Source organism: Pseudomonas sp. Pseusp18 (genome assembly GCF_059506005.1).
Genome location: NZ_CP169240.1, coordinates 1,040,172 through 1,097,842 on the forward strand (window position 1 = coordinate 1,040,172; position 57,671 = coordinate 1,097,842).

Here is a 57,671-nt window from a genome sequence, read left to right on the forward strand (position 1 = left end):
GGCATCGTCGAAGATGATCACCGGCGCCTTGCCACCCAGTTCCATGTGCATGCGTTTGACGTTGCCGGCAGTGCTGGAAATGATATTTGAGCCGGTGGCGATAGAGCCGGTCAGCGACACCATGCGCACTTTCGGGTGAGTGACCAGTGGGGTACCGACCGTAGGACCACGGCCGTACACCAGGTTAAGCACGCCCGCCGGGAAAATTTCCGACGCCAGTTCTGCCAAGCGCAGGGCGGTCAGCGGGGTTTGTTCCGACGGTTTGAGCACCACGGTATTACCGGCGGCCAGGGCCGGGGCGATTTTCCAGGCGAGCATCATCAGCGGGTAGTTCCACGGCGCGATAGAGGCAATCACGCCCACCGGGTCGCGGCGGATCATCGAGGTATGGCCGGGCAAGTATTCACCGCCCAGTGCTCCGCTCAGGCAACGGCTGGCGCCGGCGAAGAATCGGAACACGTCGGCAATCGCCGGGATCTCGTCGTTCAGCGCGGCGCTGTAGGGTTTGCCGCAGTTGTCCGACTCCAGTTTGGCCAGCTCTTGGCCATGGGCTTCGATGATGTCGGCGAGTTTGAGCAGCAACAGCGAGCGTTCTTTCGGCGTGGTTTGCGACCAGCCTTCGAAGGCGCTATCGGCAGCGCGCACGGCGGCGTCGACCTGGGCTTCGCTGGCTTCGTTGATTTCCACCAGCACACGACCGAGGGCCGGGTTGAACACGGCTTGGGCGGGGCCGTCGCCGGCGACCAGTTGGCCATTGATCAAGAGTTTGGTTTGCATGGCGTTGTCCTCCGAAGCTGTTGTATTTCCTCTGTGGGAAATGAGTTGTCAGTTATTTCCCGCCACTGCCCGCAACGCTTTCCCCACCACGGGTCAGGTAATACGCGCCGAGAATCGGCAACATGGTCACCATCATGACCAGCATCGCCACGACATTGGTCACCGGCACGTCCCGAGGGCGGCTGAGCTGGTTGAGCAGCCACAACGGCAAGGTGCGTTCGTGGCCGGCGGTGAAGGTGGTGACGATGATTTCGTCGAACGACAGGGCAAACGCCAGCATGCCGCCAGCCAGCAACGCCGAGCCGAGGTTCGGCAGGACGATGTAGCGGAAGGTCTGCCAGCCGTCGGCGCCGAGGTCCATCGACGCCTCGATCAAGCTATATGACGTGCGGCGTAACCGGGCGATGACGTTGTTGTAGACGATCACCACACAGAAGGTCGCGTGACCGATCACGATGGTGAATACCCCCGGCTCGATCCCCAGCGTCTTGAAGGTCGCCAGCAACGCGATCCCGGTGATGATCCCCGGCAATGCGATCGGCAGGATCAGCATCAGCGAAATACCTTGCTTGCCGAAGAAGTCCCGCCGGTACAACGCCGCCGAGGCGAGGGTGCCGAGGATCAGCGCAATCAGTGTGGCGATGGCGGCGATCTGCAGCGACAGCTTGATCGCCTCCAGTACGTCGGGCCGCGAGAACGCCACGGCGATCCACTTCAGGGTGAAGCCCTTGGGCGGAAAGCTGAACGCCGCGTCTTCGGTGTTGAAGGCATAGAGGAAGATGATCAGGATCGGGAAGTGCAAGAACAGCAACCCGCCCCAGGCGGCGATGCGCAGGCCCAGGGATGCCCGGTCTTGAGAGGAAGCGTCAGAGCGCATCGAAGGCCCCCAGGCGTTTGACGATGGACAGGTAAATGGCGATCAGCACGATCGGCACCAGCGTGAAGGCCGCCGCCATCGGCATGTTGCCGATCGCCCCTTGCTGGGCGTAGACCATGCTGCCGACGAAGTAGCCCGGTGGGCCCACCAGTTGCGGCACGATGAAGTCGCCCAGTGTCAGTGAAAACGTGAAAATCGAACCGGCCGCGATCCCCGGAATCGACAGCGGCAGAATCACTTGCATGAAGGTCTGACGCGGCTTGGCGCCCAGATCCGCCGAAGCTTGCAGCAAGGACGGCGGCAGGCGTTCCAGTGACGCCTGGATAGGCAGGATCATGAACGGCAGCCAGATATAAACGAACACCATGAACCGCCCCAGATGCGAGGTCGACAGGGTGCTGCCACCCACTCCCGGCATCCCGAGTACGAACTGCAACACCGGCTCCAGGTTGAGGTATTGAACGAACCATTGGGCCACGCCGCCCTTGGCCAGCAGCAAGGTCCAGGCATAGGCCTTGACGATGTAACTGGCCCACATCGGCATCATCACCGCGATGTAGAAAAACGCCTTGGTGTTGCCGCTGGTGTAGCGCGCCATGTAGTAGGCAATCGGGAAGGCCACGATTGCACTGGCGATCGACACGACGATGGCCATGCTCAGGGTGCGCAGGATGATGTCGAAGTTCGATGGCTGGAACAGCGCTGCGAAGTTCGCCAGGGTCAGGTCGGGGGTGACCGTCATGGTGAAGTCATCGAAGGTGTAGAAGCCTTGCCACAACAACGTCAGCAGCGAGCCGAGGTAGATCGCGCCAAACCACAACAGCGGCGGCACCAGCAGCAGCGACAGATACAGGTTCGGCCGCCGGTACAGCAGGTTGGAAAACCGGCGCAGCGGCGAGCCGTTGGCCGGGGTTCGAGAGATCACGCTGTCCATCTCATACCCCGCCTACAACATTGTCGTGCAGCGGGATCATCGCCTCGCGCGCCCAACGAGCGCTGATGCGTTGCCCGGGCTGGTGTTGCGCGCTGACGTCCAGCCACTGGACGTTGGCCTGGCTGATGTTCAGGGTCTGGCCGTTTTCCAGTTTCAGTTCATAGCGGGTGGCGCTGCCCTGGTACTGGATGTCGTGGAGCAGGCCGCTGACTTCTATTTCATGGCTGGCCAGCGGCCCTTCGGCGAAACGCACGTGTTCGGGGCGGATCGAAAACGGCTGAGGATTGCCGCTCAACTGCCGGGCCAGATCACCGCGTATCACATTGGACGTGCCGACGAATTCGGCGACGAAGGTGGTTGTCGGTTTCATATAGAGGTGGCGCGGCGTGTCGACCTGTTCGATACGCCCCTTGTTGAACACCGCCACGCGGTCGGACATCGACAACGCTTCGGTCTGGTCGTGGGTGACGAAGATAAAGGTGATGCCGAGCTGACGTTGCAGCTTCTTCAGTTCGCCTTGCATTTGCTCGCGCAGCTTCAGGTCCAGCGCCCCGAGTGGTTCGTCGAGCAACAACACGCGAGGGCGATTGACCAACGCGCGAGCCAGGGCTACACGCTGGCGTTGGCCGCCCGAGAGTTGCACCGGTTTGCGCTCGCCGTAGCCATTGAGGGCGACCATGTCGAGGGCTTCTTCGGCACGTTTGTGGCGTTCGGTCTTGCCGACGCCTTTGACTTTCAAACCATAGGCGACGTTGTCGAGTACGTTCATGTGCGGGAACAGCGCGTAATCCTGGAACACGGTGTTCACGTCGCGCTGATACGGCGGCAGCCCGGCGGCCTCCAAGCCATGGATGCGGATGGAGCCGGTGCTCGGCTGTTCGAAACCGGCGATCAGGCGCAGGCAGGTGGTTTTACCCGAGCCAGAAGGGCCCAGCAGGGAAAAGAACTCGCCGTCCTGGATGTCGATGGAAACCCGGTCAACGGCCTTCACCTCACCGAACTGACGGGAAACGTTGGTGAACTGGACTGCAAGCGTCATGGATACGGTGCTCCCAAAAAGCGGGGGCCATCACAGCGGCCCTTGCCTGGACTTCTGAAAAAGCTGAATCGGTGTGCTTTTTTAGCTGGAATGCTCACTGTGGCGAGGGGGCCTGCCCCCGTTGGGCTGCGTAGCAGCCCTGAAAAGGAGAGCGCGGTTTATCTGCTAGACCGCGGTGACTGGTTCCAGGGCGGCTTCGCCACCCAACGGGGGCAAGCCCCCTCGCCACAAAGCTCCCTCGCCACAAGGGGGTGTATTACCTGCCTCCCATAATCGCAATGTAATCCTGGGTCCAGCGGCTATAAGGCACAAACTTGCCACCCTCAGCCTGCGGGGTTTTCCAGAAGGCGATCTTGTCGAACTGGTCGAAACCGTTGGTCTTGCACCCCTCGGTCCCCAACAGTTCGCTTGCCTTGCACGCCGCCGGAACCGCCGGCAGCGAGCCGAACCAGGCGGATACATCGCCCTGGACCTTCGGCGTCAGCGACCAGTCCATCCATTTGTAAGCACAGTTCGGGTGCTTGGCTTCAGCGTGCATCATGGTGGTATCGGCCCATCCGGTGGCGCCTTCTTTGGGGATGGTCGAGGCGACTGGCTGTTTCTCGTTCATCAGGCCGTTGACCTGATACGGCCAGGAACTGGAAGCCACCACGCCTTCGTTCTTGAAGTCACTCATCTGCACGGTGGTGTCGTGCCAGTAGCGGTGGATCAACTTTTGCTGGTTGCGCAGCAGGTCGAGAACGGCCTGGTACTGTTTTTCGTTGAGCAGGTAAGGGTCCTTGATGCCCAGTTCCGGCTTGGCGGTTTTCAGGTACAGCGCCGCGTCCGCGATGTAGATCGGGCCGTCATACGCCTGCACGCGGCCCTTGTTGGATTTGCCGTCGGGCAGTTTCTGCTCTTCGAGTATCACGCTCCAACTGGTCGGCGGCTGTTTGAACACGTTGGTGTTGTACATGAGCACATTCGGCCCCCATTGGTACGGGGTGCCATAGGTTTGCTTGTCGACCACGTACCACGGCCCATCCTTCAGGCGCGGATCGAGATTCTTCCAGTTGGGGATCAATGCGGTGTTGATCGGCTGGACACGCTTGCCGGCGATCAAGCGCAGGGAGGCATCGCCGGACGCCGTCACCAGGTCGTAACCGCCCTTGGCCATCAGGCTGACCATTTCATCGGACGTGCCGGCCGTCTTGACGTTGACCTTGCAGCCGGTTTCCTTCTCGAAAGCGCTGACCCAGTCGTAGGCCTTGTCGCTTTCGCCCCGTTCGATATAGCCGGGCCAGGCAACGATATCCAGCTGACCTTCGCCGGCACCGACGGCTTTCAGCGGTTCGGCGGCCTGCAGGCTGGCGCTGGCCAGAAGCGCCGTAGCGATTGCACTGAGCAGTGCGGTCTTGTGTTCGAACATGGGGTTTCCCTCTTCTTTAATTAGGGTCGGGACAGCGTTGAACGGGGTAGTTCGCCACGAGTGGCTTGTTATTAGCGTAGTGCGCTTTGTGGGAGGCTGACTGAGGCCGGGCTGTGTCATGGGTTTATCCAGACTAGTGCCCGATGTCACGGTCGACAAATTTCCAATGCGGGATTTGATGTTTCTGCCGAATCCCGGCTTTTTATTGGCGGGATGAGAAACGATGCTCAGCGTCTTATAAATGAAACATCGCCCTCAGCTATACTCCCCCGCAATTTGACCCGCACCGAGGACTGACTGTGAAGAACTGGACGTTGCGCCAACGCATTTTGGCGAGCTTTGCGGTAATTATCGCAATCATGCTGCTGATGGTTGTGGTGTCTTTTTCTCGGCTGATGAAGATCGACGCCGGCGCAGAATCGGTCCGCACCGATGCGGTCCCGGGGGTGTATTACAGTTCGATGATCCGCGGTGCGTGGGTCGACAGTTTTAACCTCACCCAACAACTTGTCGGCCTTTCCGGGCATCGCGAAATGACCGTCGCCGACCAGACCATGTACAAAAGCTTCGAAGAGCGCTTGAACGAGCAAATAGGCAACTACCGCAAAACCATTTTCACGGAGGACGATCGGGTCCTGTTCGACGAGTTCGAAGTGCGTCACCAGCTCTACAACAAAGAAATGACCAACGTTCTCGATCTCTATCAGCGCAAAGAGTACGACCAGGCGGTTCTTGCCCTGGAGCAAAAACTGACGCCGGCCTGGGTCAATGGGCGCAAGCAATTGAACAGCCTTCTTGAAAATAATCACGCCCTGGCTGAACAATCCACGCTGGCCATCAGTGACGCGGTGACGGCCGCCAAAATCAGCATGGGCGTCTCTTTGCTGGTGGCAATCATCGCCGCCGGCCTCTGCGGCCTGCTGTTGATGCGCGCGATCATGGCGCCGATGAATCGCATTGTGGATATCCTCGAAGTCATGCGCACGGGCGATCTCAGCAGTCGCCTGAATCTTGATCGCAAGGACGAGTTCGGCGCGGTGGAAACCGGCTTCAACGACATGATGACCGAGCTCACCTCGTTGGTGTCCCAGGCCCAGCGCTCCTCGGTGCAGGTCACCACGTCGGTCACCGAAATCGCCGCGACCTCCAAGCAGCAACAGGCTACCGCCACCGAAACCGCAGCCACCACCACCGAAATCGGTGCGACATCCCGTGAAATTGCCGCCACCTCACGCGACCTGGTGCGCACCATGACCGAAGTCTCCACCGCCGCCGACCAGGCTTCGGTGCTGGCCGGTTCTGGCCAGCAAGGCCTGGCGCGCATGGAAGACACCATGCACTCGGTGATGGGCGCGGCAGATCTGGTGAATGCCAAACTGGCGATCCTCAATGAGAAGGCCGGCAACATCAACCAAGTGGTGGTGACCATCGTCAAAGTCGCCGACCAGACCAACCTGTTGTCCCTGAACGCCGCGATCGAAGCCGAGAAGGCCGGTGAATACGGTCGCGGGTTTGCCGTGGTCGCCACCGAAGTGCGGCGTCTGGCAGATCAGACGGCAGTGGCTACCTACGACATCGAGCAGATGGTGCGCGAGATCCAGTCGGCGGTGTCGGCTGGGGTCATGGGCATGGACAAGTTCTCTGAGGAAGTGCGCCGCGGCATGTCCGAGGTGCAGCAGGTGGGCGAGCAGCTGTCGCAGATCATTCATCAGGTCCAGGCGCTGGCGCCACGGGTGTTGATGGTCAACGAAGGCATGCAGGCCCAGGCCACCGGCGCCGAGCAGATCAATCACGCGCTGGTGCAGTTGGGCGATGCCAGCAGCCAGACGGTTGAGTCCTTGCGCCAGGCCAGTTTCGCCATCGACGAACTGAGCCAGGTGGCCGTCGGGCTGCGTGGCGGTGTCTCGCGATTCAAAGTCTGATGAGCGAACTTACGGCCAGGCGCGGCGTGGCGATGCCGGCGAAGCAGTCGTTGTTTCTGGTGTTCCGCATCGGCAACGAGCGCTACGCCTTGCAGGCCATCGAGGTGGCCGAAGTGCTGCCGCAACTGCCGTTGAAACCCATTCCCCGGGCGCCAGACTGGGTGGCGGGGGTGTTCGCCTATCGCGGCGCGGTGGTGCCGGTGATCGACCTCAGCGCGCTGACGTTTGGCCAACCGGCCCAGGCCCGCACCAGCACGCGGCTGGTGTTGGTGCACTATCGGCCGGATGAGGCGACGCCTGCGCAATTGCTCGGGCTGATTCTGGAGCAGGTCACCGACACGTTGCGCTGCAACCCGGCGGACTTTCAGCCTTATGGCCTGGACAATCGCCAGGCGCCGTACCTCGGCCCGGTGCGCGAAGATGCCCAGGGGCTACTGCAATGGGTGCGGGTTGCCGATTTACTGGATGCACAGGTTCGCGCCTTATTGTTTCCCTCGCCGCCGCTGGACCTGGCGCAGTTTGAGGAGCAGGGATGAGCAGCGATCAACGGTTTTTCGATTTCCTCAAGGAGCGTATCGGCCTGGATGTCGGCTCGGTCGGCCCGGCGCTCATCGAGCGCGCGGTGCGCCAGCGCATCACGGCGGTTCGGGCGCGGACGGCCGATGAGTACTGGCACACTTTGCTGGGCTCGCGCGACGAACAGCAGGCGCTGATCGAAGCGGTGATCGTCCCCGAAACCTGGTTTTTCCGTTACCCGGAATCCTTCGCCACGCTGGCGAAGCTGGCAGCCAAGCGGCTGGCGGCGATCAACAACATGCGCGCCCTGCGGATTCTCAGCTTGCCGTGTTCTACCGGCGAAGAACCGTACTCGATCGCCATGGCATTGCTTGATGCGGGGCTGGCGCCGCACCAGTTCAAGGTCGACGGCATAGACGTCAGTCCGCTGTCGGTGGAAAAGGCCAGGCTCGCGCTGTACGGCAAAAATTCGTTTCGTGGCCAGGACATCGAGTTTCGCGAGCGCCATTTCACCGCTGAACACGACAACTATCGCCTCAGCGGGCGCGTGCTTGAACAGGTGCGTTTACAGGTCGGTAACCTGCTGGATCCGACCTTGCTGGTCAACGAGCCGCCCTATGACTTCGTGTTCTGTCGCAACCTGCTGATTTATTTCGACCAGCCGACCCAGCAGCAAGTGTTCGAAGTGCTCAAGCGTCTGACTCACGTCGACGGCGTGCTATTTATCGGCCCGGCCGAGGGCAGTCTGCTCGGCCGTTTCGGCATGCGCTCGATCGGTATCCCGCAGTCGTTTGCCTTCAGTCGCCAGAGCGCGCTCGAGCTGCCTGCGACCTTCGCGCCGATGTCGCTGCCAGTGCAGCAACCGTTGCGCAGCGTGACTCCGCCGCCTGTGCGCAGTCGGCCTTTCGCGACGGTCGTGCCGATGCCTCAGGCTGCCGCCACCCCTTCGGCCACTTCTTCGGACGCCGCCACGCTGTTGGCGAATATCGCCGCGCTGGCCAATGAAGGCAAAAGTGCCGAGGCCCGCGCCGCGTGCGAAAGTTATTTGCGCAGTCACGAACCGGTGGCCCAAGTGTTCTATTGGCTGGGGCTGCTCAGCGATGTCGCCGGCAGTGCCCTGGAGGCCCAGGGTTTTTATCGCAAGGCGTTGTACCTCGAACCGCAACATCCCGACGCGTTGATGCACCTGGCGGTCTTGCTACAATCCCAGGGCGACACGGCGGGTGCCAGACGATTGCAGGCCCGCGCCGCCCGCAGCGAGCGCGCCGCTGACAGTGAGCGTAAACGATGAACGCCTCCGACACCTTGAGCGTCACCCATGAAGATGCCCAGGCCATCGACGATTGCTGGAACCGCATCGGTATCCACGGCGACCAGTCCTGTCCGCTGCTGAGCGAGCACATTCATTGCCGCAATTGCGCGGTGTATTCGGCTGCCGCCACACGCTTGCTCGACCGTTACGCCTTGTCGCAGGGCGATCGTGGGCAAATCTCGACGGTGGCCGAGAGCGAGGTGAAAACCCGCTCGCTGCTGATGTTTCGCCTCGGCGAAGAGTGGCTGGGCCTGGCCACTCGCAGCCTGGTCGAAGTGGCGCCGCTGCAAGCGATCCATTCCTTGCCGCACCAGCGTTCCCGGGCATTGCTCGGCGTGGCGAATGTGCGCGGTGCCTTGGTGGCGTGCCTGTCTTTGGTGGAGCTGTTGGGGCTCGACGACACCAGTAGCGTGGCGCCCGGCGCGCGGGTAACGCCGCGGATGCTGATCATCGCCGCCCACGGCGGGCCGGTGGTGGTGCCGGTGGACGAAGTGGACGGGATTCACGCCATCGACGAGCGCATTCTCGATGCAGCGTCCCAGTCCGGCACCCAGGCCAGCGCCAAATACACCCGCGGAGTCTTGCCATTCAAAGGTCGCAGCCTGCGTTGGCTGGATGAAGAGCAGCTGCTGTCTGCCGTGACCCGGAGCCTCACATGACCCCCGACCAAATGCGTGACGCCTCCTTGCTGGAGCTGTTCAGCCTGGAAGCCGAGGCCCAGACCCTGGTGCTGAGCGCCGGTCTGCTGGCGCTGGAGCGCGATCCGACCCAGGCTGATTACCTCGAGTCGTGCATGCGCGCGGCCCATTCGCTCAAGGGCGCGGCGCGGATTGTCGGCGTCGATGCCGGGGTCAGCGTTGCCCATGTGATGGAGGATTACCTGGTCAGCGCCCAGGAAGGGCGCCTGTACCTGCGACCCGAACACATTGATGCGCTGTTGCAGGGCACCGATCTGCTGATGCGGATTGCGACGCCGAACAATGCTCCGGCGCCTGCGGATATCGACGCTTATGTCGTCTTGATGGGACGGCTGCTTGAACACATGGCGACGGTTGCCCCCATCGCGCTGCCGATGGCAGAACCTCAGCTCGAACCGCCGACACCCAAGGTCGAGCCGCCCGGTCGTGCCGCCGAAACACCCGTCGACACACTCATTGAAACACCCCAGGCAGAGCCCGCCGAGCCTGCGTCCAAGACCAGGCGCGCCACCGACACTGGCGAGCGCGTATTGCGCGTCACGGCCGAGCGCTTGAACAGCCTGCTCGACCTGTCGAGTAAATCTCTGGTGGAAACCCAGCGCCTCAAGCCGCACCTGGCCACCATGCAGCGCCTTAAACGCATGCAGAGCAATGGCCTGCGGGCGCTGGAAAGCCTCAACGTTCATCTCAAGGACCATGCCTTGAGCCTCGAAGCCCAGGAAGCCTTGGGCGATGCCCGCCGATTGCTGGCCGAGTCCCAGCAATTACTGGTGGAAAAAAACGCCGAACTGGACGAGTTCGCCTGGCACGCCAGTCAGCGCGCACAAGTGTTGTATGACACCGCGCTGGCCTGTCGCATGCGGCCGTTCGCCGACGTGCTGAGCGGTCAAGTGCGCATGGTCCGCGATCTTGGGCGCAACCTTGGCAAACAGGTGCGGCTGGAGATCGAGGGCGACAAGACCCAAGTCGACCGCGACGTACTGGAAAAACTCGAAGCACCGCTGACACACCTGCTGCGCAATGCGGTGGATCACGGCATCGAAACCCCGGAACAGCGACGCTTGGCGGGCAAGCCGGAGGAAGGCGTGATCCGTTTGCGAGCCTCCCATCAGGCCGGTCTGCTGGTGCTGGAACTGAGCGATGATGGCAATGGCGTCGACCTGGAAAAGGTCCGCCGCACGATCGTCGAGCGGCAGTTATCCCCAGCCGAGACTGCCGCGCAGTTGAGCGAAGAAGAGCTGCTGACGTTCCTGTTTCTGCCGGGTTTCAGCCTGCGCGACACGGTCACCGAAGTGTCCGGGCGCGGCGTCGGGCTGGATGCGGTTCAGCACATGGTCCGGCAGTTGCGCGGCGCCGTGGTGCTGGAGCAGACGGCGGGCGCGGGCAGTCGTTTCCATCTTGAAGTGCCGCAGACGCTGTCGGTGGTGCGCAGTCTGGTGGTGGAAGTCGGTGACGAGGCGTATGCCTTCCCGCTGGCGCACATCGAGCGCATGTGCGACCTGGAGCCGGAAGACATCGTGCAGGTCGAAGGCCGGCAGCACTTTTGGTACGAAGGCCGGCATGTCGGGCTGGTCGCCGCCAGTCAGCTGTTGCATCGGCCGGCGAGCCAGAACAGCGCGCAGACCCTCAAAGTCGTGGTCATGCGCGAGCGCGAGGCGATCTACGGGGTGGCGGTCGAGCGGTTTATCGGCGAGCGGACGCTGGTGGTGCTGCCGCTGGACGAGCGTCTGGGCAAGGTACAGGACATTTCCGCCGGGGCTTTGCTCGACGACGGCTCAGTGGTGCTGATCGTCGACGTCGAAGACATGCTGCGTTCGGTGGACAAACTGCTCAATACCGGGCGTCTGGAGCGCATTGCCCGGCACGCCAATCAGGCCGTTGAGGCCGCGCGCAAACGGATTCTGGTGGTGGACGATTCGCTGACCGTTCGTGAGTTGCAGCGCAAGTTGCTGCTCAATCGCGGCTACGACGTCGCCGTGGCGGTGGACGGTATGGATGGCTGGAATGCCCTGCGTTCGGAGGATTTCGATCTGCTGATCACCGACATCGACATGCCGCGCATGGACGGCATCGAGCTGGTGTCTTTATTGCGTCGCGACAATCGCCTGCAATCGCTGCCGGTGATGGTGGTGTCCTACAAGGACCGCGAAGAAGACCGTCGTCGTGGACTGGACGCCGGCGCCGACTATTATCTAGCCAAGGCCAGTTTTCATGATGACGCCTTACTGGATGCAGTCGTTGAGCTCATTGGAGGGGCGCGAACATGAAAATCGCCATCGTCAACGACATGCCCATGGCGGTAGAGGCTTTACGCCGCGCCCTGGCGTTCGAACCGGCGCACGAGGTGGTCTGGGTTGCCAGCAACGGGGCCGAGGCGGTGCAACGTTGCACCGAATACACCCCGGATCTGATCCTGATGGACTTGATCATGCCGTTGATGGACGGCGTGGAAGCGACCCGGCGGATCATGGCCGAGACCCCGTGCGCGATCGTCATCGTCACCGTCGACCGTCAGCAGAACGTGCACCGGGTGTTCGAAGCCATGGGCTACGGCGCGCTGGATGTGGTCGATACCCCGGCGCTGGGCGCAGGTAACCCTCAGGAAGCCGCTGCGCCGCTGCTGCGCAAGATCCTCAACATTGGCTGGTTGATCGGTGACCACAGCAATCGGGAGCGATCGGCACCGAGCCCGCACCGCAACTCGGCCTCGCGCCAGCACCTGGTGGCGATCGGTTCGTCCGCTGGCGGGCCGGCGGCGCTGGAAGTGCTGCTCAAGGGCCTGCCCCGGGATTTTTCGGCGGCCATCGTGCTGGTCCAGCATGTGGATCAGGTGTTCGCCGCCGGCATGGCCGAATGGCTGGCCAGCGCCAGCGGCCTGGACGTGCGCCTGGCCCAGGAAGGCGAACCGCCGCAAAGCGGCACGATCCTGCTGGCCGGTACCAATCACCATATCCGCTTGCTGAAAAACGGCACGCTGGCCTACACCGCCGAACCGGTCAACGAGATCTATCGGCCTTCTATCGATGTGTTTTTCGAGAGTGTGGCCAGCTACTGGAGCGGTGATGCCGTGGGCGTTCTACTGACCGGTATGGGGCGTGACGGCGCCCAGGGGCTTAAACTCATGCGCCAACAGGGCTACCTGACCATCGCTCAGGACCAGAACAGCAGTGCCGTGTACGGAATGCCCAAGGCGGCCGCAGCCATCGACGCTGCCGTGGAAATCCGTCCACTGGACAAGATAGCGCCACGTTTGCTGGAGATTTTCCAAAAATGACTATCATTAGCAGCAATCGTGGCCCAAGCAGTACTCAGGTGACCGCACATGAATGAATTACAGCTCGACGACTTCAAAACCGACGAAAACGCCGCCATGGTGTTGTTGGTGGACGATCAGGCGATGATCGGCGAGGCGGTGCGCCGTGGTCTGTCGAACGAAGAGAACATCGACTTCCACTTCTGCGCCGACCCGCACCAGGCCATCGCCCAGGCGATCCGCATCAAGCCGACGGTGATCCTTCAGGACCTGGTCATGCCCGGCCTGGACGGCCTGAGCCTGGTGCGCGAATACCGTAATCACCCGGCGACCAAGGACATTCCGATCATTGTCCTGTCGACCAAGGAAGACCCGCTGATCAAGAGCGCGGCGTTTGCCGCCGGGGCCAACGATTACCTGGTCAAGCTGCCGGACAACATCGAACTGGTGGCGCGCATCCGCTATCACTCGCGCTCCTACATGACCCTGCTGCAGCGTGACGCGGCGTACCGTGCGTTGCGGGTCAGCCAGCAACAGTTGCTCGACACCAACCTGGTGCTGCAACGCTTGATGAACTCCGACGGCCTGACCGGGCTGTCGAACCGTCGGCACTTCGACGAATACCTGGAACTGGAGTGGCGGCGTTCGTTGCGTGACCAGACGCAATTGTCGTTGCTGATGATCGATGTCGACTATTTCAAGTCCTACAACGACAGTTTTGGCCACCTCGAAGGCGATGAAGCCCTGCGCAAAGTCGCCACGGCCATTCGCGACGCCAGCGCCAGGCCATCGGACCTGCCGGCCCGTTACGGCGGCGAAGAGTTCGTCCTGGTCTTGCCCAACACCTCGCCGGGCGGTGCGCGGCTGGTGGCGGAAAAACTGCGCCAGACCGTGGTCGGATTGAAGATCCCGCACGTTTTCCCGACCGAAGGTTCGTGCCTGACCATCAGCATCGGGCTGTCGACCGTGATCCCGCAGCCGGGCAGCGACTGCCGGCAATTGATCTTGGCGGCGGACAAGGGGCTGTACCTGGCGAAGAACAATGGGCGCAATCAGGTGGGAATTGAGTAACCCGCTGACTGTAGCGCTGTAGCAGCTGCCGAGCCCGCGAGGCTGCGTTCGAGGACGAAGTCCTCGCAAGTCCTGTGTATGCGGTTTGCCTGAATGACCGCGTTGTCTGACTTTACGACGGCTGCGCCGCCGAATGCAGCCTCGCGGGCTCGGCAGCTGCTACGGGCCCCCCGCGTTATTCCGTAAACCATTCGCCCCTAAAGCCGCCAGGCGGGCTGCCTTGACAGCGTGATTACGTTATACTCGCCGGCTTTCAAAAGTTCGCCAACGAGTGCTGCCCGCCATGGAAATCAACCCGATCCTTAACAGTATCAAGGACCTGTCCGAGCGCTCCGAAACTATTCGGGGGTATCTTTGACTACGATCAAAAGCATGAGCGTCTGACCGAAGTCAATCGCGAGCTTGAAGATCCGAGTGTCTGGAACAACCCTGAGTACGCTCAGAACCTGGGTCGCGAGCGCTCTGCGCTGGCCCAGATCGTAGAAACCCTCGATGAAATGTCCAGCGGTCTGGCCGATGCCAAGGACCTGCTGTTGATGTCTGCCGAGGAAGAAGACCAGGCCGCCGTCGACGACGTAGCCCTTGAAGTGGAGCGCCTGCGCGAAGCCCTCGAGAAACTCGAATTCCGTCGTATGTTCAGCGGTGAGATGGACCAGAACAACGCCTACCTGGACATCCAGGCCGGCTCCGGCGGTACCGAGGCCCAGGACTGGGCCAACATCCTGCTGCGCATGTACCTGCGCTGGGCGGATAAACGCGGTTTCGACGCGACCATCATGGAATTGTCGGCCGGTGAAGTCGCCGGTATCAAAGGCGCGACCGTGCACATCAAGGGCGAATACGCCTTTGGCTGGCTGCGTACCGAAATCGGCGTGCACCGTCTGGTGCGCAAGAGCCCGTTCGACTCCGGCAACCGTCGTCACACCTCGTTCTCGGCCGTGTTCGTGTCGCCGGAAATCGATGACAACATCGAAATCGACATTAACCCGTCGGACCTGCGCATCGACACCTACCGCTCCTCCGGTGCCGGTGGTCAGCACGTAAACACCACCGACTCGGCCGTACGGATTACTCACGTACCGACCAACACCGTGGTCAGCTGCCAGAACGAACGCTCCCAGCACGCCAACAAAGACACCGCGATGAAAATGTTGCGGGCGCGCTTGTACGAGCAGGAAGTGCAGAAACGCAACGCCGCCTCCCAGGCCCTGGAAGACACCAAGTCGGACATCGGCTGGGGTCACCAGATCCGTTCGTACGTGCTCGATGCCTCGCGGATCAAGGATCTGCGCACCAACATCGAACGCAGCGACTGCGACAAGGTGCTCGACGGCGACATCGACGAATACCTGGTGGCGAGCCTGAAACAAGGGCTGTAAGGCACGCCCTACAGCGATCCCCAGCCGAAGGCTGGGGGCAACGAATCTGTGATGGAATTTTTAAAGACATGAGCGACCTACAACTCGACCCGCAAGCCCTGCAACAGGAAGAAAACTCCCTGATCGCCCTGCGCAAGGAAAAGCTTGCTGCCGAGCGCGCCAAGGGCCAGGCCTTCCCCAACGACTTCCGCCGCGACGCCTACTGCGAAGACTTGCAGAAGAAGTACGCGGACAAGACCAAGGAAGAGCTGGCAGAGGCTGCGATCCCGGTCAAGGTTGCCGGTCGTCTCATGCTCAACCGTGGCTCGTTCATGGTGATTCAGGACATGTCCGGGCGCATCCAGGTTTACGTCAACCGTAAAACCCTGTCCGAAGAAACCCTGGCCGCGGTGAAAACCTGGGACCTGGGCGACATCATTGCCGCCGAAGGCACCCTGGCCCGTTCCGGCAAGGGCGACCTGTACGTAGAAATGACCAACGTGCGCCTGCTGACCAAATCCCTGCGCCCGCTGCCGGACAAGCACCACGGCCTGTCCGACACCGAGCAGCGCTACCGCCAGCGTTACGTCGACCTGATCGTCAACGAAGACGTGCGCCAGACCTTCCGCGTGCGTTCGCAAGTGATTGCGCACATCCGCAGCTTCCTGATGAAGCGTGACTTCCTGGAAGTGGAAACGCCGATGCTGCAAACCATTCCGGGTGGTGCGGCGGCCAAGCCGTTCGAAACTCACCATAACGCGCTGGACATGCAGATGTTCCTGCGTATTGCGCCGGAGCTGTACCTCAAGCGTCTGGTTGTCGGTGGCTTCGAGAAAGTCTTCGAAATCAACCGCAACTTCCGTAACGAAGGCGTTTCGACCCGGCACAACCCCGAGTTCACCATGCTCGAGTTCTACCAGGCCCACGCTGACTACGAAGACAACATGGACCTGACCGAGGAACTGTTCCGCGAACTGGCGCAGCTGGTTCTGGGCAGCACCGACGTGCCTTACGGCGACAAGGTGTTCCACTTCGGCGAGCCGTTCGTGCGCCTGTCGGTGTTCGACTCGATCCTCAAGTACAACCCGGAACTGACCGCTGCCGACCTGCAGGACATCGACAAGGCCCGCGCCATCGCCAAGAAGGCCGGCGCCAAGGTGCTCGGCTTCGAAGGCCTGGGCAAACTGCAGGTGATGATTTTCGAAGAACTGGTCGAGCACAAGCTGGAACAGCCGCACTTCATTACCCAGTACCCGTTCGAAGTGTCGCCGCTGGCCCGTCGTAACGACGAGAACCCGAACGTCACCGACCGTTTCGAACTGTTCATCGGCGGCCGTGAAATCGCCAACGCCTACTCCGAGTTGAACGACGCGGAAGACCAGGCCGAGCGCTTCATGGCACAGGTGGCCGACAAGGACGCTGGCGACGATGAAGCCATGCACTACGACGCCGACTTCGTTCGTGCGCTGGAGTACGGCATGCCGCCGACCGCCGGTGAAGGGATCGGCATCGACCGTCTGGTGATGTTGCTGACCAACTCACCGTCGATCCGCGACGTGATCCTGTTCCCGCACATGCGTCCGCAAGCGTAAATGTTTCAATTAAAAAGCCGCCTAAAACAGGCGGCTTTTTATTGCCTGTCTGGTACAAACGTATCAATTGGTTACTTTTGACGTTAGAGAGGAATACCTGTCGTGAATCGTGCAATTGCTCAAGAAGGTGCAGCGGGTATCGCCACTGCGGTCGCTGAAAGTGTTCAGTACCAGGGCCGCAAGGCCAGCCGACAGGGCAGCGAACAGCGTCGACAGGACATTCTCGACGCGGCGATGCGCATTGTCGTGCGCGATGGCGTGCGGGCCGTTCGGCACCGTGCGGTAGCCGCCGAGGCCTGTGTGCCGCTGTCGGCCACCACCTACTACTTCAAGGACATCGATGACCTGCTCACCGATACCTTTGCCCAATATGTGGAACGCAGCGCGGCATACATGGCCCGGTTGTGGGCCAGTAACGAAGGCCTGTTGCGCGAGATGGTTGTCAGCGGTGATGGCACCGCCGAGTCCCGCTCACAGCTGGCGGACGATATCGCACGGCTGATGGCTGACTATGTTCATCGGCAATTGATCAATCGCCGCGAGCACTTGATGGCCGAGCAAGCCTTCCGCCAGGAAGCGTTGCTCAACCCGCGTCTGGCGTTGTTGGTGCGTTCCCATCAGCAGATTCTCTTGCAGGGCACCTGCCAGCTTTTCGAAGTATTGGGTTCCCGCGAGCCACAACAAGATGCCAAAGTGTTGACGGCGATTGTCGGACGGATGGAATATCAGGGCCTGCTCAACGATGCCGAGCCTGTTGCCGAAGAGGAAATGCTCGGCATCCTGACCCGCTACATGCACCTGGTACTGGCGTCGGTGTAACCCCTCATGGGAATGCAACCCTGTGGGAGATAGCCTGTGGCGAGGGGGCTTGCCCCCGTTTGAGTGCGTAGCACTCACAAGATATTTTGGTACATCAGGGCTGCTTCGCAGCCCAACGGGGGCAAGCCCCCTCGCCACAGACTCGCTCCCACTAAGGAGCGGTCGGGGCTGTGTGTCGATAGGGAGTGTTGAATGAAAGCCTGGCGTGTCGTTGTGATCGCCTTGTCGTTCCTGCTGCTCAGTGGCTGCCTGGTGACTTTCAAGGAGTCGCTGCCCGCCAGCGAGCCCGCGCCCAAAGGGCTGCTCGGCAAATGGGCCAGCACCAACGCCTGGGGCGAGCCGATGAACCTGGAACTGACACGCGTCGGCGACAATCACTACCAGGCGGTGAGCTACTTCAAGGCCAAACCCCATGAGCGCGAAGCCTATCCTTTTACGGTGTCGCGCCATGGCAATCGCTGGTACCTGTCGGCGAAGGTGCCGGCACAGTTCGGCGGGCATTTCACTATCGCCGGTTTCGAGCTCAACGATAAGCACGAACTGGTGGTCTACAACCTCGACCTTGAGCAGATCAGACAGGCCATGGGGCAAGAAGCCCTCAGTGGCGAAGGCTTTCAGACTGAAGATGGCGACGGGGTGTTGATCAACAACAACCTGGATCAGGTGTTCGCCTACCTCGACGACCCGGCCAATTCCGATGTCTTCGTCGAAGCGGTGCGCTATCAGCGCCTGGCCAAAACCAAATAGACTCAGCACGTAACGGTTTTACTACAGGAGTTTCGGGTGGACGAATACCAGCAGACGATACGCATGTTGTCCGATCGCATAGTGCTGGCGCAGACGCCGATTCGCATTCTGGATGCGGTCAAGTGGGATGACAGCATTCGCAAGGGGTTCCTCAAGGGCAAGGGCAAGGAAATGCCGGCCGTGGACCGCGATTACTACCTCAATCGACCGCTGTCGTTCGACTCCAGCAAAGTGAAGCTGGAATTCCAGAACATCGAGCGCGATATCACCCGCCAGCTCGGCCAGTTCAACCCGGTCGGGCAGATCATGCGCCGCATGTGCAAGGAATACCGCATGGTGGTGCGCATGCTTGAAGCGCGCGGCACCGAGGATTTCGGGCTGATTTCCCAGGAATTGTACGGCGCGGCGTCCGATGCGTTTCACGCCGGCGACCCGACCCTGGCTGACCTGGGGCTGATGCTCTCCGATTACCTGAACAACATCGACGGCCGTGGCGACCTCAAGGACGAACCGAAAGTCCTCACCGCCAAGGAAGCCGTCGACCTGCTGCAACATCGGTTGAACAAGGTGTTTGGCGAAAACGAGGAAACCATCCGGGTGTTCGAGTCCGACGGGATCGTCGCTGACGCGGCAGCCGGCGCCGACTACATCAAGATCCGCACCGACGCGATGTTCAACAATCGCGACGTGCGCGCGCTGGAAGTCCACGAAGGGCTGGTACATGTGGGCACCACCCTCAACGGCCTGAATCAACCGATCTGTACGTTCCTGTCCAAGGGCCCGCCGTCGTCCACCGTGACTCAGGAGGGCCTGGCGATCCTGATGGAAATCATCACCTTCGCCTCCTACCCGAGCCGCTTGCGCAAACTCACCAACCGCACCCGCGCCATTCATATGGTGGAGGAGGGCGCGGACTTCTTGCAGATATTCGAGTTCTTCCGGGCTCAGGGCTTTGAAATGGCCGAAAGCTACGGCAATGCCAGTCGGGTGTTCCGCGGCTCGGTGCCGAATGGTCTGCCATTTACCAAAGACTTGTCCTACCTCAAGGGCTTTATCATGATTTACAACTACATTCAGCTGGCCGTGCGCAAAGGCAAGCTGGAGCAGATACCGCTGTTGTTCTGCGGCAAGACTACGCTGGAGGACATGCGGACCTTGCGCCAATTGGTGGACGAAGGCTTGGTGGTGCCGCCCAAGTACCTGCCCGAGCAGTTCCGCGACATGAACGCGTTGTCGGCGTGGATGTGCTTCTCCAACTTCCTCAACCACCTGAGCCTGGACCGGATCGAAGCGGATTACTCCAATATCCTTTGATTCGGATCGTTCCCACGCGGAGCATGGGAACGATCACCCACATTGAGGCTTCACCGGATGAGAATCCTCGGCATCTTCTGCCTGCTCCTGGCCCTCGGCGGTTGCAGCTCTTTGCTGTTCTACCCCGAGCCCGGCCAGCCGTTTACCCCGGAAAAAGCCAAGCTCGACTATCGCGACGTCACCCTGACCACTGCCGACGGCCTCAAGCTGCATGGCTGGTGGCTGCCGGCGAAAAAAGGCGTCGAAGTCAAAGGCACTGTGCTGCATCTGCACGGTAACGGCGGCAACCTGGCGTGGCATCTGGGTGCGAGCTGGTGGTTGCCGAAGCAGGGCTATCAGGTGTTGCTGGTGGACTATCGCGGGTACGGATTGTCCGAAGGCAAGCCGGCGTTGCCGGAGATTTATCAGGACATCGACGCCGCCTTCGCATGGCTTGACCAGGCGTCGGAGGTCAAGGGCAAGCCGTTGATCCTTCTCGGTCAGAGCCTTGGCGGTTCGATGGCCGTGCATTACCTGGCCCAGCATCCCGAGCGCCAGCGGCAACTCAAGGCTTTCGTGCTCGATGGCGTGCCTGCCAGCTACCGCGATGTCGGGCGTTTCGCCCTCAGCACCTCCTGGATGACCTGGCCGTTCCAGGTGCCGTTGTCCTGGCTGGTGCCGGATGGCGATAGCGCGATCCGTTCCATGACGCAGCTCAATGGTGTACCGAAACTGATCTATCACAGTATCGATGATCAGCTGGTGCCCCTTTCCAACGGCATCCGACTGTATCAAGCTGCGCCGCCACCGCGAGTGCTGCAACTGACCCGGGGCGGTCATGTGCAAACCTTCGCCGACCCGGTCTGGCGCAAAGTCATGCTGCGCTACCTCGAAGACCCGCAGCATTTCAACGGCCTGCGCCGCCTGGGTGAAGTCCCGAATTACCCGGCACCCCCGAATTCTGAAGATGAACCACCAGAGAGTCCGCAATGAGTGAAGAACGTAACGCCATCCCGCTGATCATCACCGGTATTTGCAGCATCCTCGGCACCGTCGGGGCCTTGTGGTGGTACGGCTACCTGCACTTCGCCAAGCCCGAGGATGCGTTGCTGCTCAGCGACTTCACCATGCTCAAGACCGTGCCGGGCGAAGACTACAAAATCTCCCTGGAACCGGCCGCGCAAGTGGCGCAGTGCATCGATGGCGTGCTGGTGATGTTCGATACCGAACAGAAAGGCCTGACCGGCGTACTGGTCAACAACAAGAAAAAAGCCGTGCGCTGCATGGGCCAGGAAACCCCGCAAAAACTCGAACAGTAAAATCCCACCTCCATTGGCAATGATGAACCCTTGTGGCGAGGGGGCTTGCCCCCGTTGGGTCGCGAAGCGGCCCTAAAACCTGCATTCGCGTTTTGTCAGGTACACCTTGCGGGATGGTTTCACGACTGCTTCGCAGCCGAACGGGGGCAAGCCCCCTCGCCACAGGGTTGCTTGGCCCCAAGACAAGTGTTCGATCAATAAGAAGCCCCGCCTGATCCGATCAGGCGGGGCTTTTGTGTTTCAGCAGGTGAAACTTAGTTCGAGCTGACAGCCGAACGCGGTATCACCGGCTGGTTGTCGTTGGAAATGGTCACTTCCACCCGACGGTTCATCGCACGGCCGGAGACGCTGGTGTTTTCGGCCACCGGGTATTCCTTGCCATAACCCTGGACCACGATGCGCGCCGGGTCGACACCCATCTTGATCAGGGCCACTTGCACCGAGGTCGCGCGGCGCTCGGACAGCGACTGGTTGTACGAGGCCGCGCCGGTGCTGTCGGTGTAGCCTTCGACAATCACTTTACGGTCGGGGTTTTCCTGAAGGAACTGCGCCAGTTTGTTGATGTTCATCAGACCGCTGGGTTTCAGGTCGGCCTTGTTGGTGGCGAACAGCACGTCACCGAACGTTACCAGCGTGCCGCGATCGGTCTGTTTGGCGTTGAGGCTGGCCTGCAATTGTTTGATCTGCTGGTCGCGGGCATCCAGACGCGCTTGGGCTCGTTGAGCCGCGGCGTTTTTCAGGTTGTTTTCCGCAGTGCGCAGGGCGATGGTCTGCTTGGCCACTTCAACGCGCTGGTTGGTCAGGTAAGCCAGTTGGTCGACCTTGTTCTGGTCTTCCTTGTCCTGATAAGCCTTGTCGGCCTTGTCCAGGTAATCGCTGGCGTCTTTGGTTTCCAGTGCCGCGACTTTGCTGGCTTGCGGGTTGGCTTGCAGGCCGGCGTAGTTGGTGCGGGCTTGCTCCAGGTTGGTGTTGGGCGGTGTGGCGCAGGCAGCCAGTGCAATGCTTGCGGCCAGGAGGGCGGGTATCATCAGTTGTTTGCGCATAGCGGTTCGTCCTTTCTATCGATAAAAGTGTCAGGCCTGAAAATCGGGATGCGCGCTCACTGCACGGTGCGCTGACTTTCCTGACGCAGTTCCTGAACACCTTTCTGTGAGTCCTTTACAGCCTGTTCGGCTTTCATCGCCTGGGCTTTGCGTTCTGCCACTCGGGCGTCCCACTCGGCCTGTTCGGCGAGCATTTTGGCTTCGTCATACTTTTTGTCGTGCATGGCGATTTCGGCTTGTTTGAGCTTGTCCTGGGCGGATTTCATTTCCACCGCGGCGAATTCGGTGCCCCCGGCGCTGACGGCACTGTTCACGGCCGATTGGGTCACGGCGTATTGCTCGGTGGGCGGGTTGCCGGCGCATCCGGCCAGAACCAGGCTGCTGCCGATGGCCAGGGCCGCCAGTTTGAGACCGCGCAGGTGGGTGGACGAGGATGAAGCAGTGCTGGTCTTCATGGTTTTCAACTCCGTTGGATAACTCCTGAAATACATCTGAATCCATCCTGGGCAAGGAGCCGCAACCTTCGATTTCCAGAGCATTTTGAAACGGCCGTCCCAGGCGTGGTTACTGGGTTGACCCGAGGTTTTTTTTAAAAGTTCAGAGAATATGGCCTTTCGCCCGAAAAAACTTTGACCTGACGGACAAGGCTCTAAATCGGGAACTTTAGTCGTGCGCAGGGGTATTCCTGGCCCTGCACGGGCCAGGAAATACGTATTTCTGGAAGGGGAGCAAGACGCGCAAATCAGTGTTTTGGCTTGTCGTTTTCGGTCGACAAATCGTGCAAATGACGACGGGACAAGGCGAGAAAACGCGGGGTTGGACCGACGTCTTCGTACAGCGGATCGCCTTCTTCATCGGTGGCGACCACCGTTGACCCTTTCACATACGGAAAGCTCGCTTCGAGCTCTTCCAGGGCGGCGCCGATCAATTCTCCGAGCAGTTCTTCAGGGTGCCGTTTGGGGTACATATCGATAATCGCCGCCAGCCGTGCGGCGGCTTCCACGTCCAGACGAATCGTATAGCCAGAGTCGGTCAGGCGACCCTTGGCGTTTTCTTCCCAGTGCTTGGCGAGCTCGCGGATTTTCATAATGACCTCATTACGCACCTGCTCATGGCAGGCCGGGTGAGTGTCCGGCGGTGGCCGGTGGTAAGCCGTTGTACGGCTTGTGTTGAGACTAGCTGCAAGGTTTGAAGTTTGACGTCTCCTTGCCGTCTGCTTGTAAGAACCGCTTTACAACGGCACTCTCTAATGACAAGGCTTCTATTTCAAAGCCTCTAACATCTAAAGCATAGCCGCCCGGATTTTCGCTGGAGAACTGCTGATGACCGATATTGATGCACGCTTGCGCGAGGACGTTCACCTGTTGGGTGAGCTATTGGGCAACACCATTCGTGAGCAGTACGGGGATGGCTTTATCGACAAGATCGAGCAAATCCGCAAAGGCGCCAAGGCCGACCGTCGCGGTTCGATGGATGCCGAACTCAGCGCCAGCCTCAACCAGTTGAGCGAGGACGAATTGCTGCCGGTGGCGCGGGCGTTCAACCAGTTCCTCAACCTGGCCAATATCGCCGAGCAATATCAGCTGATTCACCGCCGCGAAGAGTCACAACCCGCGCCGTTCGAGGCCCGGGTATTGCCGGAGCTGCTCGCTCGCCTGTTGACTGCCGGCCATGACGCCGAATCCCTGGCCCGGCAATTGGGTCGGGTGGAAATCGAGTTGGTGTTGACCGCGCATCCCACCGAAGTGGCGCGACGCACACTGATCCAGAAATACGACGCGATCGCCGCGCAACTGGCGGCCCTGGATCATCGCGACCTGACCACCGCCGAGCGCGAGCAGATCAAGACCACCTTGCAGCGCCTGATCGCCGAAGCCTGGCACACCGAAGAAATCCGCCGCACCCGTCCGACACCTGTAGACGAAGCCAAGTGGGGCTTTGCGGTGATCGAGCATTCGCTGTGGCAGGCGATTCCCAACTATTTGCGCAAGGCCGACCAGGCCCTGCATGCCGCCACTGGCCTGCACCTGCCGCTGGAGGCCGCACCGATTCGTTTCGCCTCGTGGATGGGCGGCGACCGCGACGGTAACCCCAACGTCACCGCCGCCGTGACCCGCGAAGTATTGTTGCTGGCTCGCTGGATGGCTGCCGATTTGTACGTGCGCGATGTCGATCACCTCGCCGCCGAATTGTCGATGCAACAGGCCAGCGACGCCCTGAAAGCCAAGGCTGGCGACAGCGCCGAGCCTTACCGCGCGGTACTCAAACAGCTGCGTGAGCGCCTGCGCGCAACCCGTAATTGGGCCCAGGCCTCCCTGACGGCCACCACGCCGGCGTCCGCCGAGGTGCTGCAAAACAACCGCGACCTGCTGGACCCGTTGGAGCTGTGTTACCACTCGCTGCATGAATGCGGCATGGGCGTTATCGCCGATGGCCCGTTGCTCGACTGCCTGCGCCGCGCGGTGACGTTCGGGCTGTTTCTGGTGCGCCTCGATGTGCGCCAGGACTCCTCACGCCACACCGCGGCCATGACTGAAATCACCGATTACCTCGGCCTGGGCCGTTATGAGGACTGGAGCGAAGAGGAGCGCATCGCCTTCCTGATGCGTGAACTGAACAATCGCCGGCCGTTGCTGCCGGCCTACTTCAAGCCGTCTGCCGACACCGCCGAAGTGCTGGCGACGTGCCGGGAAATCGCTGCCGCTCCGGGGGCTTCCCTCGGCTCGTATGTGATTTCCATGGCTGGCGCTGCTTCCGACGTGCTGGCCGTGCAGTTGCTGCTCAAGGAATCCGGCGTATTGCGGCCGATGCGTGTGGTGCCGCTGTTCGAAACCCTCGCCGACCTCGATAACGCCGGCCCGGTGATCGAAAAACTGTTGTTGCTGCCGGGTTATCGCTCGCGGCTGCAAGGGCCGCAGGAAGTGATGATCGGTTATTCCGACTCGGCCAAGGACGCCGGCACTACGGCGGCGGCCTGGGCGCAGTATCGGGCGCAGGAGCGTCTGGTGGATATTTGCCGGGAGCAACAAGTGGAGCTGCTGTTGTTCCACGGCCGTGGCGGTACCGTGGGCCGTGGTGGCGGCCCGGCGCACGCGGCGATTCTGTCGCAGCCGCCGGGGTCGGTGGCGGGGCGTTTCCGCACCACCGAGCAGGGGGAAATGATTCGTTTCAAATTCGGCCTGCCGGACATCGCCGAGCAAAACCTCAATCTGTACCTGGCGGCGGTGCTGGAAGCGACCTTGCTGCCACCGCCACCTCCTACGCCTGCCTGGCGCCACTTGATGGACGAATTGGCCGCCGATGGGGTCAAGGCTTACCGTGCCGTGGTGCGGGAAAATCCGCAGTTCGTCGAGTATTTCCGCCAGTCCACCCCGGAGCAGGAGTTGGGGCGTTTGCCGTTGGGCAGCCGCCCGGCCAAGCGCCGCGCCGGCGGCATCGAAAGCCTGCGCGCCATTCCGTGGATTTTCGGCTGGACCCAGACGCGCCTGATGTTGCCGGCCTGGCTCGGCTGGGAAACGGCGCTGAGCAAGGCGCTGGAGCGCGGCGAAGGGGAGCTGCTGGGGCAGATGCGCGAGCAATGGCCGTTCTTCCGCACCCGCATCGATATGCTGGAAATGGTGCTGGCCAAGGCCGACGCCGATATCGCCCAGTCTTACGACGAGCGCCTGGTCGAGCCGGATCTGCTCCCTTTGGGTGCGCATTTACGCGACCTATTGTCGCAGGCCTGTGCGGTGGTCCTGGGGCTGACGGGTCAGTCCCAGCTACTGGCACATAGCCCAGACACCCTTGAATTCATCCGCCTGCGCAACACCTACCTCGACCCGCTGCATCTATTGCAGGCCGAACTGTTGGCCCGTTCGCGGCAGCAGGATGAAGCGCAGGGCAGCCCGGTAGAACAGGCGTTGCTGGTGTCTGTGGCGGGGATTGCCGCCGGTTTGCGAAATACCGGCTAAGGTTTTCGTCATAGGGAACAGGCACCTGGCGCGAGCGTCGAGTGCCTGCCGGCGAGCGGTCGAAAAGGTCTGTCAGGCGACAGTTAATGACGGGGTTGCGACTTGGGGTACCCCTTCGAAAGGGCACGTCCTGCGCAGGTTTCTCCGACTTTCGGCGGCTTGTGTGGGCAGGGTCTGCTGTGTATCTTGATCAGCCTTTGGCCGTTTGGGCGGTCACGACCCTATTTTTTGAGATTGGCCCTACGAGGCGAATCCTTTGTTTTGTTTAAGTAATTCTAAATAAAAAATTGAGGAGCACATCTAATGCGCGTCATTCTGCTGGGAGCTCCCGGGGCCGGTAAAGGTACTCAGGCTAAGTTCATCACCGAAAAATTCGGCATTCCGCAAATCTCTACCGGTGACATGCTGCGTGCTGCTGTAAAAGCCGGCACCGAGCTGGGCATCAAAGCCAAAAGCATCATGGATGCCGGTGGTCTGGTCTCCGACGATCTGATCATCGCTTTGGTCAAGGACCGTATTGCGCAGCCTGACTGTGCAAACGGTTTCCTGTTCGACGGTTTCCCGCGCACCATTCCGCAAGCTGAAGCGTTGGTAGACGCTGGCGTGGAACTGGACAACGTGGTCGAAATCGCCGTCGATGACGAAGAGATCGTTCAGCGTATCGCCGGTCGTCGCGTTCACGAGGCCAGCGGCCGCGTGTACCACACCGTCTACAACCCGCCGAAAATTGCCGGTAAAGACGACATCACCGGTGAAGAGCTGGTGCAGCGCAAGGACGACACCGAAGAAACCGTGCGTCATCGCCTGTCGGTCTACCACTCCCAGACCAAACCTCTGGTGGAGTTCTACCAAGGCCTGGCCGCTGCTCAGGGCAAGCCGAAGTACAGCCATATTCCGGGTGTCGGCTCGGTTGAGACGATTACCGGCAAGGTGCTTGAAGCACTGAGCTGAAAAGTCTGATCGGCTTCATCTTCTACGGCCCGCTTGCGGGCCGTAGTTGTTTATACTGGCGCACTTTTTCTGACCTCTCTTACGGATACATCGATGAGCACCTTGCTGGCCCTGGACACCGCGACTGAAGCTTGCTCCGTTGCCTTGCTGCATGACGGCAAGGTCACGAGCCATTACGAGGTGATCCCGCGCCTGCATGCGCAGAAGTTGCTGCCGATGATTCAGCAACTGCTGGCCGATGCCGGGACCACGCTGCAAGCGGTCGACGCCATTGCGTTCGGTCGTGGGCCGGGCGCGTTTACCGGTGTGCGGATCGCCATCGGCGTGGTGCAAGGGCTGGCGTTTGCGCTGGACCGTCCGGTGTTGCCGGTCTCCAACCTCGCTGTACTCGCCCAGCGGGCTTATCGCGAACACGGCGTCAGCCAGGTCGCGGCAGCCATCGATGCGCGTATGGATGAGGTGTATTGGGGCTGCTACCGCGAAACGGCGGGGGAGATGCGGCTGGTGGGCAACGAAGCGGTATTGCCACCGGAAGCCGCCGCGTTGCCGGTCGATGCCAGCGGCGAGTGGTTCGGCGCGGGCACCGGTTGGGGTTATGCCGAGCGTATTGCGGTGAGCCTGAGCGGCAAGGACGCGGGCATGCTGCCCCACGCCGAAGATTTGCTGACCCTGGCGCGTTTCGCCTGGGAACGCGGTGAAGCGATCGTGGCCGATCAGGCGCAGCCGGTGTATTTGCGCGATAAAGTCGCGACGCCGAAAGCGCGTTGATCCCGGTTGTCCTGTGGCGAGGGAGCTTGCTCCCGTTCGGCTGCGGAGCAGCCGTAGAACCTGACGGCGCGATGTATCTGACTGCGCGTGGGGGGCAGCTTCGCAGCCCAGCGGGAGCAAGCTCCCTCGCCACAAAGTGTTCCAACCGCAGCTAATCATCAGTTTCTGCCCGCCGCTTTTAAACCTTTTCGCTTTTCTGTGTTCTAGTTATCACTCGGCGGTTTGCGAAGTGGGTAATGCGCCACTAAACTGCCATCATCGATACCGAGCATGCACTTATGCGTATAGACGGCGTTTCCTCCCAGTCCTACCCGATCAAGCGCAAGCCTCGTAAAGGCCATGTGTCTGAGGATGACTCCGTCGATATCGACGGCGAGCTGGAATTCCCTACCGAAGAGCAATTGGCCGCCCGCGCCGCCAAAGCCTCCGCGCAACGCCTGAGCAATCTTCCCGCGCGTCAACAAGACATGATTTATCACCGCGCCATGAGCAAAAGCGTGGCGATGGCACTGGCCAGTTACCTGAGCACGGCCACTTTTGTCGACTGGGATGCGGATGTGCTGGGTCTCGACCTGTACATCTGATGCTGCCTTATTACCTCGGCTGCCCGTCCTGGAGCGAAAACGCCTGGCGCGACTACTTGTATCCACAGGACGCCAGGCCCGCCGAGTTTCTTGATCTTTATTCTCAAGTGTTCAACGCCGTGGAAGGCAATACGACCTTCTACGCGAGCCCGGCTGCCGCCACCGTGCAGCGCTGGGCCGAGACCATGCCCGAACACTTTCGCTTCACAGCCAAGTTTCCCGGCGACATCAGCCACAGCGGTGACCTGCGCGACCAATTGACCGCCACAGAAACGTTCCTGCAATTGCTCAGCCCTCTGGGGGCGCGGGTTTCGCCATTGTGGCTGCAATTGTCCAAAAGCTTCACCCCGCAACGACTGTCGGAACTGGCCGGTTTTATTGATGCGGTGGACCGGCCGTTGGCGGTCGAAGTACGGCATGACGAGTTCTTTGCCAAGGGCGATGCCGAGCGAATGCTCAATCGCCTGCTGCTGGATCGTGGCGTCGAGCGCATCTGCCTCGATCCGCGCGCGCTGTTCAGCTGCACCTCGACCAATCCTTCGGTGCTTCACGCCCAATCGAAAAAGCCTAGGGTGCCGCCTCGCCCTGCGGCGTTCACTCAGTTTCCACAGGTGCGTTTCATCGGCCATCCGGAGCTTGAAGCCAACGATCCGTTCCTGGTGCCATGGGTCGAGAAAATCGCCGTCTGGATCGAAGAGGGCCGCACGCCGTATATCTTCCTGCACACCGCCGATAACCTGCTGGCGGCGAAACTGGCACAACGTTTTCACGCACAACTGATGCAGCGTTTGCCTGGCTTGCCGCCGCTGCCTGAGCTATACAGAGAACCCGCCGCCGAGCAACTTGGTTTGCTCTGAAGCGGGTTTTCCCTTTTTCAGGAGTCTGCCAATGGATGCGCAAACCCTTCGAGCCCAGGCGTTCAAAGCACTGCACGAACGCGAGGGCGCTTTTGTCATTCCCAATCCCTGGGACGCCGGCTCGGCGAAAATGCTCGCCAGCCTTGGCTTCGAGGCACTGGCAACCACCAGCGCCGGTTATGCCTTTTCCCAGGGCCGCCCCGATGGTGGGCTGACGCTCGACGATACCCTGGCGAACGTTCGGGCGATTGTCGCGGCGACCGACCTGCCAGTCGCGGTCGATCTGGAAAACGGTTTCGCTGATGACCCCGCCGAGTGCGCGCAAAGTATTTTGCGGGCCGCCCAGGCCGGTGCCGTCGGCGGTTCGATCGAAGATGCCACAGGGCGTGAGGACGGTCCGATCTACTGTTTCGAGCATGCGGTGGCGCGTATCGAAGCCGCCGTCGCAGCAGCGCGCAGCTTGCCTTTCCCCTTCACGTTGACGGCGCGTGCCGAGAACTATTTGCACGGCAATCCCGACCTCGACGACACCATTCGCCGCTTGCGGGCATTCGCCGACGCCGGCGCGGACGTGCTTTACGCCCCAGGCCTGCGCAATGCCGAAGAGGTCTTGGCGGTGGTTCGCGCCGTGGCACCGAAACCGGTGAATGTGTTGATGTCCGGCGGGCTCAAGCTGACAGTGGCGCAATTGAGCGAAATGGGCGTCAAGCGTATCAGCGTCGGTTCGGCCCTGGCTTTGGCAGCGTATGGCGAGTTCTTGCGCGCGGCCGAGGAAATCCAGCAGCACGGGACCTTCGGCTTCACTTCCCGGTCGATGCCGTTCCAGAAGGCCAATCAATTCTTCAAAGGCTGACGAGGTCGGGCCGTGGTGGCTGGGCCGCTGAGGGGTTATGCAGCGATGCGCAGGTTCTGCAGAACGATCGGGCGCGCCCAGCCGTTATCGAAATCGAGTTGTTTCTGCTGTTCCACCAACTCTTGCGGTGAGAACGGCGGGAATGGCTTGTCCAGCAGGTCGAGTTCGAACTCGGCGATTGGCAAGTGCAGCGGACGCGGTTGCGGTGTGGCACCAGGCTCGGGCAGCGGTTGACCGGCAGTGAGCACGATCGGGCGAACCCAGCCGCTTTCGAAATCCTGCTGTTGCTGTTGCGCGACGATTTCTTCCGGCGGAAACGGTGGGAACGGTTTATCGGCCAGGTCCATTTCGAACTCGGCAATCGGCAGGAACAATGGCTCCGGCGGACGGACTTCGGTTTCTTTCACATCACATTCGCGCTGGGAAATGATGTGCGCCAGCAGCTCGCTGCCGACGGTCGGTTCGACCGGGCTGTCGAGATCGACCGGCGGAAAGTTGAGCGACGCCGGCACCACATCGCCCGACTGATCGGCCAGGGCCTGGGCAAAAAAATCTTGCCACAGGTGACTGACGCCGCTCAGTGCTTGGGAGTTTCGCAGGCCAAAATCGCCGTGGGGCGAGATGTAACCTATCGATGTGCGTTGAATGCCTGACATTTTTCTCGGTCGACGCTCAGCTCTGGCAAAATGCTCGATAGTTTGGTTATCGGCCGTTTTTGCCGATCATTAATTTTTTGAGCGTGTTTTCCCATGATTGAGCAACCTGCGGCCTGCCGCATCCATGTCGAAGCCTTGGGCGCGACTTTTCAGCCACAGGCCGAGCAATGGGCCGAGCGCCTGGGTTTGCCGCTGCAGGTGGATGACGGCGAGTTTGCCTTGCAGGTGGGTGAGCAGGGGTTGCAGCTGCAACAACTGGGGCCGGACGCACCGGGGCCGGTGCGGGTCGACTTCGTCGAGGGTGGCGCGGCCCATCGTCGGTTGTACGGCGGCGGCAGCGGTCAGATGATCGCCAAGGCGGTCGGCATCGCCCAGGGCGTGCGGCCACGGGTGCTGGACGCCACGGCCGGGTTGGGCAAGGACGCGTTCGTGCTGGCCAGCCTGGGCTGCGAGATGAGCCTGATCGAGCGCCAGCCGCTGATCGGCGCCTTGCTTGAAGATGGCCTGGCGCGCGGCGCGGAAGATTTCGACGTAGCGCCGATCGTGGCGCGGATGCGTTTGCTCAAGGGCAATTCGATCGAGGTGATGCGCAACTGGGAAGGCGAGCCGCCGCAGGTGATCTACCTCGACCCGATGTTTCCCCATCGTGAGAAAACCGCGTTGGTGAAGAAGGAAATGCGTCTGTTCCGGCCGCTGGTCGGCGATGATCCGGATGCGCCGGCCTTGCTCGAAGCGGCGTTGGCCCTGGCCAGTCATAGGGTGGTGGTCAAACGCCCGCGCAAGGCGCCGTGCATCGATGGGCCGAAGCCGAGCCATGCGCTGGACGGCAAGTCCAGCCGGTATGACATTTATCCGAAGAAAGCGCTCAAGCCCTAAAAAGATCGCAGCCTTCGGCAGCTCCTACAGGATCGGGTTTACATCATCCGATGTAGGAGCTGCCGAAGGCTGCGATCTTTTTGCAGGCAACACTTATTCCGCTGGGTTCAGGGCCGATACGCCCGCATAAACAATCCCACCACTTCCTGCACATGGGCTTCGGCCGCATCCCCGGTTACCGGTTCGCCGCAGCCATACAGCAAGCGGAAATTCCCCGCGCCCTTGAGCAGGCAGAAGAAGTGCTCGGCGGCATTGCGCGGTTTGTCGATGCTCAACACGCCACTCTGATCGATCTTGCTCAGCAAACGCTCCATGCCGTGCAGTACGCGTTCCGGCCCGGCCTCGAAGAAGATCTGTGCGAGTTTCGGGTCCTGGCTGCCCAGCGTCATCATCAGCCGGTGCAGGTTCACCGATTCGTCGCTGTTGATCAGTTGATGAAAGCCGTGTGCGATGTTCAGCAGCACGGTTTCCACGGCGACGCCGTCCGGCAATTCAAAAGCCAGCGGAGGCAATTGCTCCTCGCATTTGGCCACGACAGCGGAAGAGAACAGCGTCTCCTTGTCGTTGAAATGGCTGTAGACCGTCAGCTTCGACACGCCGGCCTCAGTCGCTACGGCATCCATGCTGGTGTTGGCGTATCCCTTACTCAAAAACAGGATTTTCGCCGCGTCGAGGATTGCCCGGCGCTTGGCCAGATCCTTGGGACGGCCCGGACCGCTGGGGGTGGAAAGATTGTCTGACATTCTTCGCTTTTAATACTGGACTGGTGAGTTTGCTATTAATAACATACTGGTCAGTATAATTATTCCAAGCCCCATTAGCGAAAGGTCGTTCACCATGCTGCGCTTTGCCTTGCCCCTCGCGTTGCCGGTCAGTCTGGCTTTTTTATTGTCGGCATGTGGCCATGAAGAAGCCCCTCCGGTCAGCGTGCGCCCGGCCATGGTGGTGCAGCCAGAGCCCTCGGCCCAGGCAATGGAAAGCTATCCCGGCGAAGTTCGCGCGCGTTATGAGCCGGACCTTGCCTTCCGGATTGGCGGCAAAGTCAGCCGACGACTGGTCGAAGAAGGGCAGCGGGTCAAGGCTGACCAACCCCTGGCGGAACTCGATCCTCAGGACGTGCGCCTGCAACTGGAAGCCACCCGTGCCCAGGTCGCGGCTGCCGAAGCCAATCTGAACCTGGTGCGCGCCGAGCGTGATCGCTACAAGACCCTGATGGAGCGGCAGATGGTCAGCCGTTCGCAGTACGACAACGCGGAAAACCTCTATCGCTCCGGTGAGGCCCGCCTCAAGCAAATCAAAGCCGAATTCAACGTTTCGACCAATCAGGCCAGTTACGCGGTGTTGCGTGCGCCGCAGGATGGCGTGGTGGCCAAGCGCGCGGTTGAAGTCGGGCAAGTGGTGGCGGCCGGGCAAACCGTGTTTACCCTGGCCACCGATGGCGAGCGCGAAGTATTGATCAGCCTGCCGGAGCAGAGCTTCGGCCGCTTCAAGGTCGGTCAGCCGGTCTCGGTGGAGCTCTGGACCCAACCCGATCAGCGTTTCCCTGGGCAGATCCGTGAGTTGTCGCCTGCCGCCGATCCCAAATCCCGCACTTTTGCCGCCCGTGTCGCATTTACCGCCGGCAAGGTTCCCGCCGAACTCGGCCAGAGTGCCCGGGTGTTCATCCAGACTGCCGAAGTGGTGCCGTTGTCAGTGCCGCTGTCGGCCCTCACCGCAGAAAACGGCGCCACCTACGTGTGGGTGGTCGGCGCCAACAATACCTTGAAAAAAGTCCCGGTGCGGGTCGGTGCATTTGGCGAGAAAACCGTGCCGGTGCTCGAGGGGCTGAACGCCAGCGACTGGGTGGTGGCGGCCGGTGTTCATGTGCTTCACGACGGGCAGCAAGTGCGCCCGGTGGATCGCTCCAACCGCGTGGTCAATCTGGCGCACAAGGAGTAATCCCCGATGGGTTTCAATCTATCCGAATGGGCGCTGCGTAACCGCCAGATCGTACTGTTCCTGATGCTCCTGCTGGCTGTCGTCGGGGCGTTGTCCTACACCAAGCTTGGCCAAAGCGAAGACCCGCCGTTCACCTTCAAGGCCATGGTAATTCGTACCAACTGGCCGGGGGCCACGGCCGAGGAAGTGGCGCGCCAGGTCACCGAGCGTATTGAAAAGAAACTGATGGAAACCGGGGAGTACGAACGGATCACCTCGTTCTCCCGCCCGGGCGAGTCCCAGGTGACGTTCATGGCGCGCGATTCCATGCATTCGGTGGATATCCCGGACCTCTGGTATCAGGTCCGCAAGAAAATCAGCGATATTCGCCAGACCCTGCCACCGGGGATCCAGGGCCCGTTTTTCAACGATGAGTTCGGCACCACGTTCGGCAACATCTACGCCCTGACCGGCGAGGGCTTTGATTACGCAGTGCTCAAGGATTACGCCGACCGCATCCAGATCCAGCTGCAACGGGTCAAGGATGTGGGCAAGGTCGACCTGCTCGGGTTGCAGGACGAGAAGGTCTGGATCGAACTCTCCAACGTTAAACTGGCCACCCTCGGGGTGCCGCTGGCGGCGGTGCAGCAGGCACTTGAAGAACAGAACGCGATGTCCACCGCCGGCTTCTTCGAAACCACCAGCGAGCGTTTGCAGCTACGGGTCTCGGGGAATTTTCAGACGGTCGACGAGATCAAGAACTTCCCGATCCGCGTCGCAGATCGCACGTTCCGCATCGGTGATGTGGCGGACGTTCGTCGTGGCTTCAACGATCCACCGGCGCCGCGCATGCGCTTCATGGCTGAAGACGCCATCGGTCTGGCGGTGGCCATGAAGGACGGTGGCGATATTCTGGTATTGGGCAAGGCGCTGGAAATCGAGTTCGCCCGGATTCAGCAAAACCTGCCGGCCGGCATGCAGTTGCGCAAAGTCTCCGATCAACCCGCCGCGGTGAAAACCGGTGTGGGCGAGTTCGTTCAGGTACTGGTGGAGGCCCTGGCGATTGTGTTGCTGGTGAGCTTCTTCTCCCTTGGCGTGCGCACCGGCATGGTCGTAGCGCTGGCGATACCGCTGGTGTTGGCGATGACGTTCGCCTGCATGTATTACTTAGGGATAGGCCTGCACAAGATTTCCCTCGGCGCGCTGGTGCTGGCGCTGGGCCTGCTGGTGGACGACGCGATCATCGCCGTGGAAATGATGGCGATCAAAATGGAGCAGGGCTTCGACCGGATCAAGGCTGCCAGCTATGCCTGGACCAGCACCGCGTTCCCGATGCTCACCGGTACGTTGATCACCGCCGCCGGTTTCCTGCCGATTGCCACCGCGCAATCGGGCACCGGTGAATACACTCGCTCGATCTTCCAGGTGGTGACCATCGCGCTGTTGGCGTCGTGGGTGGCCGCCGTGGTTTTTGTGCCTTATCTGGGGGAGAAACTTCTGCCGGACCTGGCGAAAATTCACGCCGCCAAACACGGCACTGGCGACGGCCAACCCGACCCTTACGGCACGCCGTTCTATCAGCGCGTCAGACGGCTGGTGGAGTGGTGCGTACGCCGGCGCAAAACGGTGATCGTGCTGACCATCGTGATGTTCGTCGCGTCCGTGGTGTTGTTCCGTTTCGTGCCGCAGCAGTTCTTCCCGGCATCGGGGCGACTGGAATTGATGGTTGATCTGAAACTCGCCGAAGGTGCCTCCCTGAGCAACACCGCCGAGGAGGTCAAGCGTCTCGAAGGCCTGCTCAAGGATCACGCCGGGATCGACAACTATGTGGCTTATGTCGGCACCGGTTCGCCGCGTTTCTACCTGCCGCTGGACCAGCAACTTCCGGCCGCAAGCTTCGCGCAATTTGTTGTCCTGGCCAAAACCATCGAAGACCGCGAAACCCTGCGCACTTGGCTGATCGAAACCCTCAATGAACAATTCCCGGCCCTGCGCTCGCGGGTCACGCGTCTGGAAAACGGCCCGCCGGTTGGCTATCCGGTGCAGTTCCGGGTCACCGGTGAACACATTGCGGACGTCCGCGCCCTGGCGCGTAAAGTCGCGGCCAAGGTTCGCGAGAATCCACACGTGGCCAACGTGCATCTGGACTGGGAAGAGCCGAGCAAAGTCGTGTACCTGAACGTCGATCAGGACCGCGCGCGGGCGCTGGGCGTGAGCACGGCGAACCTCTCGGGGTTCCTGCGAAGCTCGCTGACCGGCTCCAGTGTCAGTCAGTACCGCGAAGACAACGAATTGATCGAGATCCTGCTGCGCGGCACGGTGCATGAGCGCACTGAGCTGGCGTTGCTGCCGAGCCTGGCCGTGCCGACCGACAACGGTCGCAGCGTGGCGTTGTCGCAGATTGCCACGCTGGAATACGGCTTCGAAGAAGGCATCATCTGGCACCGTAACCGCCTGCCCAACGTGACGGTTCGCGCCGACATCTACGGCAAGGAACAACCGGCGACACTGGTGCAGCAAATCATGCCGACCCTCGATCCGATCCGCGCCGAACTGCCGGACGGCTATCTGCTGGAAGTCGGCGGTACGGTGGAAGACTCGGCCCGTGGGCAGAACTCGGTGAAGGCCGGCGTGCCGCTGTTCATCGTGGTGGTGCTGACGTTGCTGATGCTGCAACTGCGCAGTTTCTCACGCACTGCCATGGTGTTTCTGACCGCGCCGCTGGGGTTGATCGGGGTGACGTTGTTCCTGATGGTGTTCCGTCAGCCGTTCGGTTTCGTCGCCATGCTCGGGACCATCGCCTTGTCCGGGATGATCATGCGTAACTCGGTGATTCTGGTGGACCAGATCGAGCAGGACATCGCTGCCGGGCTCAAGCCCTGGCAGGCGATCATCGAGGCGACGGTGCGACGTTTCCGGCCGATTGTGTTGACCGCGCTGGCGGCGGTGCTGGCGATGATTCCATTATCGCGCAGTGTGTTTTTCGGGCCGATGGCGGTGGCGATCATGGGCGGGCTGATTGTGGCGACGGCGTTGACGTTGCTGTTCTTGCCGGCGTTGTATGCGGCTTGGTTCAGGGTCAGGAAAGAGCCCGTTTGATCTTGGCGGCCTCGGCCTCGTGGTTTGGCTCGCCGCCTTCCCTTGTAGGAGCATCCTGCGGTAGCTCCTACATGTATTTCAGATCCGTCTGATATTGAGTCAGAGCAAGGGCGGTGTTGTACTCGAGACTCGGTTTCGTGAGTTTTTGAGACAGCAATGATGAAAAAGCCGCCCATGCTGAAGGGCAGATCCGACCCGGTGTTCGATCGGTTGGGGCAATCGCCCAATAAGGAACGCCTCTCGGACTACCTCGCACTGCTCAAGCCTCTGGACGATCAGGGGCGTTACCTTCCATTCGATGACTTGCGCTACCGCTGGGCGCCGGGGCTGGACTCGAATCTGTGCTGGGCCTTGGTCAAAAAAGCCCGGACCGCCCAGTACTCAACCCTTCTGCCATTGGGCGAGCCTGTCCAATGGGGTCGCTTCGTGCTCACGCCGCTGGCGCAGAAAGCGGTTTCTGCCGTCGATCGGCAAGCGACAACGGCAGCGCTGGAACACATGACCAGCCAGATCGGCGAGCATGCGCATTTCAGCTATCTGCTTAACGATCTGATCGAAGATGAAGCAATCAGCAGCAGCCAACTCGAAGGTGCAGCGACCACTACCCGAGTGGCAAAAGATATGCTCAAGCGCAAGCGGCTGCCGCGTACGCCGGATGAGCGGATGGTCATCGGCAACTACAAAATGATGAACTTCGCCTGGGAAAAGCGTTATGAACCCTTGAGCGTCGAGCTGATTACGGCGATGCATCGTGTCGGCGTCGAGGGCATCGATGACACTCAATATTCACCCGGGGCTTTCAGGGCCAACGATGATGTGGTGGTGCAGGATGGCGAGGGCAATACCGTTCATACACCACCGCCCGCAGCAGGGCTGGTGTCACGGCTGCAGGTGCTGTCGAACTGGATCAATCAGTCCCACAACGACCCCTATCAAGTGGATTATCTTCATCCGTTGATAAAAGGCATCGCCCTGCATTTTGCGTTGGGTTATGAGCATCCTTTTCGCGACGGCAACGGCCGGGTCGCGCGGGCGCTGTTTTACTGGTTCATGTTCAAAAATGACTTCTCGGCCTTTCGTTATATAGCGATCAGCATTTTGCTGCGCAATGCGCCGGTGAAATATGGCCGCTCGTATCTGAATACGGAAGCTGATGAGCTGGACCTGACATATTTCATCGATTTCCAGTGTTCGGTGATTCTGCGTGCTGTCAGTGGTTTTACTGAGGCCTATCGGAAAAGTCTGGCTTATGCCGAGAACTTTGATCGATGGTTGTTGGAATCCGGTTTTTTCGATCAATTGACCGAGAGGCAACGAGCTGTATACCAAGTGGCCAAGAGTGGAATGGCCAAGGAATTTACGGCGGTCAATGTGAAGGAGAATCTGGACTGCTCTTACAACACCGCGTCGGCGACCTTGAATGGGTTGGTTGGGTTGAACGTGTTCGAGAAGAGGAAAATGGGCAGGGAGTGGGTGTTCTTCTTGCGCGGAGTGCCATAGGCGCTGGCAAGCTGCCATTGTTGACTTGTGACATAAGTGAAAAGCCCGCTGACCCCTTAAAAGGTCAGCGGGCTTTTTGCTGAGTCTGATTATTCCCAACCCATTGAAACGATCAGGTGACGGCTCAGAACAATATCTTCGCCACATCCGCAAAGCGCTTGGCAAAGTGCACGGTAATGCCTTCCTTCAGGTAGTCCGGCAACTCCTCGAAGTTACCCCGGTTCGGCTCCGGCAAAATCAGTTCATTGATCTTCTGCCGACGCGCCGCGATGACTTTCTCGCGCACACCGCCAATCGGCAGTACATGCCCGGTCAGCGTCAGTTCACCGGTCATGGCCACGCCTTTTTTCGGCGGTTGGTTGCGGGCGAGGGAGAGCAGGGCGCTGGCCATGGTCACGCCGGCGCTCGGGCCGTCTTTCGGCGTTGCGCCTTCCGGTACGTGGAGGTGGACGAAGGCTTCATCGAAGAACGTCGGGTCACCGCCGAATTGCTTCAGATGGGAGCTGACGTAGCTGTAGGCGATTTCCGCCGACTCTTTCATCACGTCCCCCAGCTGCCCGGTGAGTTTGAAGCCTCGGTTGAGGGTGTGGATGCGCGTGGCTTCGATCGGCAGGGTCGCGCCGCCCATGCTGGTCCAGGCCAGTCCGGTGATCACGCCGACGCCGGACAGCACTTGCTCGTTGCGGAACACCGGACGGCCGAGTGAGGCTTCCAGGTCTTTGGGGCCGAGTTTGATGACGGCTTTCGGTTCGTCGAGCAGTTTCATCACCGCTTTGCGCACCAGTTTGCCGAGGTTTTTCTCCAGCTGACGGACTCCGGCCTCTCGGGCATAGCCGTCGATCAAGGCCCTCAATGCAGTGTCGCTAATGCTCAAGTTGCCTTTGGAGACGCCGGCCTTTTCCAGCTGTTTCGGCCACAGGTGACGCTTGGCGATGGCGACTTTTTCTTCGGTGATGTAACCCGACAGGCGAATCACTTCCATCCGGTCCAGCAACGGGCCGGGGATAGAGTCCAGGGTGTTGGCGGTGCAGACGAATAGCACTTTCGACAGGTCCAGGCGCAAGTCCAGGTAATGGTCGAGGAATTCGACGTTCTGTTCCGGGTCGAGGGTTTCCAGCAGCGCCGAGGCCGGGTCGCCCTGGTAGCTCTGGCCCATCTTGTCGATCTCGTCGAGCATGATCACCGGGTTCATCACTTCGACGTCTTTCAACGCCTGGACGAGTTTGCCCGGTTGTGCGCCGATGTAGGTGCGGCGATGGCCCTTGATCTCGGCTTCGTCGCGCATGCCGCCGAGGCTGAAGCGATAGAACGGCCGCCCCAGGGATTCGGCGATGGATTTGCCGACGCTGGTCTTGCCCACGCCCGGCGGGCCCACCAGCAAGACGATGGAGCCGCTGATCTCGCCTTTATAGGCACCGACCGCGAGGAATTCGAGGATGCGGTCCTTGATGTCGTCGAGGCCGGCGTGGTGTTTATCCAGCACCTTGCGCGCGTGCTTGAGGTCGAGTTTGTCCTCGCCGTACACGCCCCACGGCACTGAGGTCGCCCAGTCGAGGTAGTTGCGGGTCACCGCGTATTCCGGCGATCCGGTTTCGAGGATCGACAGTTTGTTCATTTCCTCAACGATGCGTTTCTGCGCCTGGGGCGACAACACCTTGCCCGTCAGGCGTTGCTCGAACTGCTCGATGTCGGCGCTACGGTCGTCCTTGGTCAGCCCCAGCTCTTGCTGGATGACCTTGAGTTGTTCTTTGAGGAAAAACTCGCGCTGATGTTCGCCAATCTTGCGGTTAACTTCAGCGGAAATCTCTTTCTGCAAGCGCGCGACTTCGACTTCCTTGCGCAGCATCGGCAGGACTTTTTCCATGCGCTTGAGCATCGGCACGCAGTCGAGCACTTCTTGCAGTTCGCTGCCCGTGGCCGAGGTCAGGGCGGCGGCGAAGTCGGTCAGGGGCGACGGATCGTTGGGGCTGAAGCGGTTGAGGTAGTTTTTCAACTCTTCGCTGTACAGCGGGTTCAGCGGCAGCAGCTCTTTGATCGCATTGATCAGCGCCATGCCGTAGGCCTTGACCTCGTCGGTCGGCTCGGTGGGCTGGTGCGGGTATTCGACTTCCACCAGGTACGGTGGGCGATGGTGCTTGAGCCAGGTTTTGATGCGCACCCGGGTCAGGCCCTGGGCGACGAATTGCAGTTTGCCGTTTTCGCGGCTGGCGTGATGGACTTTGACCAGCGTGCCGTATTCCGGCAGGGCTTTGGTGTCGAAATGGCGCGGGTTGTCCTGGGGGGCGTCCATGAAGAACAGGGCCAGAGAATGGTGGTCGGACTGGCTCACCAGTTCGAGAGTCTCGGCCCACGGCTCTTCGTTGACGATCACCGGCAGCACTTGCGCCGGGAAGAAAGGCCGGTTGTGGATCGGGATGATGTAGACCTTGTCCGGCAGGTTCTGGCCAGGCAGGGTGAGGCCTTTGCCGGTTGAAGGGTGTTCGTTGTTGTCTGTTTCGGCGTATTCGCTCGGGTCTTCGGGGAATTCTTGCTGGTCGGTCATGGGGCACCTGCGCAATAGGGTATGGATCTTAGATGGGGCAGGTGGGGGGTGGTTTCAATGGGCCTGGCTATTTCAGAGTGTGTGTTCAGGGTTTTGACAGGTGCGGGTGGATCAAGGTCAAAAGCCAGATCAAAAGATGCACGCCGCCCTACTGTAGGAGCGAGGCTTGCCCGCGAAGGCGGTGTATCAGGCGACTTCAATGTTGAATGTGAAATCGCCTTCGCGGGCAAGCCTCGCTCCTACAGGGATTTTGGGGATGGCGGGGATTGCAGCGCCCACAAAAAAAGGCGACGCCCCTCACAGGGCGTCGCCTTTGTTTTAACTGCCGCTACCGCTTATTCCGACAGTTTGTACGCAATCACATAGTCACCTTGCTTGGTGCCCAGCGATCCGTGACCGCCCGCAACGACGAGCACGTATTGCTTGCCGTCCTTGCCGGTGTAGGTCATCGGTGTGGTTTGCGCGCCGGCTGGCAGGCGGCCTTCCCACAGCTGCTTGCCGTTTTTCACGTCGTAGGCGCGCAGGTACTGGTCGAGGGTGCCGCTCAGGAAGGCTACGCCACCGGCAGTGGTGAAGGTCCCGCCCAGGCTCGGTACGCCCATGCTCAGAGGGATCGGAACCGGCGAGCTGTCGCGCACGGTGCCGTTTTTGTGTTTCCAGATGATTTTGCTGGTGGTCAGGTCGACCGCTGTCACGTAACCCCAGGCCGGTGCCTGGCACGGCAGGCCCATTGGCGAGAGCAGGGGTTCGAGGATGACGCCGTATGGCGCGCCTTTGTTCGGCTGCACACCTTCGGTTTCGCTTTTACGCGGGCCTTGGGCTGCGATTTCGGCGGCGGGGATCAGTTTCGATTTGAACGCCATGTAGTCCGGGTTCATGAAAGCAATCTGACGCACCGGGTCAACCGAGATACCACCCCAGTCGAACACACCGAAGTTGCCTGGATAAACGATCGAACCTTGTAGCGATGGCGGCGTGAACGGGCCGTCGTAGCGCAGGGATTTGAAGTTGATCCGGCAGATCAGTTGGTCGAACGGGGTGACGCCCCACATGTCGCGCTCTTTCAGCGGCGGCGGCATCAGGTTCAGGTCGGATTTCGGTTGGGTCGGCGAGGTGTGATCACCTTCGACAGCGCCTTGTGGCACCGGCACTTCGTTGATCGGCACGATGGCCTTGCCGTTGCTGCGGTCCAGCACGTAAATGCTGCCTTGCTTGGTGGACGCAAGCACCGCCTGCTTCACACCGTCTGCGGTTTTCAGGTCCATCAGGGTTGGCTGGCCACCGACGTCCATGTCCCACAGGTCATGGTGAGTGAACTGGAAGTGCCAGCGCACTTTGCCGGTGGCGATGTCCAGCGCGGTCAGGCCGGCGGAGTGCAGTTCCGATTCAGGGGTACGCGCGCCACCGAACTGATCCGGGGTCTGGTTGCCCATCGGCAGGTAGAGCATGCCGAGTTTTTCGTCGACGGCGAACATGGACCACATGTTCGGCGAGTTGCGGGTGTAGACCTTGCCTTCGGCAATCGGCGTGGTGTCGTCCGGATTGCCGCTGTCCCAGTTCCACACCAGTTTGCCGGTGTGCACGTCGAACGCGCGGATGACGCCGCTTGGCTCGTCGGTGGAAACGTTGTCGGTGACGTGGCCGCCAATCACCACCAGGTCTTTGGTGACCGCCGGTGGCGAAGTGGAGTAGTAACCACCAGGGGTGAAGCCGCCGATGTTGGCGGTCAGGTCGACCTGGCCACCGTTACCGAAGTCTTCGCACATTTTGCCGGTGTCGGCGTTCAGGGCGATCAGGCGGGTGTCGGCGGTCGGCAGGAAAATACGGCGCGGGCAGACGCTGGTCACTGGCGGGTTGGCAGTGCCGGTCGGGCTCTGCTCGGACGCGTAGGCGGCATCATCGTGATAGGTCACGCCACGGCAGGTCATGTGCGCCCAACCCTTGAAGTTCGCTGCGTTCTGCGTGGAGAGCTTCGGGTCGAAACGCCAGATTTCCTTGCCGGTGTCCGGGTCCAGTGCGATCACCTGGCTGTGCGGCGTGCAGACATAGAGCATGCCGTTGGCTTTGAGCGGGGTGTTTTCGGCGGTGGTTTCGCCCGGGTCGTTCGGGCCAGGCAGGTCACCGGTGCGGAAAGTCCAGGCGGGAACCAGTTTGCTGACGTTCTGCGGGGTGATTTGCGCCAGTGGCGAGTAGCGATCGCCATGGGCACTGCGGCCGTAGGAGTTCCAGTCGCCATCCGGCATGGCCGGGGCGGTGTTGCTCATGCCAGGCACGGCGTCACGGTCCAGTTGGCCTTTGATTTCACCGGGGTTGGTGAACAGGCTGGCCAGCGCGGCGATACCGGCGATGACCACGGCAGCACTCAGCACACCGGTGCCGACCGGGTTGAAGTCGCCGCGACGCAACGGGCGACGAAACCATGGCAGCAGCATGACGATGCCGAGGGTAAAGAGCAGCGCCAGACGCGGCACCAGTTGCCACCAGTCCAGACCGACTTCCCACAGTGCCCAGACGGTACTGGCGAACAGCACCACAGCGTACACGCTCAGCGCCGCATAACGGTCGGCCAGCAGCAGCCCACCGGCCACCATCAGGCCGATACCGGCCAGCAGGTAATACAGCGAGCCGCCGAGCATGCTCAGCTTGATCCCCCCGGCCAGCAAGGCCAGGCCCATTAGTAGAAGCAGAATGCCGAGCAGGGTCGGCAATAGACGGCTTCGACTCAAAGCACCATCAGTGCTCATAGTGTGGTTCTCCGTGACGTTTTAAGTAGTCCCGCGCAGTAGTCACTGTAGATGACGATCTGGCGCGGGCATGGTTCATCGAAAAAGTGTTTGGTTGATGCGGTCCCTGTGGGAGCAGGCTTGCCCGCTCCCACAGGTTTTATGCGTTTAATTAGAACGATGACTGGATCTTGATCCCGCCAATCAGCGCGTCGTCGACCTTGTCGACGCCACCGGGGTGGCGGATGTATTGCAGGTTCGGGCGCACGGTCAGCCAGTTAGTGACGTGCACGCCGTAATAGAGCTCGCTGCTGTATTCGGTGTCTTGCGGGGGCAGGAACGACGGATCGTCGAAGTCCTGGACGGCGCGGGCCTGATTGGTCGCCTCGGCGTTCTTGCGGTAGGCCGGGTTGACGTGGACACGGGCCAGCGCGAAGCCGATATCGTCCTTGGCGCGGGCATCGAACAGGCCTTTGTAGACGACGCCGGCCTGGACATAGTTGTCGATGGCGTTGGTCTTCTTGTCGTGCATCGTGGCGTTGGCGAACACACTCAGGCCGCGTGAATTGTCGCTGGCGCGGCTGGTCAGTTGCTGCTGAATACCGAGCCATACGCCATGCTTGCTCGATGCACTGCGGTAAGCCTCGCCGCTCAGGGCGGCCGGCTGGCCATGGCTGTCCTTATAGACGTCGCTGGCCTTGGCGCTGCTGTAGTAGTAACCAGCGCGGTATTCACCCGGCAGGCCATTGAGCTTCGGGGTCCAGACCAGTTCTACCGGCAGGATTGCGCCCTGAGTGCCGCTGCCGCTGAGCTTGAAACCGTTGTCACGATCCAGATTGGACGGGTTTTGCTCGTAAGCCCCGACTTGCGCGTAGAGCTCGGGCGTCAGGTGATATTTGACGCGCATGGCCCACTGGCTGACCGGCCAGTTGTACCAGATGCCACCGACCCAGTTACCGACCTGGGAGCCGCAGAACGCCAGGTTCTGGAAGTCGCAGGGGAAGCTGTTGAAGTCTTCACCCTCGCCAAAGCGGCCGACCTTGATGTCGAGCTTCTGGTCGAAGAATTTCTGCTGATACCACATCTGCGTCAGGCGCCAGGTCTGGCCACGGCCCCAGACTTCCTGCGCCGAGGTGAAACCGCCGACACGCGGGTCGTTGATCCGGTCGTTGCTGATGTTGTTGCCGTTGCGTTCGGTGATGGTCAGCTGAAATTCAGCGTCGTCCCAACCCAGAATCTTCTGCAAGTCCAGGTGAGTACCCAAGGCAAACTGATCGCTGTAGCGCGCGGTACGGTCATGGTCGTAGCCACCGTGCAGGTTGCTGCCCATTTCGCCGGTGTAATCGACTTTGAAGTCGTAGCCTTTTTCCGAAAGTTCGGTGCGAGTGCCGTTCCAGTCACCGAGCATCCATGGCGAGTCGCTATCGAAGGCTGGCGCGGCCTGGGTGCAAGTGGCAAGGCCCAGTGCGGTGAACCCGCTGATCAGATTCAGGGCTTTCCGGCCGGACACAGCGGGTGAGACAGCGCTGTCTCGCGGAGTTTGAAAATCAGGCATAGAGAAGGAATTCTTGATCTTTTTCTAAAGGGGATGCGCTGAACGCAGCAGGAATGCAGCAGGGGAGAAGCGTTTCAGCAGGACGGGCGTAAGGATAATGTTCTGTAACACATTGAGAAAGGGCTTTTACTGACATGGATCCTTTCGGATTTGGTAACAGTCGGCTGCGACCGGTCGCCGCAGTGCCGGATGGTGCCAAAAAAAGGCGGACTGAAGCGTCCGCCTTCTTATGTTTCAGTGCTGTTAATTCAACAGATAGACCGGGAAACATTCACACAAATGCATCACCCGTCGACGGACATTGTCCAGCAGCGCCGCATTGGTCGGTTGCTCAAGCAGGTCGGCAATCAGGTTGGCCACTTCGGCGCATTCAGCTTCGCCGAAGCCGCGCGTGGTCAGGGCGGGTGTGCCAATGCGAATGCCGCTGGTGATCGCAGGTTTTTGCGGATCGTCGGGGATCGCGTTCTTGTTCAAGGTGATGTGGGCGCTCTCGAGTAACGCCTCGGCATCTTTTCCGGTGATGTTCTTCGCGCGCAGATCGAGCAGGAACATGTGGCAGTCGGTGCCCCCTGACACCACCCGCAGGCCGCGTCGAGTAAGGATATTCGCCATGGTCCTGGCGTTGTCGATGACGCGTTGCTGATAGTGCTTGAACTCATCACCGAGGGCTTCGTTGAGCGCTACGGCCTTGGCGGCGATGACGTGCATCAGAGGTCCACCCTGATAGACCGGGAATATCGTCTTGTCGAGCAACGCCGCATGTTCGCGTTTGGCCAGGATCAGACCGCCCCGTGGGCCGCGCAGCGTTTTATGAGTGGTCGAGGTGACGAAGTCGGCAATGCCGACCGGCGAGGGGTACAGGCCGGCGGCGATGAGTCCGGCGTAGTGCGCCATGTCGACCATCAGGTACGCCCCGATTTCATCGCAGATGTTGCGAAAACGCTGGAAGTCGATGGTTCTGGAATACGCCGAGGCACCGGCAATGATCATTTTCGGTCGGTGTTCCCGGGCCAGGGCTTCCATCTCGGCGTAGTCGAGGGTTTCGCTGTGTTTTTCCAGGCCGTAAGAATAGGCGGTGTAGAACTTGCCGGAGAAGTTTACCGAGGCGCCATGGGTCAAGTGGCCGCCATCGGCCAGGGACATTCCCAGAATCGTGTCGCCAGGGTTGAGCACCGCGAGAAACACGGCCTGGTTGGCCTGGGAGCCGGAGTGCGGCTGGACGTTGGCATATTCGCTGCCAAACAGTTTGCAGGCACGTTCGATGGCGAGGCTTTCAATCTCGTCGACCACTTTGCAGCCACCGTAATAGCGCTTGCCTGGGTAGCCTTCGGCGTACTTGTTGGTCAGCACCGAACCTTGGGCTTCCAGCACTTCTTCGCTGACGTAGTTTTCCGAGGCGATCAACTCCAGGTGGGTTTCCTGGCGGTTGCGTTCGCGGCTGATCAGGCGAGCGAGGGTGGGGTCTAGATTCTGCAGGCTCATGGAGGGCATTCCTTTAAATAAGTGCTTCAGCCAAGGGGGCTGGCGCGTGACGCGGCAACACCCGTGACTGGCTTTTGCTGGTATCGGAAAGAAAAATGGACGTGTCTTTCAGACCGCTGCCCGTGAAGTCGTCACGCGCAGTCATGGTCGGCTGCCCTCGGCGACGGTGCCGGCTTTGCTTTCCCGGGTGTAGGTCAGTACGAAATGTGCCACGAGCCCGAAGATCAGCCCCCAGAATGCAGCGGCCAGCCCCAGGAAGCTCATGCCCGAGGCGGTGACCAGGAAGGTGATCAGCGCGGCTTCACGTTGTTTCTCTTCAGCCATGGCGCCGGTCAGCCCGGCGCTGATCGCCCCGAACAGGGCCAGGCCGGCGAGGGAGGCGATCAGCTCTTTGGGCAAGGCAGAAAACACCGAAGCGAGGGTCGCGCCGAAGATGCCCATCAGAATGTAGAACACCCCGCAGGCGATCCCGGCGATGTAGCGCTTGTCGCGATCTTCATGGGCTTCGCGGCCGGTGCAGATAGCGGCGGTGATGGCCGCCAGGTTTAAGCCATGGGAGCCGAATGGCGCCATCAAAATCGAGCCGATGGCCGTGACCGAAATGATCGAGCGCGCAGGCGTGTTATAGCCCGAGGTGCGCAACACCGCCATGCCCGGCACGTACTGCCCGGTCAGGGTGACGAGGGCCAGCGGCAGGCCGATATTGATGATCGCGTGCCAGCTCCACTGCGGGGCGATGAAGATCGGGTGAGCGAGATCAATGGTGATCGAACCGGTGTTGAGTGCACCGAACGAGGCGGCCACGGCGCAGCCGACAATCAATACCGACAGGATGGCGTAGCGCGGTGAAAAGCGTTTGAAGATCAGGTACGCCGCGATCATTGACAGCACCAGGCTCGGCTGCAGCTTGATCGAGGTGAAGAGTTCGGCGCCGAAACGAAACAGGATGCCGGCGAGCATGGCGGCGGCGATGGCTTTGGGCAGGCGATTCATCAGTTTGTCGAACGCACCGGACAAGCCGACCACCGCGATAATCACCGAAGCGACCACATAGGCGCCGATGGCCTCGGGCAGGGAAACCGTGGGCAGCATCGACACCAGCAACGCCGCACCCGGTGTCGACCATGCCGTAATCACCGGAATCCGCAAACGCCAGCTCAATAACAGACCGGTAATGCCGCTGCCAATGGAAATAGCCCAGATCCAGGACGACACTTGATCGTTGGGCAGGTGCGCTTCCCGGGCCGCCTGAAACACGATGATCAGCGGGCCGGCATAGGAAATGATCACGGCGATGAAGCCTGCAATGATCGCTGACAGGGATAGATCCTTTCTGAGTGTGTCCATGATGTCTCGACTTGGCGTGGCGGGCACGCGGTGATTCAGAATTGAGATTGAGTCGATTGCTTTGATTCGAGATGAGTGTATTTGAATGAATTGAGTTGATTCAATGGGTGGATGGGTTGTTACGTGATGCTTTTTGGTTATCAAGGTGTATTTGTCAGATTTTTTTTAAATAACTAATTGATTTATAAGCATATTTATTGGTTTTAAAATATTTTACGTGAAAGATGCTTTTCGATTAATTCGCCGAATCAATCGACTCAATTTATTGATTGAGTCCATTTATTAGTTGCCTGACCACCCTGTGATATGCTCGGATATTCATCATTTCTACGATGGTAGCGGTCATTCATGTGGGTTCCTCAGCTAAGCGAATTCAACCAGCCGATGTATTTGTCGATTGCCGATGCGTTGGCGCGCGATATCAGCAACGGCGTGTTGAACGAAGGTGATCGTCTGCCGACCTTGCGGGAGCTGGCCACCACGCTGAATGTCACGCCCGGTACCATCAGCCGTGCCTATAGCGAAGCCCATCGGCGGCGTCTGGTGCAGGGGGAAGTAGGGCGCGGCACTTATGTGCTCAACCAGAAGCAGTTGGAATTGCCGGCCAGCAACAGTGCCGCCTCGCTGAATCTTGGGCAGTCTGAGTTACTGGACCTTTCGATCATCAAGCCTTACAGCGAAACCCTGGAATACTGGTTGCGCGGAGCCTTGGTGGGCATGGCCAAAAGCACGGATTTTGCCGATGCCCTCGATTACGCACCCGATGGCGGTCATCCGGCTCATCGCGAGGCGGGCGCGCAATGGCTGCGCCATTCGTTGCCCGATGCACAATGGCAGCAAGTGGTGATCACCGCCGGCGCCCAGCATGGTTTGATGGTCGCGATGAGTGCGTTGACCAACGCCGGTGATCTGGTGCTCTGCGAGGAGCTCTGCTACCCCGGCATCATTTCCCTTGCCCATGGACTGGAACGACGCCTGCGTGGCGTGCCAATGGACGATGAAGGGATCATTCCCGAAGCGCTGCGCGAACTGTGCCAGCGTGAGAAACCGGCGATGCTGGTCTGTGTGGCGACCTGTCAGAATCCGACGGCGGCGATCATGTCGCAAAAACGTCGGGCACAAATCGCGGCATTGGCCGAGGAGTTCGACTTCATCATCCTGGACGATGACATTTACGGTTTTCTGGCCACCGACCCGTCGATCAAACCGCTGTCGGCGTTTGCCCCGGATCGTTCGGTGTACCTGACCAGCCTGTCGAAGTCGGTCATGCCGGCCTTGCGGATTGGCTATCTCTATAGCCCGCCGAAACTGCTGTCGCGCCTGACCTCCATGGTGCGCAGCAGCGTCTGGATGCCGTCGCCATTGACCGCTCAGTTGGCCAGCAATGTGATCACCGAGGGGCTGGATAAAAAGCTGATCCGTATTCAGCGCAACGAAGCCGCCGGACGGCAGGCGATCGCTCAGGAAATCTTCGCCAATTTCGAGCTCAAGACCCAGCCGTATGCCTACCACGTCTGGTTAACGTTGCCCGAGCCCTGGACCAGCGACGAATTCACCATGCTGGCCCGTGCCAACGGCGTGCTGGTTCTCAGTGGCACCCAGTTCCAGGCCGAACGTAGCGGCATTACGCGCTGCGTGCGACTGGTGTTGATGTCGCCCACCAGCCAGGACGAATTGCGGTTTGCCCTGACCAAGCTGGCCAGTCTGATCGATTCGGACCCGCGTCGTTATTACTGAGCCCAGGCGCTATCCCCTGACGTTTGTCCCTCGGATGATGGCCAACTCGCCTACAGTTAATTCAGCCTCTGACGAATGCCTTCGGCCGGAGCCCTTCCACCGGACGAAAGCCTCCGCTAAGGTGCGCGGCTTCTCATCCTTTCATCGCTCAAAGGCCCGGCATGACCGAACAGAACACCAACCCCCTGCACGGCGTGACGCTGGAGCAAATCCTCAACGCCCTGGTTGAGCACTACGAATGGTCAGGGCTGGCCGAGCGTATCGATATCCGCTGCTTCAAGAGCGACCCGAGCATCAAGTCGAGCCTGACCTTTTTGCGCAAAACCCCGTGGGCGCGGGAGAAGGTCGAACGCCTGTACGTGAAGCTGATGCGCACCAAGCGCCCGGTCTGAGCATGGTCATACCCTCGACCGCGAGGCGTCGTTGTGTGGCCGTGGCGGCGATTCTGGGCTGGGCGGGTTTAAGCATTCAGATGTACCTGATTCTCTATGCCCGCTGGAGTATCGCGGCCAGTCTGCTGGGCGGGCTGGTGAGTTTTTTCAGCTTTTTCACGGTGCTGACCAATACGCTGGTGGCGGTGGTGCTGACCTGCGAACTGACGTCCCGCGAGTCAGCGGCGCGGCGCTGGTTTTTGCAGCCGTGGGTCAGCAGCGCAATTGCGGTGAGCATCGCCGTGGTCGGTTTGGCGTACAGCCTGTTGTTGCGCCATTTATGGCATCCCGAAGGCTGGCAATGGCTGGCCGATGAGCTGATGCATGACGTCATGCCGTTGCTGTTCCTGGTTTATTGGTGGTTCTGTGTACCCAAGGGGACGTTGCGGCTGCGGCACATTGCGTTGTGGGTGATCTATCCGCTGGTGTACTTCGGCTATTCGCTATGGCGTGGGCATCTGCTGGCGGTTTATCCCTATCCGTTCATTGACGTCGACAAACTGGGTTATCCACAGGTGTTCGTGAATGCAGGGGGATTGTTGGCGGGGTTTGTGCTGGTTTCACTGTTGGTGATCGGGTTGGATCGGTGGCGCACGGATCGCAAGTGAACACTGACTGTGGCGAGGGAGCTTGCTCCCGCTGGGCTGCGAAGCAGCCCTGAACCTGCAACCAGGTATCCTCTGACACACCGTGTTGTCCGGTTAACGACTGCTTCGCAGCCGAACGGGAGCAAGCTCCCTCGCCACAAAAAGCATGCAGCCACAGCGTGGCGGTTATTCCTCGTCACTGCCCTCCAGCCGCCAGTAGCCAACGGCCTTCACAAACTGCTCGTCCAGCCCGTGCTCATCGAGCAATGCCCGGCGGATCTGCCGCGACACTTTGGTTTCGGTCGCCACCCACGCATACAGATTGCCAGCGGGCACTTTGATCTGTTGCACGGTGGTCAGCAGGTTGTTTCTGCCTCCTTCGCGCAGCACCCAGATCACATCGACTTGCGCGGCGCTTTCCAGGCGTTGTTGTTCGGCGCCGTTTTCCACTTCCACGATCACCAGTGCGCGCCGATTGGCGGCCAGGCCTTCGAGGCGGCGGGCGATGGCGGGCAGGGCAGTTTCGTCACCGATCAGCAGGTAGCTGTCGAAGATGTCCGGCACGATCATCGAGCCCCGTGGCCCGCCGATGTGCAGGAACTGGCCGGGTTTGGCCTGCTCGGCCCAGGTCGAGGCAGGGCCGTCGCCGTGCAGCACGAAGTCGATGTCCAGCTCCAGCGTGTTCAGGTCGTAACGCCGTGGCGTGTAGTCGCGCATCGCGGGCATCGGCCCGTTGTCCTTGCCGGCACCCAGTACCAGGGTTTCCAGCGCCGCTTGTTCCGCAGCGTCTTGCGGGAACAGCAGTTTGACGTGGTCATCCGTGCCGAGGCTGACGAAGCCCGCGAGTTCTGGACCACCGAGGGTAATCCTGCGCATGCGCGGGGTCAGGTCGACCACCCGCAACACTTGCAGGCGACGGCGTTTGATCTCGTGGCTGACACGGTGAATGGTTTGGGATGGCATGATCACATCGATCATTCGACTTTCTCCGAAACAGGTTGAACGGCGGGGCCGTCGACGATGGCTTTGGCCGTGTTGTTGAGCAGGTCGCGTACCCGCAGGATTTCTTCCGGGCTCCAGCGACCATGGTGCATTTGCAAGGCGTGACGCAGGTTGTGCACCGCTTCATGGATCTCGGCCGGGCGGTCCTGGCCGCGCAATGAGCGTTTGCTGACTTCGATGCGCATGCGCACGCCGTCCAGGGCAATCGCCTGCTCGCTTAATGACAGACGTCCGGCGTCGGTGATGCTGTAGCGTTTTTTTCCGCCCTCGGCGTCGCCCAGGATCATTTCGCTTTCTTCAAGGAAGGTCAGGGTCGGGTAGATCACACCAGGGCTGGGGCTGTAGGCACCGTCGAACATGCTTTCGATTTGGCGGATCAGGTCATAGCCGTGGCACGGCTGCTCGGCGATCAGCGCCAGCAGCAGCAATTTCAGGTCGCCAGGGGCGAATACGCGTGGGCCGCGTCCACCGCGCTCGCGGCCGGGGCCCGGGCGTTTCTCGAAGCCGTCGCGGCCGTCGCCGTGTTCGCGGTGGGGGGAATGATGGTCTCTCATTTTTTGTCTTCTCTCGTCGTGTTTAGATACAACTTAAGATATATCTTATCGAAATGACAAGCCAACAGGACCAACGGTCGTTGCCCGAGGGGGCATCGCGGCGGGGTTTCAGTGCGGCGTGGGATATGCCGTTTTGTGGCTTGCGGTTTTAGAGTGATTGATCTAATCATGCGTAACTAACAGCGAATGATTTTTAATAGTTACGCCTAAGTAGTCCTTCTCTTACAGGGAATGTATTTAATTAATCTGTGTGCTTTTTCTATTAAAACTGTTTGTAGTATGTTTCTGTCGGTTGGACGTTTTAATTATTGATTTTGCGGTTTTTTTCTACTGGGTCGCGGGCGGTTGTTACTACATGTTCTTCGGAAGTTACGTACTTACTTTTTCAGCGGATTGGCCGATCATTCTCTTCGTCGAAAGTTGAGCCAGATTGCCTCTATTCAAGACGGTAATACGGGCGACTCATGCTTTCCACGGACCAATCCTTTGAAATTGACAGGTACTTAATAATGTTCAAGAAGCTTGCAATCGCCGTTCCGATGACCCTCCTGGCCCTGAGCTCTTCGATGGCATTCGCTGCGGAAGAAGCGCGTTCGTCCATCAACATCAGCGCTAATATCCCCACCGAAGTCTTCCACGCCCAACCGGTGAATCCTGACTTCGGTAAAGATGAAAAAATGGCCTACAACGTGATAAGTGAGACCTTGAGCCCACTGCGTGCGGCTTACGATATCCGCCACACTAACGGTTCGGTCAATGCTTATGTGGAAGGTGGTCCGCAACCCCTGTTCAACGGCAACAACAACATCCCGCTGACCTACACCTTCAACGGCGTAGTCTTGGGCGGTATTTCTAAAGAAGTGGTCGGCGATACCGAATCCAACGCGGGCATGCGGGCTGATCTGGTGATTACCGCCGCCCCGCCGATTACCACTCAGACAGGTCTTTACACGGCCAATCCAGTCGTGATCTTCGATGCCGTTCCACGCATCTAAGTCAGCCATGACTTAAGGCTCGGCCTTATTCGTTAATACTTACCGGTCGATGGGTAATCACTGCCTGTCGATCGGGTTTCAACGCACTTATCTTCAGAGTATTCCGTTCATGTTCCCGATGACTCCCATCGCGACGGCGCTTGCCCTATGTTTTTGTGCAACCGCCCTGGCCGCGCCAGCGGACAACGGCCACACACCTCGGAGTTTGCTTGCGCAAGCCAAGGGTTTACCGAGCGACTTCGAAGAGCACTTCTTTGATGTACCGCTGGCGGTGCGCGTGGAACTTGATCAACAGTTTCTCGGTGAGGCGATGGTCGTGTTGACCCGCGACGATCGGATCACCTTAGTTGACTTCAATGATGTCGGCGACAGCACCATCAAAGCCAGTGAGCGCGAAACCTGGTCGAACTATCTGAAACAAGGTGTGCCGCTGGGCACGTGCAACAGCGGTTGCCCTGAGCAACTGCTGGCCGTGCACTACAGCCTCGAAAACTCGCTGGTGTCGATCCTCACGGAAAACGCCGAACGGGACGATCAGGTGCAGCAGTATTACAACCTGCCCGAAGGCGGCAGCACCGGCCTGATCGTGCGCAACCAGTTGAACCTCAATGGCGGCCAGAACCAGGACCTCGGTGGTCGTTACGGTCTGGAAGCCAGCAGCAGCCTGGGCAACTGGACCCAAGCGGTCAATATGCAGCTGTCCCGCCTGGGCGGTGTGGACAACCAGATCTATCACGCCGTGCATGAGCTTTTTACCCAGCGTGAATTACAAGGCAACTTTTTGCGCCTGGGCTATTTCACACCCACATCCGAAGGCCTGACCCGTCAGCCGCGTAATTTTGGCGCAACGCCTGACACCGCGTTGGGCGTCATGTATGGCAGCTCCGACAGCCTGGCCATCAACAATCCGAAACCGGCGGTTTATCCGATCTACGTCACGGCCAATCGACAAGGCTCGGTGGAGATTTACCGCGACGGTTTGCTGATCAACACTCAGGCCGTTCCGGCAGGGTTGCAGACCCTCGATACGCGTCCGCTGCCCGGCGGGATTTATGAAGTGGAAGTGCGCCTGATCGAAGACGGCCAAATCACCTCCAGCACGCTGGAGCTGGTCTACAAACCCAACAATTGGCGTAATCATGACGAGCGCTGGCGCTACAACCTGTTCGCCGGCCGCGAATCCAAATTGCTCAGCAACTGGGAACAGCAGGCCGATGGCGACATAGCCGCCGGTGCGGCGCTCAACTTTCTGTTGCATCCGCGAGTGATTCTCGGCCTGACGGGGCGGCAGGTGCGCGACTCTCTGCAATACGGCACATCAATCGACTGGGCGATCGTCAACAACGCCAGCCTTTTTGCCAACGTCTACAAAACTGAAGACTACGGCACCGGCCTCGATGTGCAGGGACTTTATTCCTACGGCAGCGGCAGCCTCGTCGTCAGCCATAACCGCAGCTGGCTCGACACCACGCGGCTGTACGACACCTTGCCGGACGGCACGCGCGTGCGTCAGCGCAACGTATTTATCGGCCAGACCAGCAACTCTTCCTTATCGTTGAATCATCGACTCACCGGCAGAAGTTCGGTCAATGCCCGGGTGTCCCACAGCGAGGGCAACACAGAAGGCGTCGGCCTCGATCTGGGATGGACCCAACGCACTGAGCTGTTCGGCAGCGACGCCAACTGGCGCCTGTCGCTGTTCGACCGCCCGGGCAGTTTCAGCTCGGGGAATGATCGCAATCGTGGTGTCGACCTGAGCGTGAACATCGCGCTGGGCGGTCCGGGAGAGCAATGGTCCGGCAGCATCGGCACCCGCACCGATCGCGACGGCGGGCGCGATAACAATGCCTCGCTCACCTACCGCAAAACCTTGCAGGATCACGTGCTGCAAAACGTCTCGGCCACGGCCATCACCGACACCTATGGCATCGGTTTGAACGCGATGGCGTCGATGCAATCGGACCTGGTCAACGGTGACGGGTTTATCCAGCGCTCATCGTTCAACAACGACTTGACCGGCGGTTTGAACCTGGACAGCACCGTGGCCGTCGGCGGACAAAAAATGGTCGTGACCAGCCAATACCACCGCAATGGTGCCGGCATGATCATCGACGTCGAATCGGACATCGACGGTATCGCCTTGCGCGCCGACGATTTGAGCGGTGGCAGCGCGGTGCTCAAACCCGGGCGCAATTTTGTGCCGATCACGGCTTACAAAAGCAGCTCGGTCAGTTTCGATTTTGAGGGCACCGACGTCCCCGCCGCGACCATTCAGCCATCCCGTTCCAGCTATCACCTGAACAAGGGCGGCGTGGACTATCGCCAGATCCGCGTGATGCGCACCCTCACCGTACTCGGTCGTCTGATCGATCCCCAGGGCAACCCGCTCAAGGGCCACCACATCATCAACCACGCCAGTCGCGGGGTGAGCGAGGTGGACGGGTTCTTCTCCATGGAAATGAACGCTGGGTCACCGACCCTGGAAGTGCGTCATGGCAATCAGTTGTTGTGCCAGTTCCGCCTGGACCCGAGCCAGGGGAGAACGGAAAACAATGTGCTGATGATCGGGGATTTGCGTTGCACGCCGGACACATTGGCAAACGTTGGCGATGCCGTGCGGAGCGCCGGTTGATGTGTGCTGCTCAATCTCTGGAGTCCACAAAACGATGAGTGTTTCGACTGCTATCCGATGGCGCACGGTAGGGGCATTTTTTTTAGGGGCCTGTCTGGTTGTGCCAAGCTTGCAGGCCGTCGCGGTCGTCATGGACATTGACGCAGTGTTCGAGCCCGACTCGGCGAAGCCGCAGAAAAATGAATTCATCAATCAGACGCCGTCTGAGGGTTTCTGTCGTCAGGTCCCTCAGGCCTGTGAACCCTTTGGGTTGTTCAGTCTGGTCACACCGATTCCATTCGTCGCCAACGCGCCAATTCTGGCCAACCATACGGATCCGCGCCAGGGCGGGATGGCGCGTGTTCCCTCTGAATGGCGAGAGGTGCGCGTGACTCACGAATCGGGTGATTCAAAAGTACTTTCCATCAGGATTGGAGGTATTGGTCACGAATCGCTGCTTCCCCGTCCTGTCACCGAAATAACCAATGGCGGTTGGTGGGATGAATTGTGGGAAGGCGGGCGTTGGGTTTATGCACCTGCGCCTTGTCAGGGCGTCGGCAGGGGCACTGCCAGCGGCGTGGGCTATAACAGCTTTTGGCGGGTCCCGGCAGGCGCTGGCGTGTGCAGCAAGAAGGCGCTTTTCGATATTCCGATGTCCTTCAAGTATCAGTACTTCGTTTTCGCGTATGAGCTACGTACACCTGACCCGCTGAACATGCTGGCAGGCAAATACACCGGCGCCATCAACTACACGGTCGGTCCCCATCAGGATTTCGACATGGGCGATGTGATGATTCCAGCCGACAACCAACTGACCCTCAATTTCTCTCTGGATGTGCGGCACACGCTCAAGGTCGAAATCCCCCCCGGTGGTACTCGTGTGGAGTTGGTGCCTGAGGGTGGCTGGCAGGCTTGGCTGACGCAAGGGCGCAAACCGTCACGGCTGTTCCGTAATCAGACCTTCACTGTCGCTTCGTCGAGTCGCTTCAAGATGCACCTGGAGTGCCAGTACACCCAGGACGGCGATAACTGCTCTTTACGAGAGCCAGTGTCCGGCCATGTTGTGCCGCTCAATGTTAGCGTCACCCTGCCCACGGGGCTTACCGACGCAACGGGGCGGCCAGTCCATCGGCAACCGCTGCGACGCGATGGCAGTGGTAGCGAATTGTTCGTGCCGGGTTTGTATGTCGATCGTAAGCCCGGCTCGCTGCACTTCGAAATTCCCGCCAGCGAAGTGGCAGAAATGATACGCCCCGAGCGACAACGGCAGTATTCCGGAAGTGTAACGGTGATCTGGGATTCAGACGTTTAGCAGGTCGCACTTTTCAGCATTCAATTCAACGAGGTTCAGTACGATGAAACACCTGTTGGCACTGTTTGGTTTTTATCTTTTTACCCAGATGGCTCACGCCGCGCCGAGCATCAATATCGGAACCGTTTACGACTATCTGGACGGCGACAAAAGTACCTTCTTGAAACGTGTATTCAATGGCGGCGACAGCACGGCATTCGTCAAGGTCAACATCCTTGAAATCCTCTATGAGGCCGATGGTACCTCGCGCGAAGTGCCGCTCAAGACACAGGCAGACGGCAACGCCCGGGATGGTTTGATGGCCAGTCCCGCACGGCTGATCGTGCCGGCCAACGGCATGCAGGGCACCCGGTTACTGTTCATGGGGGAGCGTGACAGGGAACGCTATTTCCGGGTGCGTTTCGTTCCGGTCGTACCGGAGAAGGAAGACGAATTCGCCGTGTCCAGCGAAGACCGCGAAGACTACAAAAAGTCCCTGTCGGCAGGGGTCACGGTGCTGGCGGGTTACGGCGCGGTGTTTTTCGTGCGGCCTAAAGAAACGCGTTTCGATAGTGCGATCGAGAACGAGTCGGGCAACTACCGGATCCGTAACAAAGGCAACACCGTGGTGGTGATCGACGAGTTCAAGGATTGCGCGGTCAAGAACGAGCAGGACTGCCAGCCGACGACCAAACATCACATTCTGGCCGGCCGCACGTTTCAGTTTGAGAAGCAGGCCGGTCGCGAGTACCGCTTCACCTTGGTCGAAGGTGAGCGCAGCAAAAAAATCGACGTGAAGGGCTGACCCCGGGTGATGACCAT

General features: G+C 60.2%; 50 protein-coding genes (2 of these 50 cut by a window edge). 32 read left to right on the plus strand and 18 right to left on the minus strand.

Annotation, left to right across the window (positions count from 1 at the left end; all coding sequences use genetic code 11):
* The 5 genes from ACEN9A_RS04545 to ydcS form a co-directional block, all read right to left on the minus strand.
* Positions 1–777: the 5' portion of a gamma-aminobutyraldehyde dehydrogenase gene (locus ACEN9A_RS04545; RefSeq protein ID WP_258672447.1), read on the minus strand. It extends 648 nt beyond the left edge of the window; only the first 777 of its 1,425 coding nucleotides appear in the window; the start codon lies at positions 775–777; the stop codon falls past the left edge of the window.
* 52 nt (positions 778–829) lie between these two features.
* The gene (locus ACEN9A_RS04550) at positions 830–1,654 is read right to left on the minus strand and encodes an ABC transporter permease (RefSeq protein WP_019581623.1); all 825 of its coding nucleotides are present in this window, start codon (positions 1,652–1,654) and stop codon (positions 830–832) included.
* A complete protein-coding gene (locus ACEN9A_RS04555; protein ID WP_019581622.1) occupies positions 1,644–2,588 on the minus strand; it encodes an ABC transporter permease in 945 nt (314 codons plus the stop codon). The genes ACEN9A_RS04550 and ACEN9A_RS04555 overlap by 11 nt, the downstream gene beginning before the upstream one ends.
* A 1-nt stretch (position 2,589) precedes the next feature.
* Entirely contained in the window at positions 2,590–3,627 is a 1,038-nt protein-coding gene (locus ACEN9A_RS04560) for an ABC transporter ATP-binding protein (protein WP_258672448.1), read from the minus strand.
* Positions 3,628–3,883: 256 nt separating this feature from the next.
* A complete protein-coding gene (ydcS, locus tag ACEN9A_RS04565; protein ID WP_258672449.1) occupies positions 3,884–5,035 on the minus strand; it encodes a putative ABC transporter substrate-binding protein YdcS in 1,152 nt (383 codons plus the stop codon).
* A 299-nt stretch (positions 5,036–5,334) separates the two neighbouring features.
* Here ydcS and ACEN9A_RS04570 point away from each other — a divergent pair, with 299 nt between their 5' ends.
* The 14 genes from ACEN9A_RS04570 (at position 5,335) to ACEN9A_RS04635 (ending at position 20,935) form a co-directional block, all read left to right on the plus strand.
* On the plus strand, positions 5,335–6,957 hold the full coding sequence (locus ACEN9A_RS04570; protein WP_258672450.1) for a methyl-accepting chemotaxis protein: 1,623 nt from the start codon (positions 5,335–5,337) through the stop codon (positions 6,955–6,957).
* On the plus strand, positions 6,957–7,493 hold the full coding sequence (locus ACEN9A_RS04575) for a chemotaxis protein CheW (RefSeq protein ID WP_018926686.1): 537 nt from the start codon (positions 6,957–6,959) through the stop codon (positions 7,491–7,493). The genes ACEN9A_RS04570 and ACEN9A_RS04575 overlap by 1 nt, the downstream gene beginning before the upstream one ends.
* Complete coding sequence (locus ACEN9A_RS04580) at positions 7,490–8,764, plus strand: CheR family methyltransferase (protein WP_258672451.1); 1,275 nt, start codon at positions 7,490–7,492, stop codon at positions 8,762–8,764. The genes ACEN9A_RS04575 and ACEN9A_RS04580 overlap by 4 nt, the downstream gene beginning before the upstream one ends.
* Entirely contained in the window at positions 8,761–9,444 is a 684-nt protein-coding gene (locus tag ACEN9A_RS04585) for a chemotaxis protein CheW (RefSeq protein WP_018926684.1), read from the plus strand. The genes ACEN9A_RS04580 and ACEN9A_RS04585 overlap by 4 nt, the downstream gene beginning before the upstream one ends.
* Positions 9,441–11,750, plus strand: a complete 2,310-nt coding sequence (locus ACEN9A_RS04590; protein ID WP_258672452.1) for a hybrid sensor histidine kinase/response regulator — start codon at positions 9,441–9,443, stop codon at positions 11,748–11,750. The genes ACEN9A_RS04585 and ACEN9A_RS04590 overlap by 4 nt, the downstream gene beginning before the upstream one ends.
* Positions 11,747–12,757, plus strand: a complete 1,011-nt coding sequence (locus ACEN9A_RS04595) for a chemotaxis response regulator protein-glutamate methylesterase (RefSeq protein WP_258672453.1) — start codon at positions 11,747–11,749, stop codon at positions 12,755–12,757. The genes ACEN9A_RS04590 and ACEN9A_RS04595 overlap by 4 nt, the downstream gene beginning before the upstream one ends.
* Before the next feature lie 48 nt (positions 12,758–12,805).
* Positions 12,806–13,807 carry a response regulator gene (locus tag ACEN9A_RS04600; RefSeq protein ID WP_018926681.1) on the plus strand — a complete coding sequence of 334 codons (1,002 nt, stop codon included), beginning with the start codon at positions 12,806–12,808 and terminating at the stop codon, positions 13,805–13,807.
* Between the two features lie 283 nt (positions 13,808–14,090).
* Positions 14,091–15,186 (plus strand): peptide chain release factor 2 gene (prfB, locus tag ACEN9A_RS04605; RefSeq protein ID WP_096481021.1). Its coding sequence is split into 2 segments (ribosomal slippage): positions 14,091–14,162 and positions 14,164–15,186, totalling 1,095 coding nucleotides; the frame shifts between segments, so codons are not numbered across the junction.
* 68 nt (positions 15,187–15,254) lie between these two features.
* Positions 15,255–16,757, plus strand: a complete 1,503-nt coding sequence (lysS, locus tag ACEN9A_RS04610; RefSeq protein WP_019651828.1) for a lysine--tRNA ligase — start codon at positions 15,255–15,257, stop codon at positions 16,755–16,757.
* 102 nt (positions 16,758–16,859) lie between these two features.
* A complete protein-coding gene (locus ACEN9A_RS04615) occupies positions 16,860–17,576 on the plus strand; it encodes a TetR/AcrR family transcriptional regulator (protein WP_019651827.1) in 717 nt (238 codons plus the stop codon).
* Positions 17,577–17,768: 192 nt separating this feature from the next.
* Complete coding sequence (locus ACEN9A_RS04620) at positions 17,769–18,323, plus strand: hypothetical protein (protein ID WP_258672454.1); 555 nt, start codon at positions 17,769–17,771, stop codon at positions 18,321–18,323.
* A 63-nt stretch (positions 18,324–18,386) separates the two neighbouring features.
* Positions 18,387–19,637 carry a flavohemoglobin expression-modulating QEGLA motif protein gene (locus ACEN9A_RS04625; protein ID WP_172901247.1) on the plus strand — a complete coding sequence of 417 codons (1,251 nt, stop codon included), beginning with the start codon at positions 18,387–18,389 and terminating at the stop codon, positions 19,635–19,637.
* Between the two features lie 57 nt (positions 19,638–19,694).
* Positions 19,695–20,609, plus strand: a complete 915-nt coding sequence (locus ACEN9A_RS04630) for an alpha/beta hydrolase (protein ID WP_258672455.1) — start codon at positions 19,695–19,697, stop codon at positions 20,607–20,609.
* Positions 20,606–20,935 (plus strand): PA3694 family proteiin, encoded by a 330-nt coding sequence (locus ACEN9A_RS04635; RefSeq protein WP_007940182.1) that lies wholly within the window; start codon positions 20,606–20,608, stop codon positions 20,933–20,935. The genes ACEN9A_RS04630 and ACEN9A_RS04635 overlap by 4 nt, the downstream gene beginning before the upstream one ends.
* A 254-nt stretch (positions 20,936–21,189) precedes the next feature.
* Here the strand turns inward: ACEN9A_RS04635 and lptF are convergent, their stop codons facing one another.
* The 3 genes from lptF to ACEN9A_RS04650 all read right to left on the minus strand — a co-directional run bounded on the left by lptF (position 21,190) and on the right by ACEN9A_RS04650 (position 23,065).
* A complete protein-coding gene (lptF, locus tag ACEN9A_RS04640) occupies positions 21,190–21,978 on the minus strand; it encodes a lipotoxin F family OmpA-related lipoprotein LptF (RefSeq protein WP_019581610.1) in 789 nt (262 codons plus the stop codon).
* 56 nt (positions 21,979–22,034) lie between these two features.
* On the minus strand, positions 22,035–22,433 hold the full coding sequence (locus ACEN9A_RS04645; protein ID WP_258672456.1) for a DUF4398 domain-containing protein: 399 nt from the start codon (positions 22,431–22,433) through the stop codon (positions 22,035–22,037).
* A 287-nt stretch (positions 22,434–22,720) separates the two neighbouring features.
* Complete coding sequence (locus tag ACEN9A_RS04650) at positions 22,721–23,065, minus strand: hypothetical protein (protein ID WP_064616254.1); 345 nt, start codon at positions 23,063–23,065, stop codon at positions 22,721–22,723.
* 235 nt (positions 23,066–23,300) lie between these two features.
* On the opposite strand from ACEN9A_RS04650, the gene ppc reads away from it, so the two are divergent.
* The 6 genes from ppc (at position 23,301) to ACEN9A_RS04680 (ending at position 29,944) form a co-directional block, all read left to right on the plus strand.
* Entirely contained in the window at positions 23,301–25,931 is a 2,631-nt protein-coding gene (gene ppc / locus ACEN9A_RS04655; protein WP_258672457.1) for a phosphoenolpyruvate carboxylase, read from the plus strand.
* 303 nt (positions 25,932–26,234) lie between these two features.
* Positions 26,235–26,882, plus strand: coding sequence for an adenylate kinase (gene adk / locus ACEN9A_RS04660; protein ID WP_019651821.1), 648 nt, complete (start codon positions 26,235–26,237; stop codon positions 26,880–26,882).
* A gap of 93 nt (positions 26,883–26,975) precedes the next feature.
* Positions 26,976–27,650: a tRNA (adenosine(37)-N6)-threonylcarbamoyltransferase complex dimerization subunit type 1 TsaB gene (tsaB, locus tag ACEN9A_RS04665; RefSeq protein WP_258672458.1), complete on the plus strand. Its 675-nt coding sequence runs from the start codon at positions 26,976–26,978 to the stop codon at positions 27,648–27,650.
* 278 nt (positions 27,651–27,928) lie between these two features.
* Positions 27,929–28,234, plus strand: a complete 306-nt coding sequence (locus ACEN9A_RS04670; protein ID WP_007940187.1) for a hypothetical protein — start codon at positions 27,929–27,931, stop codon at positions 28,232–28,234.
* Positions 28,231–29,091 carry a DUF72 domain-containing protein gene (locus ACEN9A_RS04675; protein ID WP_258674141.1) on the plus strand — a complete coding sequence of 287 codons (861 nt, stop codon included), beginning with the start codon at positions 28,231–28,233 and terminating at the stop codon, positions 29,089–29,091. Before ACEN9A_RS04670 ends, ACEN9A_RS04675 begins: the two co-directional genes overlap by 4 nt.
* Before the next feature lie 31 nt (positions 29,092–29,122).
* Positions 29,123–29,944, plus strand: coding sequence for an isocitrate lyase/PEP mutase family protein (locus ACEN9A_RS04680; protein WP_258672459.1), 822 nt, complete (start codon positions 29,123–29,125; stop codon positions 29,942–29,944).
* Positions 29,945–29,979: 35 nt separating this feature from the next.
* Here ACEN9A_RS04680 and ACEN9A_RS04685 read toward each other — a convergent pair whose 3' ends face one another.
* Positions 29,980–30,600, minus strand: a complete 621-nt coding sequence (locus ACEN9A_RS04685) for an energy transducer TonB (protein ID WP_258672460.1) — start codon at positions 30,598–30,600, stop codon at positions 29,980–29,982.
* A gap of 93 nt (positions 30,601–30,693) precedes the next feature.
* On the opposite strand from ACEN9A_RS04685, the gene ACEN9A_RS04690 reads away from it, so the two are divergent.
* A complete protein-coding gene (locus ACEN9A_RS04690) occupies positions 30,694–31,476 on the plus strand; it encodes a class I SAM-dependent methyltransferase (RefSeq protein WP_018926668.1) in 783 nt (260 codons plus the stop codon).
* 107 nt (positions 31,477–31,583) lie between these two features.
* Here the strand turns inward: ACEN9A_RS04690 and ACEN9A_RS04695 are convergent, their stop codons facing one another.
* The gene (locus tag ACEN9A_RS04695) at positions 31,584–32,219 is read right to left on the minus strand and encodes a TetR/AcrR family transcriptional regulator (protein ID WP_258672461.1); all 636 of its coding nucleotides are present in this window, start codon (positions 32,217–32,219) and stop codon (positions 31,584–31,586) included.
* A gap of 94 nt (positions 32,220–32,313) precedes the next feature.
* Between ACEN9A_RS04695 and ACEN9A_RS04700 the strand changes: the two genes are divergently transcribed.
* The 3 genes from ACEN9A_RS04700 to ACEN9A_RS04710 all read left to right on the plus strand — a co-directional run bounded on the left by ACEN9A_RS04700 (position 32,314) and on the right by ACEN9A_RS04710 (position 37,992).
* Positions 32,314–33,414, plus strand: a complete 1,101-nt coding sequence (locus ACEN9A_RS04700) for an efflux RND transporter periplasmic adaptor subunit (protein WP_258672462.1) — start codon at positions 32,314–32,316, stop codon at positions 33,412–33,414.
* A gap of 6 nt (positions 33,415–33,420) precedes the next feature.
* Positions 33,421–36,492, plus strand: coding sequence for an efflux RND transporter permease subunit (locus ACEN9A_RS04705; RefSeq protein ID WP_258672465.1), 3,072 nt, complete (start codon positions 33,421–33,423; stop codon positions 36,490–36,492).
* A gap of 159 nt (positions 36,493–36,651) precedes the next feature.
* Positions 36,652–37,992 (plus strand): Fic family protein, encoded by a 1,341-nt coding sequence (locus tag ACEN9A_RS04710; RefSeq protein WP_258674143.1) that lies wholly within the window; start codon positions 36,652–36,654, stop codon positions 37,990–37,992.
* A 124-nt stretch (positions 37,993–38,116) separates the two neighbouring features.
* Here the strand turns inward: ACEN9A_RS04710 and lon are convergent, their stop codons facing one another.
* The 6 genes from lon to ACEN9A_RS04740 all read right to left on the minus strand — a co-directional run bounded on the left by lon (position 38,117) and on the right by ACEN9A_RS04740 (position 47,641).
* Complete coding sequence (gene lon, locus ACEN9A_RS04715) at positions 38,117–40,534, minus strand: endopeptidase La (RefSeq protein WP_019651314.1); 2,418 nt, start codon at positions 40,532–40,534, stop codon at positions 38,117–38,119.
* Positions 40,535–40,869: 335 nt separating this feature from the next.
* A complete protein-coding gene (locus ACEN9A_RS04720) occupies positions 40,870–43,278 on the minus strand; it encodes a glucose/quinate/shikimate family membrane-bound PQQ-dependent dehydrogenase (RefSeq protein ID WP_258672467.1) in 2,409 nt (802 codons plus the stop codon).
* Positions 43,279–43,429: 151 nt separating this feature from the next.
* Positions 43,430–44,812, minus strand: a complete 1,383-nt coding sequence (locus ACEN9A_RS04725; protein ID WP_258672469.1) for a carbohydrate porin — start codon at positions 44,810–44,812, stop codon at positions 43,430–43,432.
* Positions 44,813–45,055: 243 nt separating this feature from the next.
* The gene (gene glyA, locus ACEN9A_RS04730; protein ID WP_258672470.1) at positions 45,056–46,294 is read right to left on the minus strand and encodes a serine hydroxymethyltransferase; all 1,239 of its coding nucleotides are present in this window, start codon (positions 46,292–46,294) and stop codon (positions 45,056–45,058) included.
* 13 nt (positions 46,295–46,307) lie between these two features.
* The gene (locus ACEN9A_RS04735; protein ID WP_258672471.1) at positions 46,308–46,439 is read right to left on the minus strand and encodes a hypothetical protein; all 132 of its coding nucleotides are present in this window, start codon (positions 46,437–46,439) and stop codon (positions 46,308–46,310) included.
* Positions 46,436–47,641 carry a benzoate/H(+) symporter BenE family transporter gene (locus tag ACEN9A_RS04740; RefSeq protein ID WP_258672473.1) on the minus strand — a complete coding sequence of 402 codons (1,206 nt, stop codon included), beginning with the start codon at positions 47,639–47,641 and terminating at the stop codon, positions 46,436–46,438. The genes ACEN9A_RS04735 and ACEN9A_RS04740 overlap by 4 nt, the downstream gene beginning before the upstream one ends.
* A 348-nt stretch (positions 47,642–47,989) precedes the next feature.
* On the opposite strand from ACEN9A_RS04740, the gene ACEN9A_RS04745 reads away from it, so the two are divergent.
* The 3 genes from ACEN9A_RS04745 to ACEN9A_RS04755 all read left to right on the plus strand — a co-directional run bounded on the left by ACEN9A_RS04745 (position 47,990) and on the right by ACEN9A_RS04755 (position 50,417).
* The gene (locus tag ACEN9A_RS04745) at positions 47,990–49,378 is read left to right on the plus strand and encodes an aminotransferase-like domain-containing protein (protein ID WP_258672475.1); all 1,389 of its coding nucleotides are present in this window, start codon (positions 47,990–47,992) and stop codon (positions 49,376–49,378) included.
* 161 nt (positions 49,379–49,539) lie between these two features.
* Entirely contained in the window at positions 49,540–49,770 is a 231-nt protein-coding gene (locus ACEN9A_RS04750) for a VF530 family protein (protein ID WP_007941719.1), read from the plus strand.
* 2 nt (positions 49,771–49,772) lie between these two features.
* Entirely contained in the window at positions 49,773–50,417 is a 645-nt protein-coding gene (locus ACEN9A_RS04755; RefSeq protein ID WP_258672476.1) for a Pr6Pr family membrane protein, read from the plus strand.
* 165 nt (positions 50,418–50,582) lie between these two features.
* Here the strand turns inward: ACEN9A_RS04755 and ACEN9A_RS04760 are convergent, their stop codons facing one another.
* The gene (locus ACEN9A_RS04760; protein ID WP_258672477.1) at positions 50,583–51,374 is read right to left on the minus strand and encodes a siderophore-interacting protein; all 792 of its coding nucleotides are present in this window, start codon (positions 51,372–51,374) and stop codon (positions 50,583–50,585) included.
* On the minus strand, positions 51,371–51,952 hold the full coding sequence (locus ACEN9A_RS04765; RefSeq protein WP_019651322.1) for a PadR family transcriptional regulator: 582 nt from the start codon (positions 51,950–51,952) through the stop codon (positions 51,371–51,373). The genes ACEN9A_RS04760 and ACEN9A_RS04765 overlap by 4 nt, the downstream gene beginning before the upstream one ends.
* Positions 51,953–52,461: 509 nt before the next feature.
* On the opposite strand from ACEN9A_RS04765, the gene ACEN9A_RS04770 reads away from it, so the two are divergent.
* The 5 genes from ACEN9A_RS04770 to ACEN9A_RS04790 all read left to right on the plus strand — a co-directional run.
* Positions 52,462–52,947, plus strand: coding sequence for a CS1 type fimbrial major subunit (locus ACEN9A_RS04770; protein ID WP_019651323.1), 486 nt, complete (start codon positions 52,462–52,464; stop codon positions 52,945–52,947).
* 109 nt (positions 52,948–53,056) lie between these two features.
* The gene (locus ACEN9A_RS04775) at positions 53,057–55,579 is read left to right on the plus strand and encodes a TcfC E-set like domain-containing protein (RefSeq protein ID WP_258672478.1); all 2,523 of its coding nucleotides are present in this window, start codon (positions 53,057–53,059) and stop codon (positions 55,577–55,579) included.
* A 34-nt stretch (positions 55,580–55,613) separates the two neighbouring features.
* Positions 55,614–56,870, plus strand: a complete 1,257-nt coding sequence (locus ACEN9A_RS04780; protein ID WP_413387222.1) for a hypothetical protein — start codon at positions 55,614–55,616, stop codon at positions 56,868–56,870.
* A 43-nt stretch (positions 56,871–56,913) separates the two neighbouring features.
* Complete coding sequence (locus tag ACEN9A_RS04785; RefSeq protein ID WP_258672479.1) at positions 56,914–57,654, plus strand: molecular chaperone; 741 nt, start codon at positions 56,914–56,916, stop codon at positions 57,652–57,654.
* 15 nt (positions 57,655–57,669) lie between these two features.
* Positions 57,670–57,671, plus strand: partial view of a fimbrial protein gene (locus tag ACEN9A_RS04790; protein WP_258672480.1) — a 2-nt sliver only. It continues 499 nt past the right edge of the window; just 2 of its 501 coding nucleotides fall inside the window; its start codon straddles the right edge of the window (only 2 of its three bases are visible, at positions 57,670–57,671); its stop codon lies off the right edge, out of view.

Coding starts and splice junctions, on each gene's coding strand:
- ACEN9A_RS04550 (WP_019581623.1), bottom strand. CDS start 1,654: ATGCGCTCTGACGCTTCCTCTCAAGACCGGGCATCCCTGGGCCTGCGC.
- ACEN9A_RS04555 (WP_019581622.1), bottom strand. CDS start 2,588: ATGGACAGCGTGATCTCTCGAACCCCGGCCAACGGCTCGCCGCTGCGC.
- ACEN9A_RS04560 (WP_258672448.1), bottom strand. CDS start 3,627: ATGACGCTTGCAGTCCAGTTCACCAACGTTTCCCGTCAGTTCGGTGAG.
- ydcS (WP_258672449.1), bottom strand. CDS start 5,035: ATGTTCGAACACAAGACCGCACTGCTCAGTGCAATCGCTACGGCGCTT.
- ACEN9A_RS04575 (WP_018926686.1), top strand. CDS start 6,957: ATGAGCGAACTTACGGCCAGGCGCGGCGTGGCGATGCCGGCGAAGCAG.
- ACEN9A_RS04580 (WP_258672451.1), top strand. CDS start 7,490: ATGAGCAGCGATCAACGGTTTTTCGATTTCCTCAAGGAGCGTATCGGC.
- ACEN9A_RS04585 (WP_018926684.1), top strand. CDS start 8,761: ATGAACGCCTCCGACACCTTGAGCGTCACCCATGAAGATGCCCAGGCC.
- ACEN9A_RS04590 (WP_258672452.1), top strand. CDS start 9,441: ATGACCCCCGACCAAATGCGTGACGCCTCCTTGCTGGAGCTGTTCAGC.
- ACEN9A_RS04595 (WP_258672453.1), top strand. CDS start 11,747: ATGAAAATCGCCATCGTCAACGACATGCCCATGGCGGTAGAGGCTTTA.
- ACEN9A_RS04600 (WP_018926681.1), top strand. CDS start 12,806: ATGAATGAATTACAGCTCGACGACTTCAAAACCGACGAAAACGCCGCC.
- lysS (WP_019651828.1), top strand. CDS start 15,255: ATGAGCGACCTACAACTCGACCCGCAAGCCCTGCAACAGGAAGAAAAC.
- ACEN9A_RS04620 (WP_258672454.1), top strand. CDS start 17,769: ATGAAAGCCTGGCGTGTCGTTGTGATCGCCTTGTCGTTCCTGCTGCTC.
- ACEN9A_RS04625 (WP_172901247.1), top strand. CDS start 18,387: ATGTTGTCCGATCGCATAGTGCTGGCGCAGACGCCGATTCGCATTCTG.
- ACEN9A_RS04630 (WP_258672455.1), top strand. CDS start 19,695: ATGAGAATCCTCGGCATCTTCTGCCTGCTCCTGGCCCTCGGCGGTTGC.
- ACEN9A_RS04635 (WP_007940182.1), top strand. CDS start 20,606: ATGAGTGAAGAACGTAACGCCATCCCGCTGATCATCACCGGTATTTGC.
- lptF (WP_019581610.1), bottom strand. CDS start 21,978: ATGCGCAAACAACTGATGATACCCGCCCTCCTGGCCGCAAGCATTGCA.
- ACEN9A_RS04645 (WP_258672456.1), bottom strand. CDS start 22,433: ATGAAGACCAGCACTGCTTCATCCTCGTCCACCCACCTGCGCGGTCTC.
- ACEN9A_RS04650 (WP_064616254.1), bottom strand. CDS start 23,065: ATGAAAATCCGCGAGCTCGCCAAGCACTGGGAAGAAAACGCCAAGGGT.
- ppc (WP_258672457.1), top strand. CDS start 23,301: ATGACCGATATTGATGCACGCTTGCGCGAGGACGTTCACCTGTTGGGT.
- adk (WP_019651821.1), top strand. CDS start 26,235: ATGCGCGTCATTCTGCTGGGAGCTCCCGGGGCCGGTAAAGGTACTCAG.
- tsaB (WP_258672458.1), top strand. CDS start 26,976: ATGAGCACCTTGCTGGCCCTGGACACCGCGACTGAAGCTTGCTCCGTT.
- ACEN9A_RS04670 (WP_007940187.1), top strand. CDS start 27,929: ATGCGTATAGACGGCGTTTCCTCCCAGTCCTACCCGATCAAGCGCAAG.
- ACEN9A_RS04680 (WP_258672459.1), top strand. CDS start 29,123: ATGGATGCGCAAACCCTTCGAGCCCAGGCGTTCAAAGCACTGCACGAA.
- ACEN9A_RS04685 (WP_258672460.1), bottom strand. CDS start 30,600: ATGTCAGGCATTCAACGCACATCGATAGGTTACATCTCGCCCCACGGC.
- ACEN9A_RS04690 (WP_018926668.1), top strand. CDS start 30,694: ATGATTGAGCAACCTGCGGCCTGCCGCATCCATGTCGAAGCCTTGGGC.
- ACEN9A_RS04695 (WP_258672461.1), bottom strand. CDS start 32,219: ATGTCAGACAATCTTTCCACCCCCAGCGGTCCGGGCCGTCCCAAGGAT.
- ACEN9A_RS04700 (WP_258672462.1), top strand. CDS start 32,314: ATGCTGCGCTTTGCCTTGCCCCTCGCGTTGCCGGTCAGTCTGGCTTTT.
- ACEN9A_RS04705 (WP_258672465.1), top strand. CDS start 33,421: ATGGGTTTCAATCTATCCGAATGGGCGCTGCGTAACCGCCAGATCGTA.
- ACEN9A_RS04710 (WP_258674143.1), top strand. CDS start 36,652: ATGAAAAAGCCGCCCATGCTGAAGGGCAGATCCGACCCGGTGTTCGAT.
- lon (WP_019651314.1), bottom strand. CDS start 40,534: ATGACCGACCAGCAAGAATTCCCCGAAGACCCGAGCGAATACGCCGAA.
- ACEN9A_RS04720 (WP_258672467.1), bottom strand. CDS start 43,278: ATGAGCACTGATGGTGCTTTGAGTCGAAGCCGTCTATTGCCGACCCTG.
- ACEN9A_RS04725 (WP_258672469.1), bottom strand. CDS start 44,812: ATGCCTGATTTTCAAACTCCGCGAGACAGCGCTGTCTCACCCGCTGTG.
- glyA (WP_258672470.1), bottom strand. CDS start 46,294: ATGAGCCTGCAGAATCTAGACCCCACCCTCGCTCGCCTGATCAGCCGC.
- ACEN9A_RS04735 (WP_258672471.1), bottom strand. CDS start 46,439: ATGACTGCGCGTGACGACTTCACGGGCAGCGGTCTGAAAGACACGTCC.
- ACEN9A_RS04740 (WP_258672473.1), bottom strand. CDS start 47,641: ATGGACACACTCAGAAAGGATCTATCCCTGTCAGCGATCATTGCAGGC.
- ACEN9A_RS04745 (WP_258672475.1), top strand. CDS start 47,990: ATGTGGGTTCCTCAGCTAAGCGAATTCAACCAGCCGATGTATTTGTCG.
- ACEN9A_RS04750 (WP_007941719.1), top strand. CDS start 49,540: ATGACCGAACAGAACACCAACCCCCTGCACGGCGTGACGCTGGAGCAA.
- ACEN9A_RS04755 (WP_258672476.1), top strand. CDS start 49,773: ATGGTCATACCCTCGACCGCGAGGCGTCGTTGTGTGGCCGTGGCGGCG.
- ACEN9A_RS04760 (WP_258672477.1), bottom strand. CDS start 51,374: ATGATCGATGTGATCATGCCATCCCAAACCATTCACCGTGTCAGCCAC.
- ACEN9A_RS04765 (WP_019651322.1), bottom strand. CDS start 51,952: ATGAGAGACCATCATTCCCCCCACCGCGAACACGGCGACGGCCGCGAC.
- ACEN9A_RS04770 (WP_019651323.1), top strand. CDS start 52,462: ATGTTCAAGAAGCTTGCAATCGCCGTTCCGATGACCCTCCTGGCCCTG.
- ACEN9A_RS04775 (WP_258672478.1), top strand. CDS start 53,057: ATGTTCCCGATGACTCCCATCGCGACGGCGCTTGCCCTATGTTTTTGT.
- ACEN9A_RS04780 (WP_413387222.1), top strand. CDS start 55,614: ATGAGTGTTTCGACTGCTATCCGATGGCGCACGGTAGGGGCATTTTTT.
- ACEN9A_RS04785 (WP_258672479.1), top strand. CDS start 56,914: ATGAAACACCTGTTGGCACTGTTTGGTTTTTATCTTTTTACCCAGATG.